Here is a 55,532-nt window from a genome sequence, read left to right on the forward strand (position 1 = left end):
GTCTGTGACCGCGCCGGTTCTTTCGGCCCAAGGGCGGGAGATTTGAAAATGGTTAGCGCGACACGAAACAGTTGCCGCCGGCAGCCTTGTAGTTGGTGCACAGGCTGATCGCATCGTTGCGCGACTTCGCCGGGACGCGAACGCGATAGAACGTTCCCTTGCCGGCGATCTCGGCCTTGACGATGTTGGCCGTGTGGCCGGAAAGCACGCTGCCATAGCGACGCTGCAGATCCTGATAGGTCGACTGGGCGCTTTCGACGGTCGGCTGCGAGGCGATCTGCATCGACCACGAGCCACCGCCGGTCGAGGCCGCCGCCGGACTGATGGACGCAACCTGGTCGGGCTTGACCTCACCGACGACGTCGACCGGCTGGTCGGACGGACGCTGCGGCGCCACCGGAACCGTCGCCGGCGTGTTGGCAGGCTGGTTGGTTTGAGCTTCAGCCTCAGCCGTGGGCACGACGGCCAGATTGACTGCTTCCGGCGTGGCGGTTTCGGCCCGGTCGCCGGCCACTGGGTCGCCGCCCAACAGGTCGCCACTTGCCTGGTCGGCAACAGACGCTACGGTACCGGTCTGCGCCGCTTCGCCGGCCTGACCCGCCGGGGCCACAAGCTGCGGCGCCGGATCGACGGGCTCGACGGCAGCCACCTGCGATGCCGCAGGCGCCGGATCCTCGCGCGCAACCAGTGAACCATCAGATTTGACCACCATGGTTCTCACCTTGCGTGGCGCAACGGCGACGACATCCGGCTCGATGCCCTGCTCGGCCTCTTGCAGAACCTGGGCGATACGATCCTCGGACTTGGGTGCCGGCGCGGCGGCGTCGGCATTCCCGGCCGCTTGCGTGCCGCCGGCCGCATCGGCGGCTTCAGCCGTGTCGATGTCGTCGGGCGAAAGATCGACCACACGGCTCTGCGGCGGTTCCTTGGCCGCCACGTCCACCGGCTCTTCGGTGTTGGTGACCAGTTTTTCCTGGACCGGTTCGGCAGGCCTCGCGCCCCCCTTGGCCACGGCGTCGTAAACCTTGTTGTCCTGGTTCGGCACGACGGTGCCGCCCGGGTTTTCCGGCCTGACCTTGATCGGTGCGTTGTCCGCCTTGACGATGACCGGCGCATCGGTGCCGCCGTTGCCGCCGAAAGACAGCGCGAAGGCGCCGAGACCGCCGGCGATCGCCACGGCGCCGACGACTGCGGCGACCAGCAGGCCGCGGCTCCGGGGCCTCGCGGCATCCTGCTCGGCCAGGCCTGGAACCGACATGGCCTCATCCAGTTCGGGGTCGTAGTCGAGTTCGTCCAGGGCAAAGTCGTTGGCTTGCGCTTGCGAAACCGGTCGGCCGCTGGGCAAGTCGCCCAGATCGAAGCCGCTGGCGGCATCGGCGTAAGAGGCATTGACGGGCGATACTGCGGGTCTCGCCGCATAGGTTCGCGTTTCAACGCGGTCGGACTCATGGCCTGACTGGAACCCTGCCCCCGGCTGGGGTCCGGCCCCCGGCTTGAATCCGGTATTGTAGGATTCGTCGTCATACGCCGCGCTGCGCGCCGGGCCGGCAGCGACGTCCACGGCATTCATTTCCGAGAGAAGGTTGGCGAACTCGGTATCGAGATCGTCATAGGCAGGCGCCGGCGGTGCGTCTTCATTGGAGTCGAGTTCCGGAATATCGAGGTCGTCCGCCAGCGCTACGACGCGCTCGGGCACATCGACTGTCTCGACATCGGGCATCTCGTCATATGCAGAGGCTTGTTCGCTTTGAGCTGGCGCAGGTGCCGCATTGGCGGCATCGTCTTCGGCCGCCTCATCCTGATAGGCCGGCTCATCCTGATAGGCCGGCTCATCCTGATAGGAGGGTGCCGCAGCGGTTGGCGGTGTCGTTGTTTCTGTGGTCGCCGAAGCCGTCGGCTGGGCTGCAAAGGCGGGTTGCGGCTGTGCCACCGGCGTTACGCGGCTCCACGAACGGGCCGGCGCAGGCGCGGCGGAGGGTGCCGTCATCCAGCTGAGCGAATCATTCGGATCCTGCTGTGGAGCGGCGGCCGCAACGTCATCGCCATGATCCAGACCGATGTCCTTGGCGAAGGCGGCGTGCAATGCATCATCGTCGAAATCGATATCAGCCGGTCCGACAGCTTCTTCAGCGCCGAAATCATGGCCCTCGAGCCCGTCGAGGAGAACGGTGTCGAGATCGGCGTCGGCGGCCTGGACCGCGTCTTCATTCGACTGCTCCGAAAGGTCTTGCTCGTCAAGGCTCCCGGCCAGTTCGTCGGTGGGATCCACTGGTCCGTCGGCGGCTTCTCCAGCCGCGGCTACAGGTTGCTGGACCATGGCGGCCGCGGACGCTGCCACCGGGGCAGCCCGTGCGCTCATGGTGCCCAACAGCGCGTTCAATTCGTCTTCGAGGCTCCGCTCCTCAGCGACGGCGGCTGGCGCCGTCGGTTCGGCTGCAACGCCGGGGGCCTGAGTAGCCGGCTCCTCGGCTTCATCGGCAAGCGTGTCGTCGAAGCTCAATTCAAAATCGTCGTCCAACGCATGTTCCGGGGTCGCGGCGGAAGGCTCGTCGTCGTTGGCGGCGATAGAATCCGGCTCGTCAATTTCTGGCTCGTCGACTTCGACCGGCTCAGCCGTGCGAATGTCGAAATCCATGTCGACGTCATCCATGGCGACGTCGGCCATAGTGTCGTGGTCGGCAAAGTCCTCGTCGGACTCATCCGAAACGGCCCAAACAGCCGCAGCGGGAGCCTCGACAGCGGCCTCGATCGGCTCATGCTCGTCGAGCGTCAACTCGTCTTCGAGCGAGCTTGCGACGGCGTTGTCGAATTCATCGTCGAACGCGGGTTCGGCGGCCGGCGCGGCGATGTCGGCGGCTTCGGCAGCCTGCTCCACCTGCACGTGCTCGTCGAGCGTCAGCTCGTCTCCGAGCGAGCTTGCGACGGCGTTGTCGAATTCATCGTCGAAGGCGGGGTCAGCGGCCGGCGCGGAGATGTCGGCGACGGTATTCTGTTCGTCCGTCGCATCGTCATCCAGCCGGAAATCCTGTTCGAGCGACGCAGAGAGTTCGTCGTTTACCGGCAAATCGTCTTCGAACGGCGACACGTCTTCGAGCGAACTGGCGATCGCATGGTCAAAATCGTCGTCGAACGCCGCTTCAACAGCCGGCGCGGATACTTCGGCAACACCGGAACCCAGGTCGGCGGCGGCAACGACATGGGCAGTTTCGTCCGCCGTGTCGTCGTCCAGCCGGAAATCCTGTTCGAGCGACGCGGCAAGCTCGTCGTTCCCAAGCTCGTCGTTCCCAAGCCTGTCGTCCACCGGCAAATCGTCTTCGAATAGCGACACGTCTTCGAGCGAACTGGCGAGCGCTTCGTCGAAATCGTCGTCGAAAGCAGCTTCAGCAGCCGAGGGAGTTCCGGCAACGCCAGAGCGCACATCGTCGACAGCAATGGCAACGGCGGTTTCGTCTACCGCATCGTCGTCGAGCAGGAGATCCTGTTCGAGCGACGCGACAAGCTCGTCGTCGATTGGGTCAGTAGCAGCCGCGTCGAAAGCCGGCTCGCGAAGCTCGGCTGCGCCGTCATTGGCGTCGCCGCCGAATTCGCCCATCAGTTCCTTCTCGAGGTCGATGCCGAAATCGCCGTCGTCCGCTGGCTGACTTGCTGCAGCCGCCGTCGACTGGGCTTGCGGCTTGACCGGCTGGCGCGGGTCGAAGCCCATGATCCTGGTCAGTTCCGCGAACGGATCATCGTTGGCGATATCGTTTTGGGCGGCTGCTTTCAGCTGGGTTCTGTCTGCCATTATTGTTCCCGAACTCGCACTCATTCGGACGCCGTTGACGTCGCGCAGGGTTGGCCCTTACCAGCGCAATGTGGGCAAAAGGTGACAGGTTTTTTAGTCAAACCTAACGCATTTCGGTGGGCGCATCGGCTCCGATCAGCGTCAGGCCGGACGTCAAAACGTCCGAAACAGCCTGCACCAGCCCTAGTCTGGCATGGGTCAATTGTCGGTCGTTAACCTTAACAAAACGTAAGTCGGGATTTTCGGTGCCGCGGTTCCAATGTCCGTGGAAGCTGGAGGCGAGATCGTAGAGGTAGAATGCCAGCCGGTGCGGCTCGAGTGCAAGTGCCGCGGATTCGATCAGCCGCGGATATTCGGCAAGCTTCCTGATCAGGCCGATCTCGCCTTCGTCGGTCAGCGAAGCGGTGGCGGCGGCCAGCCGATTGCGGTCGAAATTGGCCTCGCCCAGCTGTTCGCTCGCCTGCCGGAACACCGAATGGCAGCGCGCCGAGGCGTACTGGACGTAGAACACCGGATTGTCCTTCGACTGCTCGGTCACTTTGGCGAAGTCGAAATCGAGCGGCGCATCGTTCTTGCGGTAGAGCATCATGAAGCGGATCGGATCGCGACCGACCTCCTCCACCACTTCGCGCAGCGTTACGAAATCGCCCGACCGCTTCGACATGCGCACCGGCTCGCCCTCGCGAAAAAGCTTTACCAACTGGCAAAGCAGCACGGTGAGCTTCACCTCGTCGCCGGAAATCGCCCGGGCGAGCGCTTCCAGGCGCTTCACATAACCGCCATGATCGGCGCCAAGCACATAGATCAGCTCGACGAAACCGCGATCGACCTTGTCCTTCAGATAGGCGACGTCCGCGGCAAAATAGGTGAAGGTGCCGTCCGACTTGACCAGCGCCCGGTCCATGTCGTCGCCGACCGCTGTCGAGCGGAACAGCGTCTGCTCGCGATCCTCCCAGTCGTCCGGCTTCTCGCCCTTGGGCGGCGGCAGCTTGCCCTTGTAGATATGGCCCTTGAGGGTCAGGTCGTTGATCGCCGAGCGGATTTTCCGGGCGTTGTCGGCGTGCAGGGTGCGCTCCGAGAAAAAGACGTCGTGATGCACATTGAGCAGCGCCAGATCCTCACGGATCATTGCCATCATCGCATCGATCGTCCTGTCCTTGACAATGGCAAGCGCTTCTTCGTCCGGCATCTGCAGCAAGGAACGGCCAAATTCGCTCGCCAGAGCCTGACCGACCGGCACGAGATAGTCGCCCGGATAGAGCCCGGCAGGAATCTCGCCGATGTCCTCGCCGAGCGCCTCGCGGTAACGCAGCATGACCGAGCGGCCGAGCACGTCGATCTGCGAACCAGCGTCGTTGATGACATATTCCTTGATCACGTCATAACCGGCGAAGGCCATCAGATTGGCGAGCGCATCACCCACCACCGCGCCGCGGCAATGGCCGACATGCATCGGTCCGGTCGGGTTGGCCGAGACATATTCGACATTGGCCTTCTTGCCGCCGCCAACGGTCGAGCGGCCGTAATTGCGGCCTTCGCCGAGCAGCGCAGTCAGATGCGCCTGCCAGAACGCGTCCTTGAGCCTGAGATTGACGAAGCCCGGACCGGCAACGTCTGCAGCGGCGATGTCCGGGTCGGCGCGCAGCGCTTGCGCCAGCCTTTCAGCCAGTGCGCGCGGCGGCTGGCCGGTCGGCTTGGCCAGCACCATTGCCGCATTGGTCGCCAGGTCGCCATGGCTGGCGTCGCGCGGCGGCTCGACGGCGACGCGCGACAAGTCCAGCGAACCGCCGTCTTTGTCTTTCAAATCAAGCGCTTCGACGGCCTTTATAATTCGCGCGTTGAAATCGGCGAAGATGTTCATTGGTGTGGCCCTGGCTCTGGCGGCTTTGCGGGAATCCGGTCTATTGGCCGGCAAAATCGAGCCCCGCCTAGCTTAATTCAGGCGTATGGTCAAACAAACGGCGGTGTTCCTTCAAAGCGTAGGTATCCGTCATGCCCGCCAGGAAATCGGCGACGCTGCGCGCCTTGATGCGATCATCAGCCCGGTCGAGCCCTTCGCGCCAGCCATCGGGCATGGCGCGCGGATCGGCGAAATAGACCTCGAACAGGTCGTTGACGATCTGCTCGGCCTGGTTGCGCACGCGCACGACTTCGCTGTGTCGATAGAGATGCTTGTAGAGAAAGGCTTTCAATTCTTCTTCGAAAGCGGCCATTTGGGCTGAAAAGGTCACCATCGTCTCGCCTGCCGCCCTCACCGCGTCGGCGCTGTCCGGCTTGATGCGGGCCAGATTGGCGGTGGTGGAGACGATGACATCCTCGACCATCATCGTGATCTGCCGGCGCATCAGTTCGTGCCCTGTCCTCACATCGTCCAGCGCCGGATAGCGCTGACGCACGCCGTCGAGGATCGAGCCGGGCAGCGAGACATTTTCCAGCATCTCTAGCGTCAGAAGGCCCGACCTCAGGCCGTCATCGATGTCATGGCTGTTGTAAGCGATGTCGTCGGCGATCGCCGCGCACTGCGCCTCGATGCCGGCGAAGCGGTCGAGCTCGAGGTCGTGCAGCTCCGAATAGTCGCGGATCGCTTGCGGCACCGGCCCCGTCAGCCCGTTTCCGCTGGCGTCGGTCAGCGGTCCGTTGTGCTTGACCAGCCCCTCCAGCGTCTCCCAGGTGAGGTTCAGCCCGTCGAATTCGGCATAGCGGCTCTCCAGCCGCGTCACCACGCGCAGCGACTGTGCATTGTGGTCGAAACCGCCCCAGGCCGCCATCTTCTTGTTCAGCGCATCCTCGCCGGTATGGCCGAAGGGCGTGTGGCCGAAATCGTGCACCAGCGCCACCGCCTCTGCCAGGTCCTCGTCGCCGCGCAGCGCCCGCGCCAGGGCGCGCGCGATCTGCGCCACCTCGATCGAATGCGTCAGCCGGGTGCGGTAATGGTCGCCCTCATGCGCGACGAACACCTGCGTCTTGTGCTTGAGCCGGCGGAAGGCCGTCGAATGAATGATGCGGTCGCGGTCGCGCTGGAACGGCGTGCGGGTCGGGCTCTCCACCTCGTCGAACAGCCGCCCGCGCGACTTTGCCGGATCGCAGGCATAGGCCGCGCGCGACCGATAACCAAATCCGATGTCGCCCAACTCATTTGTCATCGCCCCAACCAATTTCCATAGCCCCAACCAATTTCCATGGCCCCAACCAATTTCCAAGGCCTGTGCCGCAGTTGACTTGCCCCGTCGCGCTTCATACCTATCATGTGAAACCGAAAGCAAGGTGACGCCCATGGGCGCTGATGCCAAGACCGCCATGAAAGTCGAGATGACGGACGCCGCCGCCAGGCGGATTGCCAAGATTGTGTCTGGCGAAGCCGGCAAGACGGCGCTGCGTGTTTCGGTCGAGGGCGGTGGCTGTTCCGGCTTTTCCTACAAGTTCGACCTGGTCGACACCCGCAACGATGACGACGTCGCCATTGAGAAGGACGGCGCCACCGTGCTGATCGATGACCTCTCGCTTGTCTATATGGGCGGCTCGGTGATCGATTTCGTCGACGATCTGATGGGCCAGTCGTTCCAGATCAGGAACCCGAATGCGGTCGCCTCGTGCGGCTGCGGCACCAGCTTCAGTATTTAGAGAATGCCTACCATTAGCGCGGTCCGTCAGGTCGCGCTTTCAGCCGGGCGCGATCTCGATGCAACGCTGGCGTTCTGGCAAGACGTGCTTGGCATGGCCGTGCACGTGCGCTTCGATCCGCCTGGCATCGCCTTCATCATGGCCGGCGATGTACGGCTGCTGTTCACCGATGGCCTGCCGGCCGGCACCGTCTATCTCGACATTTCGGGCCTTGACGATTTCCACGCCTCGGCAAAAGCCGCCGGTGTCCCCTTCACCGCGCCGCCGATGCTCGTCCACCGTGATACCGAGGGCCTGTTCGGGCCGGCGGGGGAAAGCGAATGGATGGCCTTTCTAAAGGATCCGGCAGGCAATACGATCGGCCTCGTCGAACGCCATCCGCCCGAGCAGCAATGAGGCCGTCATGAAAATCGTCACCTGGAACATCAATGGTGTTCGGGCCCGTATCGGCAATTTGACCCACTGGCTGACGGAAAGCGCGCCCGATATTGCCTGCCTGCAGGAGATCAAGACGGTCGACGAGCAGTTTCCGCGGGCCGAGATCGAGGCGCTTGGCTACAACGTCGAAATCTATGGCCAAAAGGGATTCAACGGCGTCGCCATCCTGTCGAAGCTGCGCTTCGACGAGGTCATCAGGGGCCTGCCGGGCGACGATGCCGACGATCAGGCGCGTTTCATCGAGGGCGTGTTCTCGACCGACAAGGGCGCGTTGCGCGTTGCCTCGCTGTATTTGCCGAACGGCAATCCGATCGATGACGAGAAGAAGTTCTCCTACAAGCTGTCCTGGATGGCGCGGCTGGAGCGCTGGGCCGAGGAAAGGCTCGTGCTCGAAGAGGCGCTGGTGCTGGCCGGCGACTACAATGTCATCCCCGAACCGATCGATGCGAAGTTCCCGGAGAACTGGCTCAGTGATGCGCTGTTCCAGCCGCAGACCAGGCAGGCGTTCCGCCGGCTGAAGAACCTCGGCTTCACCGAAGCCGTGCGCGCGGTCAGCGACTCGCCGGACATTTTTACGTTCTGGGACTATCAGGCCGGCGCCTGGCAGAAGAACAACGGCATCCGCATCGATCACTTGCTGCTCTCGCCCGAGGCCGCCAATCGCTTTTCCTCGGCCTCGATCGAAAAGCATGTGCGCGCCTGGGAAAAACCCTCGGATCACGTGCCGGTGGCCATCGAACTGGGTTTTGCGCCAATCTGATCGTTTCGCGCCCAGAACCGCCGGATTGCCTTGATAGACCGTCATATCGCCACAATCGGGGTTTCCGCTGCAATCCGGGTTCGGCTGGGGTTCAGGATGACGATCAGGTTTGCGATTTGCCCATGTGCCGCCGCGCTCGCCCTCGCGGCAACGTCGGCGTTTGCCAATCCTGCATGCCTGGCCAACGGAACATCATTCCAGATCGGCCAGGTCGCCTGCCTGACGCTTTCCGGCCGGAGCCATCTCGCCCGCTGCGACATGGTGCTCAACAACACGTCATGGACAAGGATCCGGGACGATTGTCCTAAAACCCCGCTGGCACCGCCGGCCACGCCGATTTCAACGCCGGAGTCCGGTCCCGTTCCGACAAAACCGACCGAGAATTGATCCCGACTTTTTCGAGAGCCCACTCTTCCTGACTATTGACCCAGTCTTTCCCAGCTGTTGGCTTCGTGCTGGCTTCGCGACTACCGGTCGCCGCCACCCTTGGTGAGGATGTCGTCGGCCAGCGAAATCGCGGTGCGGCGGTCGGCCTCGCCCGCGGCGGCGAACGCCTCTTCCTGCATGCCGCGTATCCATGGCTGGTCGGAAGGCGCGGCTCGTTCAAGCGCCGCGGTCATCATCGCCAGCCCCCGAACGATCTTGCCGCTCTGGAAGAGCAGGTGGCCGAGCGTCGCCTGCGCGCCGGCATGGCCCTTTTCCGCAGCGAGTTGGAACCAGCGTCCGGCCTGCTTAATGCTCGCCTTGACGCCGCCCTTGCCATTCAGGAAGATCTGGCCCATCTCGAACTGGGCATTCGGGTTGCGGTAGTTGGCGGCGGCGCGCATGTAGTACTCCTGGGCCGCCACCTCGTTCTCTTTGATCGGGCTGCCGGGGATGCCCTTCCTCAGATAGTCGCCGAGCGCCACGAGCGCGTCCGAGACATAGCTCTCTTCCGGCGAACCGGGCTCGACGTCCTGGTCGACGATCTCGCTGAAGAACTTGAACGCCGCGTAGTCGTCGCGCTCGACGCCGTCACCCTCGGCATACATGCGCGCAAGCTTCCAGGTGGCGCCGATCTGGCCGTTTTCGGCCGCGTATTTATAAGCCTCAGCAGCCTGCTCCTTGCGGCCGTTCTTGTAGGCGGAGAAGCCGAACTGGAACACCGCCCACGGGCTCGACTGCGGCTTCACGCCGGTCTTGTCGTCGAACACCTTGTCATCGAAGGCCATGGCCTGGCCTGCGGCGCCCAAGGTCGCGCCAAAAGTGGCGATCGCGACCAGTGCCGAAAAGACAGACAGCCTCAGCAACTCAGATATCCGCATAACAATGTGTTTCTCTCGCACCACCGGGATGGGTGACCGCCCCGTCGCGGGCAGGCCCTACCGTTTGTGCATATTTCCAGATCGCGCCCGACTGATAGTCGGTCGCGCGCGCCTTCCATGCCTGTGCCCTGGTCGCCAGTTCGGTGTCGGACAGCGCCACGTCGATGGTGCCGTTCACCGCGTCGATCGAGATCAAGTCGCCATCCCTGAGCAGCCCGATTGGGCCACCCACGGCGGCTTCCGGCCCGATATGGCCGATGCAGAAACCGCGTGTCGCGCCCGAAAAACGCCCGTCGGTGATGAGAGCCACCTTGCCGCCCATGCCCTGGCCATAGAGAGCCGCCGTCGTCGACAGCATTTCGCGCATGCCCGGACCGCCGCGCGGTCCCTCGTAGCGGATCACGAGGACCTCGCCTTCGCTGTAGCTGCGATCCGTAACCGCCTGGAAACATTCCTCTTCCGAATCGAAGCAGCGTGCCGGACCAGAGAATTTAAGCTCCGACATGCCCGCGACCTTCACGATCGCGCCTTCGGGGGCAAGATTTCCCTTCAGGCCCACGACGCCACCCGTTCGGGTGATTGGTCGGTTGGCGGGACGGACCACATCCTGGCTATCATTCCAGGCAACGTGCTCCATATTTTCGGCTAAAGTGCGGCCGGTCACGGTCAGGCAGTCGCCATGCAGATAGCCGTGGTCGAGCAACGTCTTCATCAAGAGCGGAATGCCGCCGGCCTCGAACATATCCTTGGCGACATATTTGCCGCCCGGCTTCAGGTCGGCGATATAAGGCGTCTTCTCGAAGATCCTGGCGACGTCGAACAGGTCGAACTTTATCCCGGCCTCGTGCGCGATCGCCGGCAAATGCAGCGCCGCGTTGGTCGAACCGCCGGTGGCCGAGACCACGGTCGCCGCATTCTCCAGCGCCTCCAGAGTGACGATGTCGCGCGGGCGGATATTTTTTGCGATCAGTTCCATGATCTTTTCGCCGGAGGCGAAATTGAAGCGGTCGCGCATCTCATAGGGCGCCGGCGCCCCGCAGGAATAGGGCAGCGCCAACCCGATGGCCTCGGCGACGGTGGCCATGGTGTTGGCGGTGAACTGGGCGCCGCAGGAGCCGGCCGACGGACAAGCGGCTTGCTCGATTTCGAGGAGTTCGGCGTCGCCGATCGTGCCGACCGAGTGCTGGCCGACGGCCTCGAACACATCCTGCACGGTGATCTGCCGGCCCTTGTAGGAGCCGGGCAGGATCGAGCCGCCATAAATGAAGATCGACGGCACGTTGAGCCGCACCATGGCCATCATCATGCCGGGCAACGACTTGTCGCAACCGGCAAGGCCGACCAGCGCATCGTAGCAATGGCCGCGCATGGTGAGTTCGACCGAATCGGCGATGACCTCGCGCGACACCAGTGACGATTTCATGCCCTGGTGGCCCATGGCGATGCCGTCCGTGACGGTGATGGTGCAGAATTCGCGCGGCGTGCCGCTAGCCGCGGCGACGCCCTTCTTGACCACCTGCGCCTGGCGCATCAGCGAGATGTTGCAGGGTGCCGCCTCGTTCCAGCAGCTGGCGACGCCGACCAGTGGCTGCGCGATCTCGGCCGCCGACAAGCCCATCGCATAAAGATAGGAGCGGTGCGGCGCACGCGCCGGACCGACGGTCACATAGCGGCTGGGCAGCTTGGCCTTGGAGATGACTCTGGCGTTCATTCTCTTCCCTTGCCGCGAGCGGCGCGACCTGCCCCATAGCCGAGCCTTTTGGCATGCCCTGCGACGCATTCGAGGTGCGCCGGGTTTATGGCGGGAAGTAGGCAATGTCGGGGGGCGCCGTTGTGGCGCGAGGGTTGTTCAGAAACTGTTGCCAAAACATCACGATCGCGTGAGGCAGGGGGAAGCGGCGTCGTTGCGACGCCGCTTGGTTCGCCGGCAAGCCCCTCAAGCAAAAAAAGGCCGGGCGTCGCTCGGCCTTTTTGATATTGAAAACAGATGCTTAGAACTTGACCTTAACCGAAGCTGAGCCAGCAAGCAGCAGATCGTCGTCATATGTGTAGGTGATGGCATTTGCCGTGTCGCCAACGCCGGTGAAGGTCGACGACCCACTGGTCAGGACACCGATCGAGCCACCAAGTCTGACCTCGATCTTGTCATTCGGCGAATAGGAGATGCCGCTGGCGACCGCCCAAGTGTCGGACTGATAGCCGGAGGTCGTCGAGGTTCCACGATCCCAGGTCAGCGAAACCGCGGCCGACAATTGGTCGGTGAACTTGTGCGCTATGCCGCCCGTGACCGTCCAGCCGTCGCGATAAAGCAGATCGAAGGAAACTGGCGAGGGAGCACCGGTCACCGGGCTACGCACACCTTGGATCGGAATGATGCCAAGCTTGCTCCATTCCTGCCAGCGGATAGAACCAAACGCCAGCCAGCCAGGCGCTATGCCGCTCTGCAGCTTGAGTTCCACCGCCTGGGGTATCTCGGCCGAGGCGGAGACAGGGAACACCCCGGTGGCGCCTGGAACGAGATCCGCTGGAAAGGCGCCCCTGAACCCGGTCGTGTCGACGGTTCCCGACAGTTCGTCATATTTGTAGCTGGAAGAGTAGACCAGGCTTGCGCGCAAGGCGATTTCGGGAATTTCATAGGCGGCGCCAGCACGCCAGCCCCACGCCTCGTCGGAAAGCTGGAACTTGCCGAGGCCGGTATTGCCGAAGGCCAGCAAGGTCTGGCGCGACAGGAATGCATCGACCTCCTGGTAGGAGACCCCGCCGATGAAGCGCAGGGCGCCCTTGCCGACATTCACCTTGTAGGAGCAGGTAAGCCCGAAATCATTTGTTCTGACGTAGTATTCGACCGCTGATGGCGAATAGGCGTTGTTCGTTCCGAAGTCCGCCTCAGCACCATACGGTTCCGTATAGCTCGCAAGGCAATCCACTGGCTCAAAGATGTTGGCCTTGATGCCGATGCGCGGCACCGCATAGTCCCCACCAACGTCCACAGACGAAGACGACAGTCCCGAGCCATCCAGGCGCCGCACATTCTTCAGTGTGCGCTGTGGCGAAACATAGGTGACGCCGGCGTCGATCGAATATGGCGTGGCATCGAACAACTGGTCGATGTTGACACCGCCCCGGTCGAAGCCGCCGGCGTTGACAACGCCCGACATCAACAGCGAAAAGCACCCCGCCCCCAGCAGCGCTTTCAGACGCAAATTGTTCATGAATGTCCTCCCCTAGTACGAATGGACTAAGCTAGACCCAATTCAGGTTAACGGCGCAACAACGAATTCTCGATGCGTACATGTACGCCTCGCCGACCGTGTTTCAGACAAGGTGACAGCTTCACCGCAGAGCCGGAAAACGACCCATTTGGCTGCAAATCGAGCAAAAAAACTCGGAAAAACAAACCTGAAACTGCGCAAAAACCGCCCGTTTTGCGGCAACCGAGCCCATTGTTACATTATGGCAACAATGGGGCCAAAACATTCCGTTTACGTCAAGATTTACGCTGCGGAATGCCTATTTTTCGTGCAGGAAGCCGCCCGAAAAGCGCGTTCGCAGAACTCGCGAATCCGGAGCATCAGGCCCAAAAAGCGGAAGCCGGTTTGGCAAATCCGCTTCCTCAGCCGGTTAAACTCTCAAACACCAGAGATGATGGGTCAACCGGCTTCGCGCACGCGTGTCAGCGCCACCGAAAGCTTCTCTTGCGCCTCGCGATATTCGGCGAGTTTTTCGCGCTCGGCTTCGACGACATCTTCCGGTGCGTTGGCGACGAATTTGTCGTTGGACAGCTTCTTGTGCAGGCGGGCGATCTCTTCAGTCACCTTGACCAGTTCCTTCTGCAGCCGCGCCGCCTCGGCGGCAAGGTCGATCAGGCTGCCGAGCGGCAGGCAGATGGTGGCCTCGTTGAGCACGATTTGGGCCGAGCCCTTGGGCGCCGTATCGACAAGCGAGATGTCGCCGACCCGCGCCAGTCGCTTGATGGCCGAGGTCTGACGCTCAAGCCTTTCGCGGGTTGCGGTATTGGCCCCGATCACCATCAGCGGCGCGATCGCCGCCGGCGGCACGTTCATTTCCGAACGCACGGAACGGATGCCTGAGACCAGGTCGATCAGCCAGTTGATGTCGGCGGCCGCTGCCTCGTCCTCGAAGTCGGGCGACGGCCACGCGGCATGGCAAAGCAGCGACGGCCGTTCCTTGCCCTCACCCGATGTCTCAGCCCACAGCTCTTCGGTCATGAACGGCATCATCGGATGCAGCAGCTTGTAGATCTCGTCGAGCACGAAGGCGACGCAAGCCCGGCTCTCGGCCTTGGCAGCCTCGTCCGCGCCCATGAAGACCGGCTTCAACAGTTCCAGGTACCAGTCGCAGAACAGGTTCCAGACGAAGCGGTAGGCAGCAGTCGCAGCCTCGTTGAACCGATATGAAGTGATTCCATCAGTGATTTCACGTGCCGCGCGTGTCAGTTCCGTCAGAATCCAGCGGTTGACCGCCAGTTTGGCGTCGTTCAGCCAGAAATCGTCGTTTCTCGCGACGTCGTTCATCTCGGCAAAACGTGTCGCGTTCCACAGCTTGGTGCCAAAATTGCGGTAGCCGGCGATACGAGCCGGATCGAGCTTCACGTCACGCCCTTGCGCGGCCATCACCGTCAGCGTGAAGCGCAGTGCGTCGGCGCCATATTCGTCGATGAGATCGAGCGGGTCGATGACGTTACCTTTCGACTTCGACATCTTCTGCCCGTTCTTGTCGCGCACCAGTGCATGGACATAGACGGTGTGGAACGGCTCCTCCCCCATGAAATGCAGGCCCATCATCATCATCCGGGCGACCCAGAAGAAGATGATGTCGAAGCCGGTTACCAGCACGTCGGTCTGGTAGTAGGTCTTCAGCTCCGGCGTCTGGTCCGGCCAGCCGAGCGTCGAAAACGACCACAGCGCGGACGAAAACCATGTGTCGAGCACATCCTCGTCGCGGATCAGGATCTCGCCCGGCTTGAAATTCTCGAGTTTGTCCTCGACCCAGGCCTTCCACGGCCCTTCCAGCGCCAGATAATATTCGATCGCGGCGGCGAGCGCCTCCTCCTCGGTCTTCTCGACGAAGATGCGGCCGTCCGGCCCGTACCAGGCCGGGATCTGGTGTCCCCACCAGAGCTGGCGCGAAATACACCAGGGCTGAATGTTCTCCATCCAGTCGAAATAAGTCTTCTCCCAGTTCTTCGGCACGAACCTGGTACGGCCCTCGCGCACGGAGGCGATCGCCGGCTTGGCGAGCTCCGCCGCGTTCGCATACCATTGTTCGGTCAGGAACGGTTCGATCGGCACGCCGCCGCGATCGCCATGCGGCACGGCATGGCGATGCGGCTCGACCTTTTCGAGGAAACCGCCCGCCTCCATCAGCTCGACGATCTTGTTGCGCGCGACGAAACGATCGAGCCCGTTGAGCTCATCCCAGACGGCCCGACGCTCGGGCGTTATCTCCAGCCCGGCGAGAAACTCGTCATTGTCGGTGAGGGCGACCGCCGCCTCGACGGTGAGGATATTGATGGCCGGCAGCTTGTGGCGCCTGCCGACCTCGAAGTCGTTGAAGTCGTGCGCCGGCGTGATCTTGACCGCGCCGCTGCCCTTCTCCGGATCGGAATATTGGTCCGCCACCACCGGGATCTTGCGGCCGACGATCGGCAGGACGAGGTTCTTTCCGACCAGATGCCGAAAACGCTCGTCGTCGGGATGCACCGCCACCGCCGTATCGCCCAGCATCGTTTCGGGCCGCGTCGTCGCCACGGTGATGAAGGTTTTTGGATTTTCCGGATCGAAGACCTCGCCCTCGACGGGATAGCGGAAATGCCAAAGATTGCCGTTGACCTCCTGCTGTTCGACCTCGAGGTCGGAAATCGCAGTCAACAGCTTCGGGTCCCAGTTAACGAGGCGCTTGTCCTTGTAGATCAGGCCCTGCTTGTAGAGGGTGACAAACACTTCGAGCACCGCCCTGGACAGACCCTCGTCCATGGTGAAACGCTCTCGGCTCCAGTCGGCCGAGGCCCCCAGCCGCTTCAGCTGGTTGAAGATCGCGCCGCCGGATTCGGCCTTCCACTCCCAGACCTTCTCGATGAACTCATCGCGCGTCAGGTCGCGGCGGTGGATCTGCTTCTCCATGAGCTGGCGCTCGACCACCATCTGCGTGGCGATGCCGGCGTGGTCCATGCCGGGCTGCCACAGCACGTTCTTGCCGCGCATGCGCTCGAAGCGCACCAGAATGTCCTGCAGCGTGTTGTTGAGCGCATGGCCCATATGCAGCGAACCGGTGACGTTCGGTGGCGGGATGACGATGGTGAAGGCTTCCGCGCCCTCCTCAGCGCCTGCGCCGGCGCGAAACGCGTCGGCCTCCTCCCAGACTTTGGCGATCTTCGGCTCGACGATTTTTGCGTCGTAGGTTTTTTCGAGCATGGGAAGGCGTCCGGGCTGTCGGGTTTTTGCTGGTCCGGTGTAAATCGGAAGGTTTTGGCCAAGTCAACCGCGACGCGGCAGGCGAGCGGGCTCGCCCGCCATACAGATCGATCGGACAAGATCACAGGCAATGCCACTGCCGAGGCCGTAGGCATTGCATTGCGCATCAACGAAGACGTCGCCCGCTGCGGCGGGGTTCATCCGCCGACCGTCGGAATTATTACTGCGCGCCGCGCGCCACGCGTTCGATTTCTTCGCGTACCAGCCGCTCGACCAGCGTCGGCAGATTGTTGTCCAGCCAGTCCTGCAGCATGGGCCTCAGCATCTCCTCGGCCATCTCGTCGAAGGTTTTCTTGCTGCGGCTGGCGAACGCATCGGAAAGCTCGCCGAAGGCGGCGGCAACTTGCCGGCCCGTATGTTCGGAAAGGATCGCCGGACGAGCGGACGGTGCCTCGCTCGTCGCCGGGCGCGCCAACCCGCTTCGCGGCGCGGCGGGCTCGAAAGCAGGTTCGGCCGCGTCCTCCAAAACCTCAGCCTTCTGTTCGGCATCTGGCGTCTGTCGCAGCTCAGCCCTGTCTGGGGCCCTGTCCGGCCTGGCCGCGGTCTTCGCTTCGCTGATTGCGGCGATATCACGCCGCCACCCGGCAACGATACTGTCGGTCGTCTCCGCAACCCTTGCCATCGCAGGCGCATTCGGCTCGGGCTTGGCGGCCGGGGCCGCTTCGGCCGCGACCCTGTCACCAGCAAGCGTCACGGGCGATTTGACCGGAGCCGGATCGGAACGCACCGGCAGCTCCACGCGCGCGATGACAGGCTCGACAGCCGAGGATTGCGCCTGCACCTCGGTCAGCGTGGCCGGCCTCCTGGCGTCGAACCCCGGACGCAACTCGGCGCGAAACGCGCCTGCCGCTGGTGGCGCCCCGCCTGCCGCTGGTGGCGCCCCGCCTGCCTCCGGCGGCGCCTCGCCTGCCGCCGGTGCCGGCACGGCTACCGCCGGTGCCGGCACGGCTACCGACGTCAGATCCTGCAGCAGGTCGTCCGTATCGTCCGGCTGCTTGCGGCCGGTGTCGTTGTCCTCGATGATCCTCCTGATGGAAGCCAGTATTTCCTCCATCGAAGGCTCGCGCTGTACGCTGCTTGCAGTCGCCATCGTCACATCCGCCGCCCTTGTGACTCGTTGCAGATTTCCTGTCCGGCCAAAGCCGGATTCGAATCATGGCAACAGCGTAACCCACGGATCGCCTTACGAGAATCCCCAATCTGAGGGCATGTTGGATTTCAACAGATTAGAGCCCGCGCGTCCTTTTTGGGCGCGCGGGGTCTAAATAGCTTGAAAATGGATGGTATTTGAAAATGGTGAGGTGATCAGCGGCCGTCTGGCGTGCGCAGGCCAAACCACTTGTCTTTGACCGCATTGTAATGTTCTTCGGGTCTGTATTTCGTTACCTGAAGGGCGAGACGCTCGACCGAAAGACGACCGACAGCCGAAAGGATGGCATAGCTCGCCACCACCAGATCGCGTTCCGAACTGGCCTGGTTGATCTTGGCGGTGATGAGGGTGGCCTGGGCGTTGAGAACGTCGAGCGTGGTGCGCTGGCCGACATTGCGCTCCTCGATGACGCCGCTCAAGGCAAGCTGCGCGGCGGCGATCACCTGCCTGTTGGCCACCACGCTTTGCTGGGCGGCGATATATTGCGTCCAAGCCGAGGTCACCGCTTGCCGCACGGTGTCGCGGCTGACATCGACCTCGATCCGGGCCTGGCTGAGCGATTCCTTGTTCTGACGCACTATCGCCGACGTCCGCCCGCCCGAATAGATCGGTATGGTCAGCGTGGCACCGATGTTGGCCGTATTGGTTGTGCCATCCCCACTGCTGAGGGGATCGTTTTTGATATAGTCACTGGAAACGCCGGCGGAAGCCGAAAGCTGCGGCAGCAGCGCGCCTTCGGCCGATTTCACCGAAAACGCCGCCGCGTCGACCAGATGCTGGGTGGCGAGGATGGCCGGGTGCTCACTGGATGCAATCGCGATCGCCGAATCGAGGTTCGACGGCAACAGCTTCGCCAGCGGCGAAGCGGCCCTGAGCCTGCCGGGCTCGTCGCCGACGATCTGGCGATAAGTCGCAGCGCTTGCCAGCGCCTGCGCGCGGGCGGCGGCCAGTTCCGCCACGGCGGAGGAGCGCTCGGCATCGGCCTGTGCGACATCGGTGCGGGTGCCTTCGCCGACTTCGAAGCGCGAGCGCGCCGCGCGTGCCTGCTCGGTCAGGAACTGCAGGTTCTGCTCCGTCAGCACCGCCACTTGCCGATCGCGAATCACGTCCATGTAGGCGCTTGCCGCATTGAACAGAATGTTCTCTTCGGTATTGCGCAGGCTCTCGACCGAGGCGCGGACCTGCGATTCGGCGGCGGCGACGTTGTTCTTGGTCTGAAAGCCGTCGAACAGGGTCTGGTCGATCTGGACGCCAAAGTTGCCGGTGGTTATCGCGATTTTTCCGTTCTCCCCGGGGATATTTCTCCGGGCATCGAAATACCCCCTGGAGTAGTCGATGTTCGCGGAACCGGTGATGGTCGGGCGCCAGCCGGACTTGGCGATGGCAACGCCCTCATCGGTGACGCGGACGCCGGCGCGCGCCGAATTGAGCTGGGAATTGTTCTGATAGGCTTTTGAAAGTGCGCCGAGAATGGTTTCCGCCGAGGCGCCTAGCGGAGAAAGCGCGGTCGCCGAAAGGAAGGCGGCAAAAAGACTCTTGCGTAAAGACGGCACGTTATTCCCTCATTCGTTTTGCATGGGAACCACACCGCGCCGGCTTCTCCCATTCGAGCAGCCGGCGCCGTGTGTTTCAGGTTCCCTGCTGTCTGCCCCCAAAAAGAACACCCCGGTTGTGCGGATCAGCAACAATTATTCAAGCGCAAGCGAACACGACAACGGCTTTGCTGCAAGCCAAAATCATTCAGAACTCGAACGCACGGATACGTTCGAATCCCGGTAGTGGCTTAATTGCCGCATTAAAGGCGCCTCTTCCGGTTACACCCCCCCCTGTTTTCAGAAACAATCGGGCCACGCCCGAATTGCCCTGCCCTTCGACGGCGACGAGCCGACCGCCTTCGGCAAGCTGGTCGAGCAGCGGTTCCGGCACTTTCTCGACGCAGCCGCCGATGAAAATGACGTCGTAGGGTGCCCCGGCGGCATGTCCTTCCGGCAGCGGTCCGTTGACCACGCTGACATTGTCGCAGCCCAGCGCCGAAAGCGTCGACATCGCGGTCTCGGCCAATGCCGGATCGCTTTCCAGCGCAACGACCGACTTTGCCAGCCGCGACAGGATCGCCGCCGCATAGCCGGTGCCGCCGCCGACATCGAGCGCCGAATCGCCAGGGCCGATCTCGGCCAGTTGCATCAGCTTGGCCAGCGGCGAAGGCTCCATGAGATAGCGCGGGCCGTCCGCGGTATTGGCAATGCGGATGTCCTCGTCGATATAGGCCAGATCGCGCTGATCGGGGGCGACAAAGGCCTCGCGCGGCACGACAAGCATCGCCTCGAGCAGCGGCGCGCTGGTTACGTCGGTGGTGCGGACCTGGCCGTCGACCATTTTTACTCGACGTTCGGCAAAATCAGCGCTCATGTTCCAACCAATCCGCCCAAGACCAACCTGTTCAAGATCAATCCGCCCAAGATCGATCCGCTTGCCGCGCCAAGACCGCGGCTCATGTCGACTGGAACCCCCTGGCGCTGGTGCGCGGGAGCTTGGGCAACTGGAGGCCTCGCCCGGAATCGAACCGGGGTGCAAGGATTTGCAGTCCTCTGCGTAACCACTCCGCCACGAGGCCTCATTGCTCCCGGCGTTCCACCCGGTTCCAATAGGTTGCGGCGAAAATGCCGTCAAGCGGCCATGGTGCATTCCCGACGGTTTCCCCTCGGCCACGATGCCACGCGTCGAGCCAACGACACGCATGCTCCGAGAACCGGAGCGCAGCGGACATTAGAGCGCTGCGCTTCCAATTGGACGCGCGGCGCCGTAGGTAAGCGCAGAACCGCCATCATCTGGCCGTCGGAGCAGTATTTCCAAACAAGGCTCTCAGCCAGTCCGGGCATTTAGCCAGGTCGCCGGAAAGACGCCTTCGCAGGGCTTGCCGGCTTGCGAAGTCGGTACAGCCGTCAGTTCGGCCGCCGCCGCCGTTCCCACCAGACGACGAGGCGGCGCCGGTGGCGACGCACCACGGCAAACTCGTAGGAGAGCACAAGCAATCCGATCGGCACCATCCAGAAGCCCAGGATCGGCAGAAAGCCGAGAATGCCGCCGAAGATCAGCACGACGCCGATTGCAATCCTGAGGCCGCGCGAGCGCGGCATGGTGAACTCACGGCCGAAGACCGATATTTTTCGTGCCGGTGGGTGGTTGTGGCTTGCTGCGCTCATGTCTGGTCAGTGGTCCGTTCGGGCAAACTAAAAGCACTAGCTGACGAAAGCCGCAATCGCCTTTTCGGTTCCGCGCACCCCGCCAGACGGCTCATATGAGGACGCCCGCACATGATTGCCAGAAATCGTGGCGCGAAAAAGCGCCGAAAATACGAAATGCTTCTTTGCAAAGCCGAAACGGGTTTGCTATAGGCTGCGCCACTCACATGAGAGCCTCTGTTCCCCGGTAGCTCAGTGGTAGAGCAACCGGCTGTTAACCGGTTGGTCGCTGGTTCGAATCCGGCCCGGGGAGCCAACAATTCCAACTACTTAGCTGAATTTAATTGAGACTCATAAAGCCCGCCCTCAGGGCGATGGCAACAAATTGGCAACGGTTGGCGGGATTCGGTGCGACAGCGATGCCCCGTTGATTTCCAAGGGTTTCCTGCGACTATCGGCCAGGTCCATGCGAAATCGACGCGAGTCATGACTGGCGACTTATGAACTCTCTTCCACCAGCAAACCCGTCTGCGCTCGGACTTCATATGACGTCCAAACAGTTGGCCGGCCTTCTGGTGTGGCTCAATGAACAACAGGAAATAGTGGAGAGGGCATGGATATTCGGGTCGCGGTTCTCAGGCCGGCGGCGTGAAAAAGATACGCCCGGCGAGCCGGACGTTGACCTTGCAGTTGAACTTCGGCTCGGCACCGACGATAAACCCGACCTTTGGCTGTGGGCGCGGCACTGATTTACCCCCTCGATGGAATGGAAAAGCTCGCCGCCGACTAGCGCTCGTCCGGTTCGTTATGCCAGTCGCCTCGACTCGTATTTCGTGCAAGATCAAATGTTGCGCATCGGGGGGACTATTTGAGCACCGGTGAATGCGGCAAGGGACGATGTAAGCGCGCCGGAGCGTGAAGCTATCATATTGCTTTTCGCTGCAGCGGCCTGGTTCAGCCGCCTCACCTCCTGGCCATCAGAAAGACTTCGAAAGAGCGTTGCTCGACCTCTTCCTGTCCAAACCAGCGAGACCTCGGAGGAAATAGGGAACCACCATTCAACGGTGGGGTCGGTGAGTGCCGCTCGGCCTGGAAAATTGAGTTTGTAGACCGGATAACTCGATATGATGAAGGCCTTCTTCGGGTTCGTGATCTTCACGATGCAGAGGTTCATTGATTCGACGGTATCGACAATTGACGCATTCCCTTTGGAAATTACGTCGCGCCGGACGTTCTGGAGCATTCGCCTCCACGTCTCCTCCCTTCCGAAGTATTCCCTTTCATGATCATCGAGCGGGCGGTATCGGGTTTCGAACTCGCGAAGTACCTTCTCGCCATCGATCCGGAACGTTGCAAGGCTTGAGAACTGCCTAAAATTGTCCGGCACCCGCTTCCACTGGTAGTAGGTATAGATCGCAAGCAACTGACGTTCGTTTGAATGCAGTGCGACGCCACGGTTATGTTTCGCCGTCTCCACGATGCGCGCTATCAGCGGCGCTACAATTCCCTCCAGATGGGCAAAGGCGAGCTCAAGGTCGACGTTTTTAGACAGATCTTTTTCAAATGAGGTGTAAAGCTGTCGTTCAAAGAAAACCTTACCAGGTGGATTCTGGAACACCCCCCGGGCAAGCGTTCGCCGATCAAAGACGTGCAAAGCGCCAGCATCGTCAACGAAGTTTCGGAGAAGAAACCGCGGCACGAAATGATGGTCGGCTGGCAGCTTGTTCTTGGCCATACCTCGGTAAGTAGCAGGCGAACAAAAAGCCCGCCACCGTGAGGCAGCGGGCATTCCGATCAGACTTCGCGGAATAATGATGGACCTGAGACGTTGTCGATAGAGAACACCCTACCAAAGGAGGTTATCGATATGCGCCTCTTCATACTGTTTTCGGTATTACTTTTGACTGCCTGCATGACAGCACCACGCGGCGAGGCTCCACCCGCATCGGCAACCGCGTCTACATCGAGCGGGGGCAGTAGTGGCAGTGCCGACAGTGCCGACAGTACTGGCGGTACTGGCGGTGGCGGCTACTAAAGACGCGATCGACACTCAGTTTTGGAAATCGCAGAGAACGTTAATCGCGCCGAACTGACCGCCCCAGTAAAAGCCCGCCACCGGTGAGGCAGCGGGCTCAAATGGGTTGGAAGAGAACCCGTTTTGCAAGCAAACGTCAGTGGCGCTCTGCCGGTGCTTCGAGAATTTCGAGGAATATGCGTTAGCCGTCTCGCTCGCGTCGCTGGATACGTGGAGAAACTGATCGTGGACGACCTTGAGGCCAAGGGCTTTCTGCCGAAAGGAGCGGCGGAGTAGCTAAACCCGTCGTTGCCGGCGATGCTTGCGCGTAACCAAACGTTGCTCCACGATGACTAGCAAGGCGGGGAGCACAGGCAATCATGGCCACAAGGTGTCAATCATCTGAGAGCCGCAGTTTTTGGGCAGGCATTATACTTTGGTCGATTTTGGATTTTACGATCGTCCTGGCGATAGCGTCGCACTGGAGCGATTGGCCTGGCGCATTGGTAGTAGCCGCGGCAGTCACCGTCGCAATTTGGTTGGCTCAAATGGTGCTGGCCCTCTACGGCTTCGCTCGCTACATGGCATACTTCTGGTTTTTTGAGAGGGAGAGCCGAACTAGGGCAACGGTTGATCAGCTTGCTCAACTGAAAATGCCGGCTCCCAATGCGCTTTACAACGACGTTGACGAATATCTGCTTTCGGCGGCAAATGATCCATCAACATCAAACGACGGCAGATTGTTTGCTGGAGCTACGCTTGGCATTTTGGAATCCACACGGAAGTTTGGACCCAGGGGCGTTGCTATCTCAACCGCTATGGTCCTCGAAGAAATCCTCCGCCGATATAGCAGTATTAAGATGGTTCAAGAATGACCCGCCTATCTGTTGCGGAAGAGCTTGAAAGCGCCGCGGACCGTATCGCCGATATGTCACGCCCGGATTTGCAGGTCATCCTGCGTCGCGCGGCCTTGATGCTCCGGAACGTCTCCGGGGTGCCGCTGGAGCCCGCAACGGAGGACGCTCTAAACTCCATTGCGGCTGAAATGAAAATTGGCCGGTCGGATCTCATTCAGATCGTGCTGCGCGAATGGCTGGAAACCAACGCCTATCTGCCAGTACGCGAAATCGATGAAGGGAGCGAAACAGACGGGAGCGCCTAGTGGATAGAGTCTAACGCTTGGTGCCCGCGTCTGACGGCAGCGATGATCTTGTCGGGGTCGGCGGCGGAAACCACAGGGTAGCTTGGGCCAAAATTGATTTGACAGTAGGCCATCCCAAGCGCCGAGTCTCTTTGTGCGCATGCGCGCACGTTTTGACTAGGGAGGAAAACCCCATGGAAGAGATCAATCGTCGGTCTGCGTTGACGATCGGTCTAGCGACAGCCGCCGCGACGCCTCTATTCGCTTTAGCGACGCCCGCGGGAGCCGCAGAGATCGTCCCGACATATGGTCCAAATGACGGTAAGGAGCTTGCCCCCGGCGTTCGCATTGTGGAAGTAGGCACTTGGGACTCGGATATGACAGGCATCAAAAGCATTCTAGTGCTCGATGTAGTATTCCAACCTGGGGCTGCCGACAAAGAATCCGTCATGGACAACGACATGGTCTGTTTTATCACCGCTGGTGAGTTCACCATCAAGAAGACGAACCCCGATAAGGAATTTAACGTTAAGAAAGGTGAGTACTATACCTGCGGCAAAGGCAAAACGGACCATGCCACGAACATAAGCAAGGAAGTCGGGATCCACCGGATCTCCGTTCTGATACCTGCCTAAGCGTTTTAGAGGGCCGCCTCTGAGGTGGCCCTTCGCCCCTCCTAACGCATGTCTGGACAAGCCCATCGTCTCGCATGCGCACTCCCCACAAGCGGCGCCGGCCACTTTCAGCCCCCTCGTTCGAAAGTTGGCTTCCAATCGCGATTGCGCGCCCGCTGCTGGCCTTCGTAGTCAGGAACGCATGTGAAAAACACCTGCCGGCGGTCACGGCCGGCAGCCTTGCAACTTGAGCAGACAAAGAGCCCGACCAAGTCGTCATGTATCGAGCCGTGGTCGCGGCCGAGCCTGTCAATCAGCGCCTGGATGTCGAGCTTCGTCGATTTGCAGCACATGGGGTGTCCGCAATTGACATAGATGGTTTCGCGGGCGGCCAGGGTGTCGGCGAGGGTCTTTTGGGGCATGGCGATCTCCGTTGAAGGGCTCGCCGCAACGGGGAGGAATATAATCCTGAATGCTGATTCCTTGCCACTGGTCCTTAACTCTCATCCCAAAAATCCTGCAGCGATGCGTGCCGAAGGTCTTCCTCGCCCCTTAGATGCTTCACACGGGCCTTGATGCCCGGCTTGACCCACTGCGTTGCCGGCCGCTTTGGCATCTCCTTGGGTGCCTCGCCGGCATGCTCCTGCACCCGCTTCCAAAGCCTCTCCCGCATTTCGCGATTGACGCTGACGAAAGCGCTGCCAACATATTTGCGGGTGCCAGGATCGGCCATCAGCGCGAATGCCGGCTTGCCCCTCTCGCGTTCAACTCCGAGAAGTGCAAACTCGCTTTCGGTGAAGGATTTTGTCTTCAGCCAATTTGTGGTCGACCCGCTGCGATATTTGCTGTCTCGACGCTTCGATATCATCCCTTCCAGGCCGGCCGCGTCGATCAGATGATAAATCGCATTAGCCTCGCCTGGCATCGTCTCGCTGAACTGGATGCGACTGTCGGACCCTATGAGGCCGACCAGGATTTCCCGCCGATCCTCAAGTGCCATGTCGCGCAAGTCGTGGCCGTTAAGATGCAGCAGATCGAACGCGACGAAATAGAGGTCGTGCTGGCGCCTCGTGATTGCCTTGCGCAGCGGCAAAATCCGAAAGGCCAGCGTCATTTAAGACGACGACTTCGCCGTCGATTATGGCGTTCTGTACGTTGAGAGCTTTGGCTGCCTCGACCAGGTCGCGGTACTTCGATGTCCAGTCTAGGCCGCGGCGGGTGAAGATCCGCGCACCGCCGGCGTCGATGATGATTTGGGAGCGGTAGCCGTCGAATTTTGCTTCATGCATCCAGTCATCGCCTTGGGGCGGCTTGGCGATCAAGGTAGGCATCATTGGCGGGAGAAACTTCAAACGCATGCATTGACTCGCAAAACCGCGATTTCAATTAGCATGCGCTTAATTAGTTCCAATTTTAACGAATCGTTGACCGCGCTGTCCCAGAATAGGACAGCGCGGTCAAACCCCAACCCGGGATTGCGCAGGCGGCTCCGGCAATCCAGCTCCCCCGCCTCACTGTCGGAGCCGCTTCCACACTCCTCTAGAATTACCAGCAACGGTTGAATCAACTGTTACCGCACTTGCTTCCAGTGCGCTTTCCCAGTCGTTATTGATGGAACAGGGCTCTCGCCTTCACGGTTTGACGCTGAGACAGTCCATCTCAGCGAGGAAGCATGGAAGCCCAAGAGAACATCCGCAACGCCTGGGCCGCCCTCAAGCTGGTTCGCATGGCTATTGAACAGACCTGCCCCGCCGGTGTGCTGCCGAGCGAAGAAGCTGTCTTGCTGCTCTATGGTCCTGAGCCGATCCATGAGGGCGAAGCGCTTGCGAAGGCCATTATTGAGACCGTCGAGAGGCTGACCAGTTGCCTACCGCGTTGATCCGCTGCCGACCGGTTAAGTGAAAGCCTGACGCTTAGCACCCCTCCGAACGGCAAGGTTGGGTGGGAAGTTGCCATTCGGCTCGTCGATGGGAACGAGCCATTTGCGCCATTTCGCGACATTCGAGACGTTTCTCGTCAGCGGACCTTCACTGTACGGCTGGATTCGACCCCATTCCGGTCGTCAAGATGGCGGATGTTATGCTTTTGCGGTAGCCCAATGTCTCATCACTTCCGGCTGCCCCTCGAAAGAAGCCTCGAAGGTTGGCGCGGCCAGTATCGCCTGCATGTGCAATGTCGCGCTTCCGGTATTGAGAAAACCATGCCAGCTGCCGGCCGGCACGATGACGGATTGTCCCGTCGATACTGTTTCTCGTTCATCATCCAACCACAGCTCGGCTTGGCCTTCCAGAACGGTCAAGACTTCCTCGACGGGATGGGTGTGAGTACGTGTGCCACTTCCCGGTGCGACCCACTGTTCAAATATGCAGAGCGCGGCTGCCTTGGTAACCGCAGAAACCTGCATCCTGGTCAACACGCCGGGACGCCACTCTTCAGTCGGCTGAAGGCTATGATCGATAATTTGCATGATCCCCTCTGTTTCCTGTCAAACCGTTTCTAAACTGACCCCGTTTAGGGTGGACCCGAAGGATTTTCCGACCGCAAGTCGCCCTGACTAGCCGCTAAATTTCTCGCAGACGCGCTGTCGACATACCCATCCCAGCCAAGCCTTGGATATTCCACAGACCCGAACGCATGATGCGCTCATCGCGATGGTACTGACCCAGCCAGGTCTTTGAAGCATGACATACTGGGCATTGCGCAAGCGTTGAAAGCAGAGCCTTTTCAAAGCCCTTGCGGACTTCCTTGCCGCCGACGACCGGGATGGCTGCAAACTTGAGATTCGTGGTGATGTAGGAGCTAACGTCCCTCTCAATTTCCGCTTGCCGTACCGCATCAATCAAATGACCGTATTTGTCGCGCTTTGCGCGGGATGTCATGTCCACGTCCCAAACGTCGTAATAGGGGTCCTTGCGCTTGCTCAGTAACGCGCGCCCGATATGCTTCCGGAAGACACTCCTGTCCTTGTTTGCCGTTATCAAATGCTCCTTCAGTCGCGGGCCGAGATTCTCGTCCCCATCGTGCGTCCCAACGCGCACGATACGGTCGCCCCCATGCCCTCTCTCGTCGCTCTCAAAAACGAAATAAAGGCCGCTCTTTGGCAGCTCCGAGGGTACGAAGTCACTTGAGAACCGCTTCAGTGCGCCGAATCTTTCATGCACTTCACCGCAAACGTCAGACATCTAGATTCTCCGTTAGCCAGGCCAATTGTTTGCCGATGCCGCCCTTGCCCTCCATCGGGACATTGAAGTCGGGAATTTGGGTTTTGAGGTATTTGCGGTAAGGCGCGCCAGCCAGAACGGAAAATCGGTCGCGTGCCAATTCCGCCTTGGACCGAAGTTGCTCGGCCACCATCAAGCCCCACGCATGTCTTTCCGCCGCAGGCAGCTTTGGAAGGTACAGGTCGTACCAATCGACAACCTCATCCAGCTCCAAGACGCCGTACTTGGCCGAGAGAATGTATATCGCATCCGGCCTAAGCTGCTTTGCGTAGGCCAGGCATTTTCGGAAAAACGGCCCTGTGTAAAGGTCTTGCGCCTGATGTCTCCCCGTGCACTTTTTCTTGCCGCAGGCGACCAACACAATCTGCTTCATATTCCCCCCAGGAGCAGCCTGGTCCTTCGACCATTTCTTCCTGATTGCCATATTTTGCTTCAAATGTCGCCTTGCCGTTGTGGGCGCACTCACCGAAATCGCCGCCTGTGCGGTGGTTTGAGGCAGAGGGCATGGTGTCCATATGGTCGGACTTCCTATCCGTCCCCGCCCCGGCCTTGTGGTGGCCTGGACGCCGTAGAATGCCGCAGACGGAACACGGAAGCACCGCCACGCGGGCGGCAATTCCGGCGACCGCCCCGAGCAGGTGAAGTTCGCCTTCAACGCCGATCCCGCGAAGGAGCCATTGCGAATCCTGCTGTGCATATGCCGCTCGCTGGCGCGGCATGATGCGCGTCGTCGAGGATCGGCATGGCGCGGGGCCGGAAGTTGCCGAACAGCTGGATGAGGCCGTCGGAGTAGGACTCGTCCGCCAGCAGGCTATGCGAAATGATGAACCGCGACCCAACCGACCAAGGATTCGTAGAGAAGCCATAATTGCGGCGGACGGCCGCCAAATAGTCGCGGTCTATGATGGTGAACCCAAGGCCGAACTTCTGCGCCAGTTCGTCCTGCCACTGCGCCGTCATGGCGGCCGGGCTCGAAACCACGACATAGTCGACACGGCGGCGAAGCAGCATCTCGCGCAGGACGAGTCCTGCTTCCACCGTCTTCCAGTCCTATCTGACGCTGACCAACTCGATTAGGCCTCTCCAGGTTCCGGCGAAGGCCCGCTTACGAGCGTAAAATAGGCGTGGCAAAAGGCTTATTTGGGTCACGAGCGCTGGTTGCGCTCAATGTCCGGTTTTGGGAACAGATGTAGGCTCCGGAAGGTCTCGAAAGGGTCAATTCTTCCGGTCTGCGAACAGGAAGGTCGCGCCAGGAGGCGACCTTGGTTCGGATTCTTTGGACGACTGGTTTATGTCGTCACCTGACCCTGCCGGTGCTTTCACCCCGACCCTTCGAGACTCATACATCTTGACACGCGGCCGTCTACTGGCTGCGCACTAAGCGGCACATGTCGGTGATGTCTTTCGGGGCGAGAAAATCCGCCGCGACCGGCCAAGACGCGGCGGTGGAGGCCGCTACTGGCTGTGGCCAGTTCCCATGTCGGCAGGGAGCATCAGGTGCTGATACTTGGTCCCCGGAAACATCACGTAGGGGTGCACGGGATCGGGGTCTAACTTGTTCGGGTAGCTGGCCGCCATCTCGTGAGCCGCCTTTCCGACTATCATGACATGCGGACCCGTGCGAACCCAATGCGCCATTTGCCGACATTCACGGAGCGTTGGCAATCCCGACCTACGCCCGACCGCCGAATCGGCTGTGCGGTCGTGCCCTGTGCCGGCACGGAACTGCAGACGAGTGCAGCATTCATGTCCCACGACCAGGTAGCAGTCGCCAACGTTGTACGAAAAAGGCGGGATGCGTTTCGGTCCACTGGGCGACAAGTGGTTGCGCCTGTATAAAAGCGGCCCCGGGATGGATGGCCAAATCGCCGACGATCAACTCGCGCGACTCGCAGGCCTCCGGAGCGGATGTCAGGCAAGCCAGAATGACGAGCGTATAAAGCATTGTCTTGTTCCTTCGCGGAGATCGAGTTCGTCCTCGGAGGCGACAGATTCACTGGCCGGCACGAACGAGTTCGGGAGGGGGCTCGGCTCCTGCGACGAAGAGTTTGCCGCCGGCCCGCGAAATCTCGACGGTTTGGCTGCGCTCGTCCAACCTGCCTGGAACCGAGATCGTGAGGCTTTGGCCTTCATCGAGGGTTGCCTCGAAGCGCACAGGCAAGCCCGCCTCGCCTTCAGCGATCGTGGTGACCACCCGGAAGCTGTTATCGGCTTCCGTATAATAGACGACGCCTTGAAAACCGCCGAGATCGATACTCCCTCCTTGTAGGGTGTCCAGTTCACCTGCAGAGGCGTAGCCCGTCGTCACGCAAAGCGCTGCAAGGACCGTGTATCTGTACATGATATTTTCCTCCCCAACCGAACAGGTCAGAACAAGATCGGTGCGCAAAGCATATGAGGAGTGGGTAGGTTCGTCTGTGAGAATTCTCACACTCGTGGCAACGCATTCAAAAACGAGGCCGGGCGCGTGTGGCAAGATGCGGATCGCGTCATGAGCGCCGGTCGCACCCAACGTCGGCTTTTGGGAAAGATTCCAACGCAGGAAGATCGGGATTGGGTCAACTTATTCCGTAGCGCGAGCGAATCTGGACGACTGGAACGGGTCGGTTCTTGCCGTCCACCGGTACCAAGTGTGAGACTTTCACCACTAGGGCAGCTTCTGGACTCTCGCCCGGAATGGCGGCATTCTCTCTTCGGGGGGAGCGGGCGTGGGCAAAGGCCACCGTTATCAAGGTGCCAATCAGGCTGACCGCTGGCGAAAGCGCGCCGGCAGAAGAACGCCGTCACGGCGGCTGCCGCGACCCCTGTTGGGGCTGATCATCCTCGGTGCCGGCACGCTTGCCGCCGCAGTCACCCAATTCGCGATCCAGAGCACCGCCAGCCAACAGAGCACCGCAGGCCTCCAGAGCACGATAACAAATTGGACAGAACCGCTGCCTGGGCCGATGCAGGGCCGGGCATCTGTCATCGACGGCGACACCATCGAGATTGCCGGTCAGCGCGTCCGCTTCAATGGCATCGACGCACCCGAGAGCCGTCAGCACTGCGACGACGCCAAGGGCTTTGACTACCCGTGCGGGCGCCGCGCTGCCCAAGCCTTGGACAAGTTCCTGGCAGCTTCGCGCCCCCTCCACTGTGCCTTTGTTGATCGCGATCGGTACGGCCGGCTTGTCGGGAACTGCGATCGCGCCGACGGCCGAAGCGTTCAGAAATGGCTCGTTGAACAAGGCCTCGCTCTAGATTGGCCTCGCTATTCGAACGGCGCATTTGCCGCCGAGCAACGGGCCGCAAAGGCGGCGCATCGCGGAGTTTGGCAGGGCCGCTTCGATCAGCCATGGGACTGGCGGGACGCGAACGCCGACAAGGTCGAAACCGTCAGCGAGCAATCGACCGGCTTCGGCCTTCTTGGTGGCTGCAACATCAAGGGCAACATCAACGTGAACTCGGGTGAGCATATCTACCATGTACCAGGCCAAGAATATTACAATGAGACGCTGATTACCTCGAGCAAAGGTGAACGGTGGTTTTGCAGCGAGGCCGAGGCGCGATCGGCCGGCTGGCGGAAGGCAAGGCGATGAAAACAAAGCTGACGAGCGCCGCCGACATGCGCGATCTGTGGGCATTGATCGGAAACTGTTCGGCGAGCACTTCGAAAGACCAACTTTCCCGTGGCACCTCAAAGTGATGCGTGGACGGTGGAGATCAACAGCGAAGAGCACGTATCGATGCAGGATGTGCTGGCAATTTTGCTGCCCGCACAAGACGATTCAAACCATTCGGTGACGAGGCTCTTCATGAAGCGCTCGGTTTGGCGCTCCGACAGGTTGAACGTTGCATTGAGGGCAGAACCAGGTCGAAGCATGCTCCGCATTTCCGCCGTTCGCCGTTGAATCCGTGAGTGGGCCGACCGTGTTAAGCTGTTCGAACCCAGAGCCGAGCGGATCGTGCGCCTCGGACTACAATGGAGAGCGGAACCAAACGGTGTGTGGTCTCCACTTCCAAGGGCTCACACCCCGCCGACGGAGGATGCGATATTGGCACCCAAAACGAATTGAAACTTTGAGCCCCGCGGTGCGTTGGGCAATACCCAGAGCATGCCGTCGTGCGCTTGGATGATTGAACGACAGATCGATAGGCCCATTCCCATCCCGCGAGATTTGGTGGTGAAGAGCGGATCGAATATCCTCTGCAGGTCCTGCGGGTCGATCCCCATGCCGGTGTCAGCCACCGAAATCACTACACCCCCATCGTCGTGAGGATTTGAACTAACGGCGAGTTCGCGTTGACCATCCATAATAGTCATCGCCTCAATCGCATTCGTGATCAGATTGAGGAGCACCTGCTGCACCTGAATTCGATCTCCCATCACCCGCAGCGGCCGCGCGCTTCGCTCAACCTTGACCAATATCCGGTGACTTTTCAGATCGTCCTGAAGCAAAGCGATGGCTTCATCAATGAGTTTGTCGACGTCGAACGGAGCTCTGACGCGGTCATCCTTCCGGAAGGTCGCCCGGATGCTCTCGATCACGGCGGCCGCGCGATGCCCGTCAGCTGCGATCTTCGTAAACTCCGTTCTCGCCTTATCTAGATCGGGAACCGCGCGATCGAGCCAGCGTAAACCGGTGTCGGATCTCGTTATCATAGCAGCAAGGGGCTGCTTGACCTCGTGTGCAATCGTGGCGGCAACGGCGTCGCCGGTCATCAGTCGGGCATCGCGCTCGCGGCTTTGCGCATCAATAGCGCGCTGCAGCCTCAAGCGCTCTTGATCCAGCATGGTGTTCGAACGAGCGAGGCCGTCATACAGTCGTGCCATCTCTGCAACCAATACCACCATGACGATGGTGGCTGTCACAAGCTGATAAAAATGGCCGGCATACCACGTAAGATTGTAGCGAGCGCTCAAGACGGAGCCCAAGCTTACTTCAAGCAGGAGCGCGCACAAAGCGACGGCGAGCCACAGGTCGAGCAAGGACCGCTGGCGCATCCATAGCAACGAAAGTGCAATGCCGCCCAGCGCCAGGACCACCATCCCGCCGATGATGCGACGAAACAGACCGACAGGATGAACGTCTACATAGGATAGTGGCAGCAGATCGTTATGCTGCGTAACGAACCAGAACAACCCAATGACGAGGGCAAGAACGCCCGCGACGCTCAAGCTGATGGCATATCGCGTGAAGCGAACGTCCGCCACACGATCCGTATTTTTGAGCAGGGCATAGCCGATGATGGCAATGGGCAGCCCTGAATGCCAAAACCAGTAGAGCCAAACGGCGGATTGCATTCCCGAGCCCAGGACGCCGGTGGGCGTGAACGCACCCGGGAAAGTCAGCGCATGTGCAACCACGATCAGGGCACTGAACAGGTAGCCGCTCGCAATCACCAGAAGTGCCCACTGGCGCAAAATAGAGAACTGAGCAAACAGAAAAGCTGCGGTGACGCAGTCGCTGACAAACAGGGCGGCGGCAAGAGTCGGTACAATCGCGTTGATTTCCGGCAGCTTGATGGCCGCAAACGGCAATGTGCCGAGAAGGATGACGACGAGGGCCAGCAGGAAAGCGCGCGCCGTGCGGCGCTGACCGGGAGTTGGGGGACGTACACAGACAATCGCCGTAGACAATGACATGGATGACCCCATTAGGGGCGTTGCCGCCGCGCACATAGTCGCGCGCCCAGTCCACGGGGCGCACGAGGGCAGAGTCTTTGTTGCCCAAACGCACTCGTTTGCCATTGCACACTGCGCCCCAATTGCAAGGAACACCATAGCTACTATTCATGACGGCAGCGGCTTGGCGGACCTGTTCCACCACCATGTATTCGGCGTACCAGTCGGGCCAGTTCTCGTCCCTCAGTGCGCCGGTTCGCTTCTCGTGTTCGCCATGCGCGACCGCCGCACGCCACAACGCGGCTCTAAGCTCATGCGACGAGGTGACATGTCGGCGTCCACCTGACCGGGCGACCGCGCGTGGTAGTCTCCTGTAATAGCTAGGCGACGAATGGCACGGTCCATCCCGATGATCTCCATCGCCACATCGAGGCGCTAACGCGATCGCTCGAGACTGGTCGCCAATCGACTTTGAGACGCGGTTTCGACGCTTGGACGGCGTGTATCGCTGGTTCCAGTTTCGAGGCAATCCGGCTCGGGACCGCGAGGGACGAATTGCCCGTTGGTACTGCCTTATGACTGTCGTTGACGACAGAAGGCGCGAAGAGGACGCGCTATAGCCATCGCGGCCGTCTTTTGAGCGGAGGCGAATAGGGATATTGAGAATGGGAGGTATCGAAGGTTGACAAGCCAGCCCGTTGGGATGGGGCCTTTTGCAAGCTTGCCGGCCGCTCAGGACTCCTCAGACTTTGAGAGCCTTTTCGATACAGTCGATCAACGCCTCCGTTTTGAACGGCTTTCTGAGCAGGCATGTTGCGCCGTTTGCTGCCGCCTGATCGACGATGCCTAGGTTTGAACGTGCGGTGACCATAACCACAGGCACACCGCGCCGCCGCCCTGTAAGCAGCCGGGCAAGATCAAGTCCGCTCATGCCAGGCATGTGAATGTCAGCAATGACGCAGCTATAGGACGCGCCCGCTTCCCAGGCGATAAAGTCCTCCGCGGATGCAAATCCGCATGCCCGATATCCGAGCGAACTAAGGCTATCTACGAGAGCCATGCGGAATGATTCGTCATCATCGACTACCGCGATTAGGAACTCTCTTGACACATCGTCCTGTCCACGGATTTGAGCTAAGGCTAATAGCAGGATCGCCATTTCTGGCATGTGATGTCGCTATAAGCAACCTATACGGGAGTGTTACTCCGCGCCTACGGCCGGCGCCTAGGGTTGATCACGTCCGCGATCCGGACCAGGTCCGCCAAGGTCCTCGCGCCCATCTTCCGCATGGCCGCGCCACGATGAATTTTGGCGGTGATCTCGCTGATTCCGAGGTCACCGGCCACCTGCTTGTTCATCTTTCCGTCTGTGACCAGTACCATTACCTGCTTCTCCCGTGCCGACAGTGTTTCAAATCGCTCCCGCACTTTCGAAACATCACCATCGACGGCGCGCTGCTGCCGCCCGCGCTCTATGGCAGCGAACACGGCATCGAGCATGTCCTGATCCTTGAATGGCTTTGGGAGAAAGTCCACTGCACCGCGCTTCATGGCGCGAACTGACATGGGAATGTCGCCATATCCGGTCATCATCACGACCGGCAGACGAACACCCGTCCGTGACAGCTGCGCCTGAAAATCGAGCCCGTTCATGTCAGGCAAGCGGATATCGATGATAAGACAGCCCGGAGAATCCGGAACGGGCGTGTCGAGGAAATCCTGTGCGGTTGCATAAGTCCGCGTTTCGAGCCCTATCGAAAGGAAAAGGTCTTGCAACGCTCCTCGCATCGACGCGTCATCGTCGACCACGTGAACAATGGATTTCTCGTCCGAGGGGAGCGGCATTACTAAGCATGCCAGAACTCTGAGCGTGCATCAAACGAAAGTGTGACGGAGTCGATTCATTCCTTTAGGCGGAGCGCCGCCTCCCGGCCCCCGGGCTCCCGCCCGCGGTGACGGCGCCAGCAACGATCTGCGCCACCCGCGCGGGATTTATTCTTGAGTTGCCTGAGGCCCCAAGTTTCGCCCGCGTAAAGCCTCAAGAACACTCAAGGTTTGCATTGCTCTCGCAGCGAGTTTGCGTCACGGCGCGACAGAAAGCGGCGATCTGTATTATCCAATTCATACTTTCATATGAGCATGCCCTTCCGAGCGTTGGATAGCCAATCCGGCGCAGAAACCTAGGATACCAGCACTTGAAGAGGGCTAATGAGTCACTAGTGAACTGCAACTCGGCGTTGCGGCAGCTCTGCGGCCAGGGGCTGCAACTTCGTCAACCTTTGATCCCCCCGCCACCTTGCCGAACGCCGAACTAAGGAGCCTCGCAGTGGATAACCTTTCCGAACCTACGCGGCGTAACGTCCTCGCGAATAAGGCGGCCGCCAGCGCTCTCGGCCTTGCTCCCAAGGCAGCCAAACGCACCGCCGACGCCGGGTCAGGCGCGGCTCAGGGAAACAACGCGATTCCTCCCTTACGCATCAACCTTTCAGAAGGGACCCTTGTAAATTTGCGTCGGCGTCTGGCGGCGACCCGCTCGCCCCGGGGGGAGGCTGTCAACAACTTTTCGCAAGGCATGCAGTTGGCGAAAACTGCTGACGCTAGGCCATCTATGTCGCAAGACAAGCCGGTCGTGTTCGTGGTCGACGACGACCGATCCGTCCGCGAATCCCTGGAATCGCTCATCCACTCTGCGGGCTGGTGCCCGAAAGTTTTCGGGTGCGCTCTCGCATTCTTCTCTCTCCCGCGACCTAGTGTTCCGAACTGCTTGATCCTGGACGTCAATCTTCCGGATATCAGCGGGCTTGATTTGCAAAGTCTAGTCTCTGTCGAGCGGATAACGCCAATAGTCTTCGTCACGGCATTTGGAGATGTGGCTATGACTGTTAAGGCGATGAAAGCAGGCGCTGTTGAGTTCCTTATGAAACCATTCCACACCGAAGTGCTGTTGGCCGCCGTCGAAGAGGCGCTGGACCGCAGCAGAACCGCGCTCGAGTTCGATTTGGAGGTGCGTGCTCTGCAAGATCGCCACGAATCGCTGAGTTGCCGCGAGCAGGAGGTCATGGCGCTGGTCGTCTCCGGGTTGCTGAACAAGCAGGTCGCATTTGAGCTGGGCATCAGCGAGATCACAGTGAAGGCCCACAGGGGCAGGGTAATGCGCAAGATGGAAGCGAAAACTCTTCCCGACCTAGTGAACATGGCCGCGAGGCTCGGCCTCGCGCACTGACCAGCTGTCGGCCAGGAGGCCGCTAGGAAAGAAGCTGGCGATTGGGCTGATTTGAGCGAGCCGGCGATTGTCGCCAGCGACAACGATCGGCAACCGCTCGGTCAGAAGTCAGGATTTCCTTGCTGCGAATTAGCCTTCTACGGGAGCGCTGCACAGACCCAAAACGGCGATGTGACATTGTGCGCGCGTCGCCACCCTGAGATTAGCAGTGAGCTAGGAGGGCGTATTGCTGTCCAGGGCGGTTTACTCCGTAGAGAAGGTTGGATCCCGGCGCTTCGGTAGGGCCGGCAGTGGAATTTATCGCTCGTTTGCTCTGAAGCGGCATCGGGCATCGGCAAAGGGCACAAAAGTCACTGCAGGTCATCGAGCTGGCGATCCAATACGGAGCACTCATCTGGCACACTGATGCCAAAGTATTGTCAACACCATCGTACAATAGATTGAACTGCAAAATTGATCTTATCTGTCTGTTGCACCCGACTAAGCAGATTGTTGACAGGAGTTCGCATCATGATACTGTGGTCTCTCATCACGCAGCCGGCGTCAGCCTTTCGCGAATTCGTAGCACCTGGCTACCGGCCCGAGCTCCACTACATGCGCGGCCCCGGTCCAGCCTACGCGCGCCGCTCGGTCATGGTCGGGGCGAGAAACTGTGTAGTCGACTGTCACCTCTGGCCGCTCTGTCGTTGTCATATCAGCTGCGTCATTGACGACCGCACCAAGCCCGCACCCAGCGGCGTGTTCGCAGGCATGACGCTGCTGGCCGTGGTCGCCGCCGCACTAGTCACCGCTGCACTGGTTGGCGTATGGGTGTTCCTCATGACATCCGATGCGATGGCGCATGACGCATTGCCAACCGCTGCGCAGCCGCGGGGGTGGTCCTATCCCTTCTCCTGTTGCTCCGGCTACGATTGCCGAGAAGTCGCTGATAATGCGATCGGAGAGCGGCCTGAAGGCTACGTCATCAAGGGGACGGGCGAACTGATCACTTACGCAGACAGCCGCATCAAGGACAGTCCCGATGAAGTATTTCATCGGTGTTCGATGGCCGGCGCGAATGACGGGCACACCATCTGCCTTTTTGTACCGCCGCGTGGATTCTGATTTCGCAACGAATCCCCCCGATCCAATTGCGTGCTATAATGGATCCGAAGGACCTGTCGCGTGCCGCCGCCGACGTCGCGCCGGGCGCCAGGGAAACGCTCAATGTCTGGCGCAACGGCAAGGCCATGCAGATTTCCGCCGCTGTCGGACGCAACAGCGATGATGCGAAGACCCCATCGGCAGAAGGAATGGCGGCAAGTCCGCTCGCCCAAGATTCCTGTCGCCCGCCGGGATATCTTCGAGAACACTGGCCGCGGTCGATTTCGACCCGCAGCAACGGATCGTGTCGATGGTAACCCGCGGCTTCTTTTCAGGACGAAAACCTCCGACGGATGCGGATGGGCGCATTCCGCCCGGACAGTATCTCGAGCAAGGCTTCCCCGTGCTGTCAGCCGGGCCGACGCCGCGCGTGCGCACCGAGGACTGGTCGTTCACGCTCAAGCACGGACCGCGGCCGGTCAAGAAATGGACCTGGGCCGAGTTCAATGCGCTGCCGCTGAGCAGGATGACGCGTGACATCCATTGCGTGACGGCATGGACCAAGTTCGACACGTCATGGCAAGGCGTGCTGATCGACGATATCCTTGCCGATGCCGGCATCGCGCCGCCGACCGCCTTCACGCTGGCACATTCGTTCGACGGCTACGCCACCAATGTGCCGGCGAAGGACCTTGTCGCCGGCAAGGCGATGGTGGCGCTGCTCTATGAAGGCAAACCAATCACGCCGGACCATGGCGGACCAGCGCGGCTGCTGGTGCCGCATCTCTATTTCTGGAAGTCGGCCAAATGGCTGAACGGGCTGCAGTTCACCGAGCACGACGAGCCGGGCTTCTGGGAATTGCGCGGCTATCACATCTATGGCGACCCGTGGCGCGAGCAGCGCTACGCGGACGATCCATGAGCGAGGCAGCGGCGACGCAATCGCCCTGGCAGATGGCGAAGATCATTCGCATCGAAAAGCGCACGCCGCGCGTCACCAGTTTCTTCTTCAAGCTGTCGCGACCCTTTGCCCATCAAGCCGGGCAACATGTCGATGTCAGGCTGACGGCGCCGGACGGCTATCAGGCGCGCCGCTCCTATTCGATCGCCTCCGCACCCGAGAGCGGCGGGACGATCGAGTTGGCGATCGAACGGCTCGAAGACGGTGAGGTCTCGCCCTTCTTCCACGAGGTGGCAGCGGTCGGCGACGAAATCGAGCTGCGCGGTCCGCTCGGCGGCCACTTCGTCTGGTCCGACAGCGATGGCGGGCCGATCATCCTGGTCGGAGGCGGTTCCGGCGTGGTGCCGCTGATGGCGATGGTGCGCCACCGCACGGCGCGCAAATCCTCCGTGCCGGTCGCGTTGGTGTTTTCGGCGCGGATCTGGGACGAGGTGATCTTTCGCGACGAGCTGATCAAGCTCGACGACCGCCGCGACGGCTTTGACCTGGTGCTGACGCTGACGCGCGAGCCGGCTCAGCGCCCCGATGACTATTCGCGGCGGATCGACGCCCAGATGATGATGCAATCCATGTCGCGGCTGCCCGAGCCGCCGAAGCTCGCCATCGTCTGCGGCTGGAACGCCTTCGTCTCGGCCGCCGCCCAGGCGCTGATCGACGCCGACGTCCCGGCCGGCCTCATCCGCACCGAGCGCTACGGGGTATGAGCGGCTTGTCTATCAGGCTTCGATCTCGAGCCCCGACAGCGGCTTCGAGCAGCAGGCGAGGATAGAGCCGTCAATGCAGCGACCGGACCTCATTGGTGAACAGCTCCGGCTTTCGCGGTCTCCGCCGGGCAGGCTTGACCGGGTTCAGAGGAGCTTGGTCGCAACGTTGATGTTGCCGTGCGTCGCCTTGGAGTACGGACAAATGCTGTGTGCCGCACCGAGCAGCTCGCGCGCAACCTGAGGGTCGACGCCCGGCACGCTGACGTTGAGGCGCGCCCGCAAGAAGTAGGAGCCGGCGTCTGAGTTCAAATCGATCTCTGCATCGACCGCGGTACCCGCCGGAAGCTTGATGTTTCTCTGGGAGGCTGCGACCTCGAGCGCTCCCATGTAGCAGGCCGACCAGGCGGCACCGAACAGGTTTTCGGCGGCCGGGTGCGGCTGCTTCAGCTTGATGTCCAGCTGGCCGTCGCTGCTGCGGGCTCCGCCATCGCGACCGCTAGTATTGTGGGTCTTGCCAGTGAAGAGAAGTTTCTCAGTCATATCGAAATCCTTTCTCCTATCGTTCCAGCATGCCGATGTGGTGCTGCGAAGCCCTGCGCCCCAGCCAGTATCGGTCGGCTTGCCCTGTCGAAGATAGCTCGTCGCTTTCCTCAGGATGAATGGCTCCGCATTCATGGGAGTCCTTGTCATGGCGTAGTCTCCTGTCCGGCGCTCTAACGCCGGATAATTCGAGGTTTGACACCCGGAGACTACGCCAACTCCCAAATGCAACCACTCCCGCGACGGCACCGTTTCCGGGGCATTAGCGGAAAGCCGGTCTCCCTATTTAGCAGGAGGCACAGTGAACGGTACCGTCACAGATTGTCCGGCGAAGACGTTGTGGTTAGCGTCGACCAACTCGATCTTCACCTTGTGATCGCCGGGCGAAAACCCTGCAATGTCGACAGTATTGGTGTTACCCGAATCCGCCCACAAGAATTCGTGGTCGTCGACGGTTATATGCAGATGCCCGATGCGTGGAGATGCCTTGAGGGCGCCCTCCCCAAACACCGGCACGATGTGCACGTTCTCCGTCCGGTACTGGGCCTGAAAGAGGCCCTGGGCCAGTGGGCCCGGAAGTGGTGGATCCACAATCAGTTTGGGTGCGGGTTCGTTCTCGATTGTTTCGAATGGTGAAGCACCGCGGACGTCCCTCGCGCTCTGGGCGAAGGCGCTCGTAGCGAGCACGGCTCCTGTCGCGACTGCGGCAAGCGTCGTGATGAGTAGGGTCATGGCATTGTGCCGAAACCGGCGCAATTCGGTCAGTTCCGACTCGGGAATGTTGACGCAGAAGAGGCGGATTGAGTCACCGACCCCGGTGTGAGCCGTGGTGGCATGTAGTTTGCACCGCGTGGGCGATAGTGATGCTGCTAACATGACGTCCTCCTATCTCTATCCGATCATTCGGATGTGAGAGAAGGATCGACCGTCGGCAACATTAACTCTATTGCACTATGGTATCGGCAATAATTGCACTATGGTATCGGCAATACCTTTGGATTGGTTCGCTCGCAAATCAACTTTCAGAAACTCAAAAGAAATTGCGGGATTTACAATCCATAACTACATGATTTACAGCGCCGAAACCAATGGAGCGACTGCGGGTGTTGCCCTACGGCCTTCGCGCACGCCCCGAGGCACCCCTCGGGGCTCCAATCACATGGAATTAGATGGAAGTGATAGCCAGACCGTCACATTGGCATATTGGCGACGCGGCCGGGCTTGCTGAAAGCACGCGCCTCTGTCGGAGCGCGTCGGACCCCATTTCGGGACACCGAGCTCGTCCGCTGGATTCCTCGGTTGCCAACCTTGCCTATTCAGAGAGGGATACTTTGCGCCATAGGTGGAGAAGGTTGGATCCCAGTACCTCTCCCTCCGCCAATGCACCCTGCCCCAACATTCTCTGCTTACATTTGCCGGTGCACGGATCCCGCACAACTGCGGGCTTTTCAAAAAAAAGCTGGCAGCCGCACCGCCGGCTATTCCCCGTTGAATGAGCGCTCTCTCGGCCGATATTCTCCGAACCTGGCAACCTCGCTCTTTTGGTTCACAGATTTCGATACCAATAGTCTCAACAGGTTACCGGTTTCGTGATCGTGCGAAGTTGGGCGGATCGCTCGCTAGGCGAATGCAATTGAGTCCAACCTGCATGACGCGAACTGACCGCCAGTAGCGGCCGTCAGAGCGAGTGGCATTAAAAGACCGAAATTGGGCCGCAAGTAGTAGGTCTGCTTTTGGTCTGGCAAGAACGATAGCGGACATTCAACTTCCAATGTCCAGTGTCGTGAGTTGACCCGGCGGGTACTCCGGCAGCCCCGCTTTGTGGAAGCCGTCTGCCAGATGGGCCGATCTTCGGGGCGCACCAAATGACTGTTTCAGCCCGAGATCGTCAAAGCCGGCTCGAGCTTGCGGTTTACCTGGTCGTGGATGCTGCGCGACACATAGATCGCGCCTGGCTTGGCGAGGCCTTCTAACCGGGCCGCGATGTTGACGCCATTACTGTAAACATCGCTGCCCTCGATGACGATGTCGCCGAGATTGATCCCGATATGCAGAACGATGCGGCGTGTTGTGGGCAGCGCGGAATTCGCGTCTGCCATCCTTCGCTGCAGTTCAATGGCCGCGGTCACCGCATTTACTGCGCTGGCAAACTCCATCAGAACACCGTCGCCCATCACCTTTACTTCAGGCCACGAGTGCACCGAGATGGCGCCGACTGGACAGTTCCAAAGCGCTAGCTTCAACGTTGATCTTGCAAGCTTGGTCAGAAAGGCACGGACAAGCCGCGCCTTTCGGTTGCAAAGGAACGGCAGTCAGCTCGCCGCGACGAACTTGTAGGCAGTTCCGTCCTTTTCCGCGAAGCCGACGCCCGGATAGTTCCAGTGATAGCCGAGCAGCTTGGTCTTGTCGGCGGCTGCGCCGTCGAGCAGCGTCTTGCGGGTCTTGATCGCGGTGTCGTGGTCGGCATCGAAGCCGAATTTCCAGTCAGGCTTCTCGAACGAGACGATCTGGTTGGTCGTCGCGTCGCCGGCGATGATCAGACCCTCCCCTCCGGCAAGCCGCAGCGAGATATGGCCGGGCGTATGGCCGGGCGTGTCGATGACGGTGAGGCCTGTCACGATGTCCTGCCCGCCCTTGACCATCGTCACCTTGTCTCTCACAGCGGCAAAGTCGCGCTGCGCGCCCTTGACGAAGTCGCCCATCTCGGCCGGCATTTTCGAAAGGAGATTCGGATCGGTCCAGAAATTCCACTCGGCCTCGCCAACATAATATGCCGCGTTCGGGAAGAGCAGCTCGGCGTCGGCTTTGAGCGTGCCCGAGATGTGATCGAGATGGCCGTGTGTGAAGACGACCTTGGTGATCGACGCCGGATCGATGCCGGCCGCAGTCAGGTTTTCGGCGAGCTTTCCGGTTGTCTCCGGCATAAATTTTCCACCGGAACCGATGTCGATGAGGATCAGGTCGGTCCCGATCTTGAGGACCGGGAGGTTCATGGACATCCGGGCACCGTCCGCCGGGTATCCGAGCCGCTTGGCGATCTCGGCGAGTTGTTCTGTCGACGCGTCGGTCGCGATGATGTTGAGCGGCAGCGTGAACTGGCCGTCGCTGACTACGGTGACCTGCGCGTCGCCCTGCGTGAAGCTGTGCGGCGCCGCCAGCGCCAGCGCCTTCCACGGCATCAGCGGCACGGCCGCGAGTGCCGCACTTCCCGCAAGGAAGAGGCGGCGATTCAGCAGATGAAGCACTTCCTGGGTGTCGATGGCTGTCATGGCTAAGCTCCCTGCTTGGCCCCCCGCATCAACGTCTACGAAGGCAACGCTATTCCCGTTTGACGACCGCGTGAATTCACCATCTGTTGAGCGGTGGTAGCTCGTGTAGGTATTTCCGTCCGTTGTGTGCTTCTGCCTGTTCTATGGTGTTTCGGTGGGTCGTAACGGCGTAGCAGCTCACGCGGCGTAGTCTTCATCGACGTAATCACTTCGACAAGCTTCTCGCGCGACGGCGGCGTCTTCAGCTTTCGATCACTTCTGGCTCTTCGCCGGATTGGCGGATCATGGCAAGTGTGTTGCAGGACGTGCCGTATTCAGCATTGTGATAGATCGTTATCGTCATTCTGCAACTTTCATCTGGCGCAAAGCGGTCATCGTCCTGCCTGGACTGCGCCACGACAGCCAGAGTCGAGAAAGTACTCGCGTCCAGTCTGCGTGTGCGACCGTCAGCGAGCAGCTGACGGGGATCGTGGAACTGCCTTCCGCGCCGCTCGTTTCTTGTCCGAACCGAAGTGGGAGTGTCCAATTGTCGACACGTTTGTTGAGCAGGCGCCTGTTCATCGGGACGGATTTGGCGGGTGCGATCATTTCCGCTGCGTCGATGGGGCGCTTAGTGTCGGCGCAGGAGGCGCGCGTGGGAAATAGAGTAACCTCGAAAGACGGGACTCGCATCGCCTTCGATCGGTCGGGCGACGGACCGGCGCTCATCCTGGTCGGCGGCGCTCTAAGCGATCGATCGGGGTGGGCGCCACTGGCAAAGCTCTTGGCGCCACGCTTCACGGTGTTCAGTTACGATCGCCGGGGCAGAGGCGATAGTGAAGACACGCCGCCATATTCGGTCGAGCGCGAGATCGAAGATCTCACGGCCCTCATTGACGAAGCAGGTGGAGCGGCGTTTGTCCACGGCCAGTCTTCTGGCGCGGTCCTGGCTCTGGAGGCCACGGTCAAGTTCCCCGCTATAGTCCGAAAGCTCTCTCTGTACGAGCCACCGTTTATTATCGACGACAGCCGCCCGCCTCCGCCTGAGAATTTTGTCGGGCAGATCAACGAACTCGTGGCGGCTAATCGCCGAGGTGACGCCGTAGAGTACTGGATGACCGAAGTGGTGCGTGCGCCTGCCGAAGCCGTCGCTGAGATGCGAAGGGCGCCAACATGGCCCGCGCTCGAAGCAGTGGCGCATACTTTGCCCTACGATATCGCCGTCCTGGGAGACAACATGGCCGGCGACCCGCTGCCGCGTGCTCAGTGGACTGCTGCCACCGCACCGACGCTCGTGATGGACGGTGGGGCCAGCCCTGGATGGATACGCAATTCGGCTCGAGCGCTAGCGGATGTCCTGCCCAATGCGCAGCACCACACGCTGGAAGGTCAGACTCACAATGCCGCGCCAGAAGTCCTCGGCCCGGAAATAAAACGATTCTTTGTCGGTTGAAGCGGCCGATGTAAAAGCCGCCAGCGATCCCGCGAATTCGAAAATCAGGCAAATCGAAGGGCCGCGTCGGAGCTGCGTCTGATGCTTGGTAGCCTCACCGGCCCAGCCTTCAGAAGGAGCGCAGCGTGGCTAACGACCGCTTCTGGCGGATTGTGTTGAAAAAGTCCGGCTGGCGTGAAACGCAAGCGGCATCGGCGCATGGCGGAGAAGAAGCGTTCCTTCTTTTTCTGGCAAATGCCCTCCAAGGCTCTCAGCGCCATCCACTGAAAGATGAAACTTCTACACCCGGACCAGCCGGGCTGGTGCAAAGTATTGCGGCGGATTTTTCAACATAATCGGTGGAGAGCGGACGATTCCTTTATACTCCCCGTTTAGGAAACGGACGTCCGTCCCGACGGAGTGACTGCTCGATTCAGATGTCCGGATCATCGAGAATGCGAGAGATCGTGCTGCGCCCAAGCGCACTCATGGCGGGGTTGGTGCGATGATAGTACCAGACGAGACCCATTGCCTGCTGGAATGCCCAAGCAGCACCACGCTTCCACGAAAGATCTTCAACTTGAAGGCCGTATCCAAAGGCCGCCCTTCGCTCGCGGTCTAGAAGATGCCACGCGACTACCAAATCTAGCGACGGGTCGGCTGGTCCGAAACTGCCGCCATCAAGTACTCCGACAAGACGCTCGCCCTGCACGAGAAGGTTTGCTGGGATAAGGTCCCTATGACTCATCACGTCAGGCCCAGCGGATGGCAACTCCCGTAAGCGAGCCCACAAATCGCGCAGTCGAGCCACATCAAGAAGGCCCTCGCTGTTTTCAAAGCAAACAATCATCCAATCGTCATGATCGGAGAGATGTCCACCACGTCCTTGCCCGTCGAAGCGTCGGCCCCGTGTGTCCGCGTGGCGCAACGATGCCACGAGGTGTACAAGGTCTAGGGTGAACGCCGTCGATCCACTTAGCCCGTGCGGCGTGGCAACCTCGCCTTCGATCCACGTTTGCAATGCCCATGGCATTGGATAGTGAGGACCTGGCTCGCCGAGCCCAATCGGTTGAGGCGTCGGAAATAAGCAATGCTCCCCAATCTCGACCATAGCAGCGGCCTCTGACCGAAGCATATCGGCGCATTCGGTCGGATTCATCGCCCGCAGTGGGAACCGCGCAGTGCTCTTCGAGCCAATGCGGAAGATGGCATTAACGGTTCCCGACGATGCAACTGAGGTGATGTCCTCATGACGATACTGGGGAAACTGATCGCGGATCATCTGGCGGGCAATATCGATGTCGATATCCACCTGATTGGCATGCATCATGAGTTCTCGTCCTGCTAGCTCGGCATGAAGGGCAAATAGTTTGTTCGTTGTAGCGATTGGATGGCAATGTCCGCTTTTGGTGAATGGACGGGACCGTTGCGATGACCGCCATGCGGCGCGTTGCTGACCGTCAGTGTTGGGCCGTTGGCGCACTTGCGGCTTAGAGGCTCGGAATGTCAGAAGCGGACCTTCAGTCGGGCTGCGTGCATCGACGTGAACTGACCCAAGGCAGTCATTTCGCATGTCCACGAGGATAGCCTGTTATTGAATAGGAAAGCCGACATTAATGTCCTCAGCCTGGTTTGGGCTCTCCGATCAACGCGCCGCGAGTCTCTGTCCGTGAGGGCGTTCCGCATGCCTAGATGCCGCAAGGCGGACGGGCGGGCCGTTCCCCAACTAGACGGCGACTTGTCGCGCACCTTGGAGCTTTGTGATATCCTAACTGCCGGCGCGCAAACGAGCCAATCATGTGCGTGTCGGAGGGCATACCGATGGCCAGATGGCTAGTCGCGGCATTGACCCTATTGGCGCTCGAAGCGGCGTCTCCAGCACAAGCTGATGACTGGAGCGACTGCGGCAGCCGCAACGATGCGGACTTGGTGATCCAGGCTTGCACCAGAATTGTTGCGGTGACCGGCGCGAATGCAGACCGGGTCGCCCCAGCCTTTCTCTACCGCGGCAATGCTTATCTAGACAAGGGTGACCTAGATAAGGCCATTGCTGACTACGACAAGGCAATCGAGCTGAAGCCGCACTCTGCCGAAGCCTTCTATAACCGTGGAGATGTCTATCTACGAAAAAGAGATTTCAACCGCGCACTCGCTAACCTCGACAAGGCCATCGCGTTGAAGCCGGACTTTGTTGAAGCCTTCTATGTTCGGGGCTCTGCCTATCGAGAAATGGGTGAACCAGACAAGGCGATGGCCGACTGCAACAAGGCCATCGAGTTGAAGCCGCGGTTCGCCCAAGCCTTCTACTGCCGTGCCAACACGTATCTAGACAGGGGTGACCTGAACAAGGCCGTTGCAGACTACGACAAGGCCATCGCGTTGAAGCCCGACTATGCTGGAGCATTCATCAATCGCGGCTCGGCCTTTCTACTCAGGGGTTACCTGAGTAAGGCCATAGCGGATTTCGACAAGGGCATCGCGTTGAAGCCACAGTTTCCCGAGCCCTTCGACATCTACTATTGGCGTGGCAATGCTTATCTAGCCAAGGGTGAGCTGAACAAGGCCATAGCCGATTTCGACAAGGCCATCGAGCTGAAGCCGCACTTTGCTGAAGCATTCAATGACCGCGGGGTTGCCTATCAAGCCAAGGGCGAAAAAGCAAAGGCCAAAGCCGACTATGACCGGGCGATCCAACTCAAACCGGGCTTTGCTGCAGCCCTCACGAACCGCGCCAACCTTCCGCCCCGCTAGGGCTTGCCTTCGATTTCTTAGGCGGAAGGTCTGCATCGGGTTGGGGATGCGACGTTCGCATTTGCCGTCCGCGAAGGCCCGGAAATGACGCGACTACGATGTCCAGGGTGGTCGCCGGCAACGTCTGCTATCGGCAACAGCAAAGATCACCTCAACGGCCGACATTAGGCGCATTGCTGCTCGAGAGCATAGTGGGGCCGGCAGCCGACTGGCAGCTTTGGGCAGACATCGGGGGACCCGATGGAAATTGTGTCGTTGACGCTGAGTGCCAGATAGGCCCACGACGGTCCCAATAGGCAACAGGACTGCGTGACGGGCGGGACCCCAGCAAACGGGCCTAGTCTCGACGGCAATCGCCACCGCTGTTAGGGAAGCCTAAGGCCTAGCCGCGATATAACTTTTCAATGCTAAAGCGCGCCCGCACATACCGTCCCGGACTGTTCGCCCGACTGTTCTCCGGCGAGAACTGGAAACTGACGCCCGGTCGGAATTCGGCAGCCGGTATCACCCTGGTGTCTGGCAGCGAGACCGAGCTGGAATGCTTGGACGTCGTATCTGTCCAAACCGCCAAAGGCCTCCTGTGGCACGCCGTTGAAATCTGCTCGAGGACCAGGCTTGATCGGTTATCGGGCCTCAGCGGCAGCGCCGCAGACGAACTCGCGGCCGACATCGCGGCGTTCGTCAACGAATATCTGAGCGAAGTGATCCGTTCCGAAACTGACCAACTGCGCGAGATCGACGCGAGACTCGGCGCGGTCGTGACGGACAACCGCCGATACTTGGCGTACTCGGACCTCGGCAACGCAATAGCCGGCGTGCCGGGAAAGGTGGCAACGGCCCTCTCGCACCCCATGTTCGATCCAGGGCAGATGGCACAGACGCTCGAGGCCGTTTTGCCGGCCTCCTACGCCTTCCTCACCGATCCGAACGTGCGCGATCGTTATAACGAGCGGTTCATCGCCTCCGAACTGGCCGCTTTTGCGGCGTTCTTCGACAACCTGGACGGTCGGTCGCTGTCAGGGCAGCAGCGCGAGGCTTGTATTCGTCTCGAGGACAATAACTTGCTCATCGCATCGGCGGGATCGGGCAAGTCCGCCACTATGGTGGGCAAAGTCGCATATGTGCTCGAAAAGAAGTTGGCACGCCCTGACGAAATGCTGGTCTTGGCCTTCAACAAGAGCGCGGCGGACGAGCTCAGGGAGCGCATCGCCAGGCAGTTGAAGGTCGAACCCGACAAACTTGAATGTCGCGTGACAACCTTCCACGCGTTAGGCCGCGGCATCATCCAGGAGGTCGACGGGCGGCCACCCCAGCTTGCCAACTGGGTCGAACATCCCGCGGGGGAAGCCAAGGCGATTGAGGAGATCATCGTTGAACTAGCCAGTTCCGACAGGGAGTTTATGCAGCTTTGGGTTGATCTCCTGGTCGTGCATCCCAAGGCCGATATCCCCCGGGAAACGTTCGACAGTGAGGTTGACTACCAACGATACATTACGGAGCGGCGGACCAGGGGTAAGGCGACGATCGGCTCGCTGGCCGGAATTTACGTCAAATCGTTGCAGGAACAGTCGATCGCGAACTGGCTTTGGTTGAACTCGGTCGCGTTCGAATACGAACGACAGGTCGAGGTGCAGGATGCGGAAGGCGCCGTCCGCCATATTCATCCCGACTTTTACTATTCGGCGACCGGTACCGTGCACGAGCATTTCGCGCTCGACGCAAACGGCGTCTCACCATTCAAGGACTATGTCGACCACGCCGAAGCAAAGCGGCGGGACTATCAGGTCGGGCAGATCGATTTCTTCGAGACGCGATCGGCCCAGGCCGCGGACGGCACGATTTCCGAGGTCATGCGCGAGGAACTAGAGCGGCGCGGGATACAGCTCGTGGCGAAGCAGTATAGCGATATTGCGAAGGCGCTGGAGCCAGTGGTGGTCAAGCACTACCACCAGCTCATAGGCACCTGCATCAAGCACATCCGGGCGAGTCATCTAACCCTCGATATGCTGCTACAGCGTGCGCAGTCGCTCCACGATAAGGAACGCGCGCGGATATTTTCGCGCGTCGTTTACAGGATCGCCCAGGCCTATTCCGAAAAGCTCGTGGATGCCGGACGGATCGATTTCGATTCCATGATCGCCGACGCGACGCAGCTGGTTGAGACGAAACGATACACCAGTCCGTACTCGCTGATCCTCGTGGACGAATTCCAGGACATATCTGGACCCAGGGGTAAACTCATTAAGTCGCTGCGAGACCAGAAGCCGTTCTCCAAACTCTTCGCCGTGGGCGACGACTGGCAGTCTATCTACCGTTTTGCCGGCTCGGATGTGACCCTCTTCACAAGGTTCGACGCGAACTTCGGGACAAGTTGGCAAGGCCGGCTCGAGCAAACCTACCGCTGCAACCAGCTGATCGCGGAGACGGCGGCGGGTTTCGTTCAACGGAACCCAGACCAGCTCAGGAAGTCGGTGCGGTCTATACGGCCCGCTATACCCAAATCGATCCGCGTCATCCCGATCGAGGGCGCAAAGGAGAGGCCGCACTTTGGCGCAGCCTGCCTGCGGCTGTTATCCCGGCTGGATGTGTTCCTGGGAAGCATCGTGGAGCAGTGGCGCGGCACGGCAAGGCAGAAGCTTAGAGTACTCGTTCTCTGGCGCTACAACCATCTCGATCCGTTCGCCGGCCGTATGCCGGCATTCGAGCATATCGAGGTTTCGGCGCTTTCCTTCCACCGCTCGAAGGGCCTCGAAGCGGACTACACGATCCTGCTCGACATCAGCGAGGGCGACTATGGTGTTCCGAGCCGTGTCGAAGACGACGAGCTGCTGAACCTAGTGATTCCGAATCCCGAGACCTTCGCGTACGCAGAGGAACGACGCCTGTTCTACGTCGCCTTGACCCGGGCCAGCCGCGGCGTCTTCATGCTGGCCGACAGTGCCCGGCCCTCGCGCTACATCCAAGAGCTCTGCGAGGTCGCGGGTGAGGAGATTCGCTTCGAGACCATCGACGGCCAAGCGCTACAGCAATGCCCGGCCTGCCGAGTTGGTCAGTTGGTCCAAAGGAAAACGAAGACCGGGCGCTCGTTCGTCGGCTGCAGCCAGTATCCAAACTGCAGGCACGTAGTGTTCTCCGGCAAGCAAAAGCAAAACAGATCGCGAGCGGCGCGGCGACCTACAGTTCAGTAGTGCTGGGCGCAGCAGACACAGCGCCCGCCGCGTCTTAATCTCAGGTCAGTGCATCTCCAAGCAGGGAGCGGCCAACGTCCGTTTTCAGGCAACGTCAAAGTCACTTCCTACCGCCGATTCGCGGCGTTTGCCGCCCGGCGGCCATTGGTGCCGAAAGCGCCCCGTCAACTTGCGGAATGATGTGGCTTAGGAAGCGGCCGTTCCACACTGGCCTCATCGACGTCGTCGGCGTTGCCCAGCCGCGGCGCACCGGAGCCGCTGTCGCCAGCCACTTTGATGTCCCGATAGTCAACCAAGTCTGCGATAAAATTCGCCTATCGAGTCGTGGCCAACACCGCTTATGTTCGTCGCCGGAGACCCAATGGTATTTCGATTCGTACATACGGCCGACATTCATCTCGACTCGCCGCTGCGTTCGCTGGCGGGGGGTAGATGTGGGTCCCACAAGCCACCCCCCGCCCCGCCGCCCACAAACCGCCGGGGCGGCCCTCGCCAGTGCGCTTGGCCGTCGCTGTTACTTTGTGCCAATTTAGCAACGGCAACTCTGCCGGCGGCAAGGAGGCGACATGGCGACGCCCGCCAGCGCCCAGTAAGCTGTCGCCCATGCGATTGTCGCCCCGAAGGGACGCGGACATTAACGACGCGGGGAGTCCTGCTTCACGACTAAGCGCGAGCGCCTCAGCATTAACTCAGAAATGGCGAGATGTGGGCGCTTCTTGCGATTTTGCTCGAAGCGAAGAAGCCGCCGCACTCGTCCTTTTTCGTGCAAACCTCACACTCAGCAACATATTCATTCTTCCAGTCGCTGATCGACTGCTTTGCGAAGGCATGGATCGATCCGTCAAGGACACAGAGCTGATGGTTGTAGACCGAGACGTTCATTCGAGCCGCGGCGAGATAGCGGACCGCGTTCCTCAACTCCGACCTGTAGTCATGCGGGTCGATCCACAGACTGTCCATGTTCGCCCGCGTAAAGCCGGTTATCTCTAGCCCCATGAAGGTGACGTGGTCGACAAAGGTCAGGTTCCGGAAGATGAACTCCGACAGATCAGTCAGCCCCTTATAGGTCTGCTTGTGCACCACAACTCGGATCTCGACTTCTTGGCCGAGTGACTTGAGATTCATGATCCCGGCAACGGTCTCGTCGAAGGCCCCCTTCGACTGCACGACATAGTCGTGAACCTCCGGATCGGCGGCGTAGAGCGGAATCCCGACTGAGAGGGCGCCGTGACCGATCTGAGCGTAACGGCGGGCGAATGCCGTGTCGCTGAAGCTTCGGCCATTCGAAAGGATATGAACCGGCGTATTTGGCAGGTGATCTCTGGCCTTCGACAGGATATGGAAGAACGGTTCCCCGATCATGGTCGGTTCGCCGCCCGTGATGCCGAGAAACGGCGTGTCAGTCGGCAGAAGCGGGATAGCCTCGCAGATCTCATCCGCTAGCCAGGCGTCATCGACGTCTTTTGGCGGCTGTGAACACATCAGACAGTAGTGGTTGCAGCGTTCGGTCGTGAGAAAATAGTTGGCATTGGCCGACGCTCGAAACAGGACCCGGACCGCCTTTCGACCCGGAACGAATCGGATGACGTCGCCCCTGGCGAGGTACTCGAAGTGGTTGGGCAGCACTATGAACTTACCGCTCGTCCGCGCTGCTTCGACGTCAGCCCTGAAGCGTTCGAACGTGACCACCCATTCGTAGTTCGGGCTGACAGGGCCGCCGCGAAAAAGATATGCGTCGTGTTGGCGATCGCTGGCGTCGACAACTGAGTCGGTCGAGAGGCGCAGCAGAGCCTTTGGCGAGCCGCCGTCCACGTTGGTCCAGGTCGCAAATCCGCTAAGGGCGAGCATCGCTAACGCGTCCAGCCCATAAAAAGTTCGCGGATCGACGGATCCTCTTCCATCAGCCCGATCAGCCGCTTGAAGATCGCCATGTTGCGGTAGCAGAAGGATGACCGCGTCTTTAGGCCCACAAAGTCGCCCTGTGTCGCCTTGTGGAACACCGGCTCGGAGCCGCAAAAAGGTTCGAACGCGCATTCCGAGCACATGGGCGCCGAACCGGCGAAAGACTGTTCGATCGGATCGAGCAGCGCGTCGGACGTGAATATCTCGGCATAGGTGTTTCGATGCACATTGCCGAGGCGGAAGCTCTTGTCGCCCATCTCAGCCAACATCCGCGCCTCGTCCGACGCGTAGACGTCGCCGTCGTAATTGTAGACGACCGCAGAGATCCCAATCCCCGCCGGACTCATGAGGTCGACGTAGCCCGGCTCGAAAGGGGTGAGCATCTTGGTTAGGATGGTCGAGGCATAAAATTCTACGAACGGCGTCCCCTTGCGATTGAGCTCGATAATGTATTCGAGGCCGTCAAAGTAAAAATCGACCCAGCTCTCGGTGTCGTAGGACGCATACCACTTGGTCTTCACAGCGAAGCCGTAGGGAGATAGCGGGCGAAGGAATATACCGGGGAACTGCATCCTCACGTATTCGTCTACGATCTCGCGACCCATGCCGAGGCTGGCTTTGGTCGTCGTCATCAATGCGCTGACGCGCTCGTGGCCGAGCACCGCCCGGGCCCGGTGGATCCCCTCGACGGCGAGTTCGTAACTATTCTTGCCCGGCCTCGGCCGATTTGCGTTGTGAAGTATGGCGGGACCATCCAACGAAGTCGAAATAAGTATATCGTGTCGTTTGCAGTACGCTAATATCTCGTCCGTGATCACCGCCAGATTTGTAGTTATTACGAACTGCAGCGACCTCTTCTCGACTTCATTAATCAACTCGGCCTTTTCCACGACGAATCTGATCAGTTCGAAATTAAGCAACGGCTCGCCGCCCTGGAACTCGATCTTGATCGCTGGGCTCGGAGACTGGAAGATGAGCCCAAGCGCCTTGTCCGCCGTCAATTCGGTCATGTCGAAGGCCGAGCGGTCTTCGCTCTGCCTGGACACTTGGCAGTAGGGGCAGGAATGCTCGCACCTTAGCGACATGACCATGATATGCAACGCGGTGAAGTTCGCCAGGCGCATTGCTTTGGTGCGAACCTTCGTCGCCAGCATGACTGGTCCAATGGTCGATGACGAGTCAAACAGGAAATGCTTACTACGCAGCCGGGCGTAGGCAGGATCGGACGGTTTTAACTCGTGCCTGACCAAGGAGGCGACGACCGACCGAGGCTGCACCAAATATTCCCCGGCCTGGTTAGTGATCACGTATCGCTCGTCGTCGAACGGCGAAAAGCGGAACGGCGCCAGCTGATAGCGGCCGCCCTCAGTTGTCTGGAACTCCGACAGCGGCGAGAATTTAGTCAACGGATTGCAGACCCGAGCGAGAGAATGCCAGTGCGAGAATGGTGTTGCGGAGCGTGGCTGTCTCGGCGGCAACAACCAACCGCAGGTCCTGATCCAGCACCTCCAGCCGCAATCCCTCCACGGCCTTCGCAGCCTGTTCCCGAGTGACGGGCTTGGTGAAGTGGAGGACACAGACGACGTTCCCGGCCTCCGTCGAAATGTCGACGGAGGCTTTGGCCGTCATCCGGTATGCTGCCCGCTTGATGCAGTCCAGAGAAAAGACTGACAGATCAAACGACTCAGTCGCGGACGCAACAAGTTCGGGGTGCTCTGCTTGCATGAACTTAGCAGTACGAATATCCGGAGCAGTGTGATCCGTGGCTGGAATGGCTGGAATGGCTTGTGTGATAGGCCATCTGAATCTCTCGGCCCTGCGAGCGATCCAGGACCACTCCAAAGCCGTCAGCATCAATGAGTCTGTTGTTGTCCGCACGTGGCTCGACTTGAGATGCAGTCGCAACAGCCAGGGCCGGCTGCAGCTGAGTGCCCATTAATATTGTCGCCGACAGAGCGACTGGTGAAAGAAAACTGCGTTTTGACATTGAACCCCTCCTATAGCATGACAGACGCAAGAGGCACCGGAACTAAGCTGTCCCGCCTCATTGCACTTTTTGGTTCTCGGAGAGCCCCCCATAGGCCTCACAATTCTGATATCTCAGATACTTCCCAAATACAACTACGTTGACAGTCGATGCTCAACAAACACGATAAGTTTGAAGTTCATTCGTTAACGAGTTGTTGGCGCGGCTCCAATCAGAACCTTGTGCATCACACGTGCCGCGCCCTTGCTGGGTTTGGAGCGCTGTGCTGTTTTCATCAATCGCACGCCACGCCGTCGTCGCGATCCAGCCCACAGATCGCCGCCGTTCAGCACGAATCCGCCCGGCTTGTAAGCCGCGCGAGGTTTCGCTCCTCGGCATCGGCCTGCCGCTCAGCTCGTATCCTGTTCGCGGTCGTGGTCTTGGCGCGCGAGCGCGGCAGCGATCTCAAGCGTCCTGACGGCCATGCTCACGTCGGCTTTCTTCAGCTCAACAACGGCGACATCAGCGCCGTTGCCGCTGCCACTGTGGATGCCATGCGCAACGCGTCGGCCAACTCTGGCTAGGCCGACCAGAAGGCCGACGCGCGCGAGCTCGCCCGCGCGCTGCACGACTTCAACCTAGGGCATCGAGCAAAGCTCTGCGATGGTCATTCATCGTCGGTCTCCTCATGTTCGATTAGGGGCGCCCAGGCCTTCCCGGCCTAGGCCTTCCCGGACGGTGGCGAGTAGGGCTAGAGCGAGGGCGCGGACGTCGGTCTGCGTATCGATCTGGCCAGAGATTTCCGTGCGCTGCGTGTCGGTCCAGTTCTCGCGTTGACGGTTCTTGAGCCAGAAGATCATGGCCGTGGTGTCGGGCGGCACATGCTCGATCGTTGGGACGCGCTCCACTTTGCCGTCGACGACAAGGATCTTTTCGCTCTCGTAGGAGTAGCCGCGCGCCTTGTGATACAACGAAGCCTCGACGAGACCGTCGGCAATGTCCTTGCCCGAGCGCAAGGCCGCCGCGAATTCGGGGTGGCGGCGCTTCCAGTTGCTGATCGTCGGCGTGGGAACGCCAAAATGCTGCGCTACCTCGAAGTCAGTGGCGCCGCTAAGCCCGAGCTCGCGCGCTTCGGTCATGATCTCGAGCCAGTGCTCGCCTAGCGGATCACCGCGTTTCCGCTGTCGCTTAGGGATCAAGCCGTAA

At 60.3% G+C, this 55,532-nt stretch carries 54 protein-coding genes, 2 tRNA genes and 1 pseudogene; 22 read left to right on the forward strand and 35 right to left on the reverse strand.

Annotated elements, in window-relative coordinates:
• Positions 1–52: 52 nt before the first annotated feature.
• The 3 genes from AC0L2M_RS02905 to AC0L2M_RS02915 form a co-directional block, all read right to left on the reverse strand.
• A complete protein-coding gene (locus tag AC0L2M_RS02905) occupies positions 53–3,784 on the reverse strand; it encodes an SPOR domain-containing protein (protein ID WP_473533972.1) in 3,732 nt (1,243 codons plus the stop codon).
• A gap of 103 nt (positions 3,785–3,887) precedes the next feature.
• The gene (gene argS / locus AC0L2M_RS02910) at positions 3,888–5,645 is read right to left on the reverse strand and encodes an arginine--tRNA ligase (RefSeq protein WP_128169976.1); all 1,758 of its coding nucleotides are present in this window, start codon (positions 5,643–5,645) and stop codon (positions 3,888–3,890) included.
• A 67-nt stretch (positions 5,646–5,712) separates the two neighbouring features.
• Positions 5,713–6,927 (reverse strand): deoxyguanosinetriphosphate triphosphohydrolase, encoded by a 1,215-nt coding sequence (locus AC0L2M_RS02915; RefSeq protein WP_473533973.1) that lies wholly within the window; start codon positions 6,925–6,927, stop codon positions 5,713–5,715.
• Between the two features lie 130 nt (positions 6,928–7,057).
• On the opposite strand from AC0L2M_RS02915, the gene erpA reads away from it, so the two are divergent.
• The 4 genes from erpA (at position 7,058) to AC0L2M_RS02935 (ending at position 8,990) form a co-directional block, all read left to right on the forward strand.
• Positions 7,058–7,405, forward strand: coding sequence for an iron-sulfur cluster insertion protein ErpA (gene erpA / locus AC0L2M_RS02920; protein WP_006335221.1), 348 nt, complete (start codon positions 7,058–7,060; stop codon positions 7,403–7,405).
• 3 nt (positions 7,406–7,408) lie between these two features.
• Positions 7,409–7,801, forward strand: a complete 393-nt coding sequence (locus AC0L2M_RS02925; RefSeq protein ID WP_023802579.1) for a VOC family protein — start codon at positions 7,409–7,411, stop codon at positions 7,799–7,801.
• A 7-nt stretch (positions 7,802–7,808) separates the two neighbouring features.
• Positions 7,809–8,603, forward strand: coding sequence for an exodeoxyribonuclease III (gene xth / locus AC0L2M_RS02930; protein WP_128176486.1), 795 nt, complete (start codon positions 7,809–7,811; stop codon positions 8,601–8,603).
• A 96-nt stretch (positions 8,604–8,699) separates the two neighbouring features.
• The gene (locus AC0L2M_RS02935; protein ID WP_128176484.1) at positions 8,700–8,990 is read left to right on the forward strand and encodes a hypothetical protein; all 291 of its coding nucleotides are present in this window, start codon (positions 8,700–8,702) and stop codon (positions 8,988–8,990) included.
• Positions 8,991–9,070: 80 nt separating this feature from the next.
• Here AC0L2M_RS02935 and AC0L2M_RS02940 read toward each other — a convergent pair whose 3' ends face one another.
• From AC0L2M_RS02940 to AC0L2M_RS02980, 9 genes are all read right to left on the reverse strand, one after another.
• Positions 9,071–9,907 (reverse strand): tetratricopeptide repeat protein, encoded by an 837-nt coding sequence (locus AC0L2M_RS02940; RefSeq protein WP_023802582.1) that lies wholly within the window; start codon positions 9,905–9,907, stop codon positions 9,071–9,073.
• Positions 9,894–11,618 carry a dihydroxy-acid dehydratase gene (ilvD, locus tag AC0L2M_RS02945; protein WP_128176482.1) on the reverse strand — a complete coding sequence of 575 codons (1,725 nt, stop codon included), beginning with the start codon at positions 11,616–11,618 and terminating at the stop codon, positions 9,894–9,896. The genes AC0L2M_RS02940 and ilvD overlap by 14 nt, the downstream gene beginning before the upstream one ends.
• A gap of 280 nt (positions 11,619–11,898) precedes the next feature.
• Positions 11,899–13,119 (reverse strand): OmpP1/FadL family transporter, encoded by a 1,221-nt coding sequence (locus tag AC0L2M_RS02950; protein ID WP_473533974.1) that lies wholly within the window; start codon positions 13,117–13,119, stop codon positions 11,899–11,901.
• Between the two features lie 438 nt (positions 13,120–13,557).
• Entirely contained in the window at positions 13,558–16,341 is a 2,784-nt protein-coding gene (locus tag AC0L2M_RS02955) for a valine--tRNA ligase (protein WP_473533975.1), read from the reverse strand.
• Between the two features lie 220 nt (positions 16,342–16,561).
• Positions 16,562–17,491, reverse strand: a complete 930-nt coding sequence (locus AC0L2M_RS02960; RefSeq protein ID WP_473533976.1) for a PopZ family protein — start codon at positions 17,489–17,491, stop codon at positions 16,562–16,564.
• A 215-nt stretch (positions 17,492–17,706) separates the two neighbouring features.
• Positions 17,707–19,104 carry a TolC family outer membrane protein gene (locus AC0L2M_RS02965; protein ID WP_473533977.1) on the reverse strand — a complete coding sequence of 466 codons (1,398 nt, stop codon included), beginning with the start codon at positions 19,102–19,104 and terminating at the stop codon, positions 17,707–17,709.
• A 187-nt stretch (positions 19,105–19,291) separates the two neighbouring features.
• Complete coding sequence (locus AC0L2M_RS02970) at positions 19,292–19,960, reverse strand: protein-L-isoaspartate O-methyltransferase family protein (RefSeq protein WP_287229303.1); 669 nt, start codon at positions 19,958–19,960, stop codon at positions 19,292–19,294.
• Between the two features lie 131 nt (positions 19,961–20,091).
• Positions 20,092–20,165: transfer RNA gene (locus AC0L2M_RS02975), tRNA-Cys, on the reverse strand.
• Positions 20,166–20,493: 328 nt separating this feature from the next.
• Complete coding sequence (locus AC0L2M_RS02980; RefSeq protein ID WP_023802589.1) at positions 20,494–20,754, reverse strand: hypothetical protein; 261 nt, start codon at positions 20,752–20,754, stop codon at positions 20,494–20,496.
• Between the two features lie 220 nt (positions 20,755–20,974).
• Between AC0L2M_RS02980 and AC0L2M_RS02985 the strand changes: the two genes are divergently transcribed.
• A tRNA-Asn gene (locus tag AC0L2M_RS02985) sits at positions 20,975–21,049 on the forward strand.
• A gap of 229 nt (positions 21,050–21,278) precedes the next feature.
• Positions 21,279–21,482 (forward strand): hypothetical protein, encoded by a 204-nt coding sequence (locus tag AC0L2M_RS02990; RefSeq protein WP_473533978.1) that lies wholly within the window; start codon positions 21,279–21,281, stop codon positions 21,480–21,482.
• 92 nt (positions 21,483–21,574) lie between these two features.
• Here AC0L2M_RS02990 and AC0L2M_RS02995 read toward each other — a convergent pair whose 3' ends face one another.
• Positions 21,575–22,468, reverse strand: a complete 894-nt coding sequence (locus AC0L2M_RS02995; RefSeq protein WP_473533979.1) for a DUF4238 domain-containing protein — start codon at positions 22,466–22,468, stop codon at positions 21,575–21,577.
• 659 nt (positions 22,469–23,127) lie between these two features.
• Here AC0L2M_RS02995 and AC0L2M_RS03000 point away from each other — a divergent pair.
• The 3 genes from AC0L2M_RS03000 (at position 23,128) to AC0L2M_RS03010 (ending at position 24,523) form a co-directional block, all read left to right on the forward strand.
• The gene (locus tag AC0L2M_RS03000) at positions 23,128–23,622 is read left to right on the forward strand and encodes a hypothetical protein (RefSeq protein WP_473533980.1); all 495 of its coding nucleotides are present in this window, start codon (positions 23,128–23,130) and stop codon (positions 23,620–23,622) included.
• On the forward strand, positions 23,619–23,909 hold the full coding sequence (locus AC0L2M_RS03005) for a hypothetical protein (RefSeq protein ID WP_473533981.1): 291 nt from the start codon (positions 23,619–23,621) through the stop codon (positions 23,907–23,909). The genes AC0L2M_RS03000 and AC0L2M_RS03005 overlap by 4 nt, the downstream gene beginning before the upstream one ends.
• Before the next feature lie 173 nt (positions 23,910–24,082).
• A complete protein-coding gene (locus tag AC0L2M_RS03010) occupies positions 24,083–24,523 on the forward strand; it encodes a hypothetical protein (RefSeq protein WP_473533982.1) in 441 nt (146 codons plus the stop codon).
• Between the two features lie 107 nt (positions 24,524–24,630).
• On the opposite strand, the gene AC0L2M_RS03015 is transcribed toward AC0L2M_RS03010, so the two are convergent.
• The 3 genes from AC0L2M_RS03015 to AC0L2M_RS03025 form a co-directional block, all read right to left on the reverse strand.
• On the reverse strand, positions 24,631–24,924 hold the full coding sequence (locus AC0L2M_RS03015) for a hypothetical protein (RefSeq protein ID WP_473533983.1): 294 nt from the start codon (positions 24,922–24,924) through the stop codon (positions 24,631–24,633).
• A 74-nt stretch (positions 24,925–24,998) separates the two neighbouring features.
• Positions 24,999–25,616, reverse strand: coding sequence for an ATP-dependent DNA ligase (locus tag AC0L2M_RS03020; protein WP_473533984.1), 618 nt, complete (start codon positions 25,614–25,616; stop codon positions 24,999–25,001).
• Positions 25,522–25,860 carry an ATP-dependent DNA ligase gene (locus AC0L2M_RS03025; RefSeq protein WP_473533985.1) on the reverse strand — a complete coding sequence of 113 codons (339 nt, stop codon included), beginning with the start codon at positions 25,858–25,860 and terminating at the stop codon, positions 25,522–25,524. The genes AC0L2M_RS03020 and AC0L2M_RS03025 overlap by 95 nt, the downstream gene beginning before the upstream one ends.
• 314 nt (positions 25,861–26,174) lie before the next feature.
• On the opposite strand from AC0L2M_RS03025, the gene AC0L2M_RS03030 reads away from it, so the two are divergent.
• On the forward strand, positions 26,175–26,381 hold the full coding sequence (locus AC0L2M_RS03030) for a hypothetical protein (RefSeq protein WP_473533986.1): 207 nt from the start codon (positions 26,175–26,177) through the stop codon (positions 26,379–26,381).
• A gap of 198 nt (positions 26,382–26,579) precedes the next feature.
• On the opposite strand, the gene AC0L2M_RS03035 is transcribed toward AC0L2M_RS03030, so the two are convergent.
• From AC0L2M_RS03035 to AC0L2M_RS03060, 6 genes are all read right to left on the reverse strand, one after another.
• Positions 26,580–26,969 (reverse strand): cupin domain-containing protein, encoded by a 390-nt coding sequence (locus AC0L2M_RS03035; protein WP_473533987.1) that lies wholly within the window; start codon positions 26,967–26,969, stop codon positions 26,580–26,582.
• Between the two features lie 94 nt (positions 26,970–27,063).
• Positions 27,064–27,684, reverse strand: coding sequence for a GIY-YIG domain-containing protein (locus AC0L2M_RS03040; protein ID WP_473533988.1), 621 nt, complete (start codon positions 27,682–27,684; stop codon positions 27,064–27,066).
• The gene (locus tag AC0L2M_RS03045) at positions 27,677–28,147 is read right to left on the reverse strand and encodes a DUF6884 domain-containing protein (protein ID WP_473533989.1); all 471 of its coding nucleotides are present in this window, start codon (positions 28,145–28,147) and stop codon (positions 27,677–27,679) included. The genes AC0L2M_RS03040 and AC0L2M_RS03045 overlap by 8 nt, the downstream gene beginning before the upstream one ends.
• Positions 28,148–28,374: 227 nt before the next feature.
• Positions 28,375–28,761, reverse strand: coding sequence for a DEAD/DEAH box helicase family protein (locus AC0L2M_RS03050; protein WP_473533990.1), 387 nt, complete (start codon positions 28,759–28,761; stop codon positions 28,375–28,377).
• A 706-nt stretch (positions 28,762–29,467) separates the two neighbouring features.
• A complete protein-coding gene (locus AC0L2M_RS03055) occupies positions 29,468–29,668 on the reverse strand; it encodes a hypothetical protein (RefSeq protein WP_077376813.1) in 201 nt (66 codons plus the stop codon).
• A gap of 48 nt (positions 29,669–29,716) precedes the next feature.
• Positions 29,717–30,064, reverse strand: coding sequence for a hypothetical protein (locus AC0L2M_RS03060; RefSeq protein ID WP_473533991.1), 348 nt, complete (start codon positions 30,062–30,064; stop codon positions 29,717–29,719).
• A gap of 367 nt (positions 30,065–30,431) precedes the next feature.
• Here AC0L2M_RS03060 and AC0L2M_RS03065 point away from each other — a divergent pair, with 367 nt between their 5' ends.
• On the forward strand, positions 30,432–31,301 hold the full coding sequence (locus AC0L2M_RS03065) for a thermonuclease family protein (RefSeq protein WP_473533992.1): 870 nt from the start codon (positions 30,432–30,434) through the stop codon (positions 31,299–31,301).
• Positions 31,302–31,729: 428 nt separating this feature from the next.
• Here AC0L2M_RS03065 and AC0L2M_RS03070 read toward each other — a convergent pair whose 3' ends face one another.
• Positions 31,730–33,349: an MASE4 domain-containing protein gene (locus tag AC0L2M_RS03070; protein ID WP_473533993.1), complete on the reverse strand. Its 1,620-nt coding sequence runs from the start codon at positions 33,347–33,349 to the stop codon at positions 31,730–31,732.
• Between the two features lie 422 nt (positions 33,350–33,771).
• On the opposite strand from AC0L2M_RS03070, the gene AC0L2M_RS03075 reads away from it, so the two are divergent.
• Positions 33,772–33,948 (forward strand): PAS domain-containing protein, encoded by a 177-nt coding sequence (locus AC0L2M_RS03075; RefSeq protein ID WP_473534270.1) that lies wholly within the window; start codon positions 33,772–33,774, stop codon positions 33,946–33,948.
• 122 nt (positions 33,949–34,070) lie between these two features.
• Here AC0L2M_RS03075 and AC0L2M_RS03080 read toward each other — a convergent pair whose 3' ends face one another.
• Complete coding sequence (locus AC0L2M_RS03080; RefSeq protein WP_473533994.1) at positions 34,071–34,496, reverse strand: response regulator transcription factor; 426 nt, start codon at positions 34,494–34,496, stop codon at positions 34,071–34,073.
• 44 nt (positions 34,497–34,540) lie between these two features.
• Positions 34,541–35,173: a response regulator transcription factor gene (locus AC0L2M_RS03085; protein ID WP_254018595.1), complete on the reverse strand. Its 633-nt coding sequence runs from the start codon at positions 35,171–35,173 to the stop codon at positions 34,541–34,543.
• A gap of 481 nt (positions 35,174–35,654) precedes the next feature.
• Here AC0L2M_RS03085 and AC0L2M_RS03090 point away from each other — a divergent pair, with 481 nt between their 5' ends.
• From AC0L2M_RS03090 to AC0L2M_RS03110, 5 genes are all read left to right on the forward strand, one after another.
• Complete coding sequence (locus AC0L2M_RS03090) at positions 35,655–36,551, forward strand: response regulator transcription factor (RefSeq protein ID WP_473533995.1); 897 nt, start codon at positions 35,655–35,657, stop codon at positions 36,549–36,551.
• Between the two features lie 750 nt (positions 36,552–37,301).
• Entirely contained in the window at positions 37,302–37,655 is a 354-nt protein-coding gene (locus AC0L2M_RS03095; RefSeq protein WP_473534271.1) for a hypothetical protein, read from the forward strand.
• Between the two features lie 38 nt (positions 37,656–37,693).
• Positions 37,694–37,951, forward strand: a complete 258-nt coding sequence (locus AC0L2M_RS03100) for a hypothetical protein (protein WP_473533996.1) — start codon at positions 37,694–37,696, stop codon at positions 37,949–37,951.
• Complete coding sequence (locus AC0L2M_RS03105) at positions 37,945–38,556, forward strand: sulfite oxidase-like oxidoreductase (RefSeq protein WP_473533997.1); 612 nt, start codon at positions 37,945–37,947, stop codon at positions 38,554–38,556. The genes AC0L2M_RS03100 and AC0L2M_RS03105 overlap by 7 nt, the downstream gene beginning before the upstream one ends.
• Positions 38,553–39,299, forward strand: a complete 747-nt coding sequence (locus AC0L2M_RS03110) for a ferredoxin reductase (protein ID WP_473533998.1) — start codon at positions 38,553–38,555, stop codon at positions 39,297–39,299. The genes AC0L2M_RS03105 and AC0L2M_RS03110 overlap by 4 nt, the downstream gene beginning before the upstream one ends.
• A gap of 144 nt (positions 39,300–39,443) precedes the next feature.
• Here AC0L2M_RS03110 and AC0L2M_RS03115 read toward each other — a convergent pair whose 3' ends face one another.
• The 5 genes and pseudogenes from AC0L2M_RS03115 to AC0L2M_RS03135 form a co-directional block, all read right to left on the reverse strand.
• Positions 39,444–39,839 carry an Ohr family peroxiredoxin gene (locus tag AC0L2M_RS03115; RefSeq protein ID WP_127205040.1) on the reverse strand — a complete coding sequence of 132 codons (396 nt, stop codon included), beginning with the start codon at positions 39,837–39,839 and terminating at the stop codon, positions 39,444–39,446.
• 282 nt (positions 39,840–40,121) lie between these two features.
• A complete protein-coding gene (locus AC0L2M_RS03120) occupies positions 40,122–40,715 on the reverse strand; it encodes a DUF6130 family protein (protein WP_473533999.1) in 594 nt (197 codons plus the stop codon).
• A 998-nt stretch (positions 40,716–41,713) separates the two neighbouring features.
• Positions 41,714–42,013, reverse strand: a complete 300-nt coding sequence (locus AC0L2M_RS03125) for an adenylate/guanylate cyclase domain-containing protein (RefSeq protein WP_473534000.1) — start codon at positions 42,011–42,013, stop codon at positions 41,714–41,716.
• Positions 42,014–42,151: 138 nt separating this feature from the next.
• Entirely contained in the window at positions 42,152–43,108 is a 957-nt protein-coding gene (locus AC0L2M_RS03130) for an MBL fold metallo-hydrolase (protein ID WP_254026878.1), read from the reverse strand.
• Positions 43,109–43,260: 152 nt separating this feature from the next.
• A pseudogene (locus AC0L2M_RS03135) lies at positions 43,261–43,451 on the reverse strand (thioredoxin domain-containing protein); the annotation flags it as partial.
• 183 nt (positions 43,452–43,634) lie between these two features.
• Here AC0L2M_RS03135 and AC0L2M_RS03140 point away from each other — a divergent pair.
• Together AC0L2M_RS03140 and AC0L2M_RS03145 are read left to right on the forward strand one after the other, a co-directional pair.
• A complete protein-coding gene (locus tag AC0L2M_RS03140) occupies positions 43,635–44,540 on the forward strand; it encodes an alpha/beta fold hydrolase (RefSeq protein ID WP_473534001.1) in 906 nt (301 codons plus the stop codon).
• 125 nt (positions 44,541–44,665) lie between these two features.
• Positions 44,666–44,875, forward strand: coding sequence for a hypothetical protein (locus AC0L2M_RS03145; protein ID WP_473534002.1), 210 nt, complete (start codon positions 44,666–44,668; stop codon positions 44,873–44,875).
• 77 nt (positions 44,876–44,952) lie between these two features.
• On the opposite strand, the gene AC0L2M_RS03150 is transcribed toward AC0L2M_RS03145, so the two are convergent.
• Complete coding sequence (locus tag AC0L2M_RS03150; RefSeq protein WP_473534003.1) at positions 44,953–45,849, reverse strand: aminoglycoside phosphotransferase family protein; 897 nt, start codon at positions 45,847–45,849, stop codon at positions 44,953–44,955.
• Between the two features lie 491 nt (positions 45,850–46,340).
• Here AC0L2M_RS03150 and AC0L2M_RS03155 point away from each other — a divergent pair, with 491 nt between their 5' ends.
• Positions 46,341–47,270, forward strand: a complete 930-nt coding sequence (locus tag AC0L2M_RS03155; RefSeq protein WP_473534004.1) for a tetratricopeptide repeat protein — start codon at positions 46,341–46,343, stop codon at positions 47,268–47,270.
• A 404-nt stretch (positions 47,271–47,674) separates the two neighbouring features.
• Positions 47,675–50,458 (forward strand): UvrD-helicase domain-containing protein, encoded by a 2,784-nt coding sequence (locus AC0L2M_RS03160; RefSeq protein WP_473534005.1) that lies wholly within the window; start codon positions 47,675–47,677, stop codon positions 50,456–50,458.
• Between the two features lie 684 nt (positions 50,459–51,142).
• Here AC0L2M_RS03160 and hxsC read toward each other — a convergent pair.
• From hxsC to AC0L2M_RS03175, 3 genes are all read right to left on the reverse strand, one after another.
• Positions 51,143–52,306 (reverse strand): His-Xaa-Ser system radical SAM maturase HxsC, encoded by a 1,164-nt coding sequence (gene hxsC, locus AC0L2M_RS03165; protein WP_473534006.1) that lies wholly within the window; start codon positions 52,304–52,306, stop codon positions 51,143–51,145.
• A 2-nt stretch (positions 52,307–52,308) separates the two neighbouring features.
• Positions 52,309–53,667, reverse strand: coding sequence for a His-Xaa-Ser system radical SAM maturase HxsB (gene hxsB / locus AC0L2M_RS03170; protein ID WP_473534272.1), 1,359 nt, complete (start codon positions 53,665–53,667; stop codon positions 52,309–52,311).
• Positions 53,668–53,758: 91 nt separating this feature from the next.
• Positions 53,759–53,989 (reverse strand): hypothetical protein, encoded by a 231-nt coding sequence (locus AC0L2M_RS03175; protein ID WP_473534007.1) that lies wholly within the window; start codon positions 53,987–53,989, stop codon positions 53,759–53,761.
• Between the two features lie 507 nt (positions 53,990–54,496).
• Between AC0L2M_RS03175 and AC0L2M_RS03180 the strand changes: the two genes are divergently transcribed.
• Entirely contained in the window at positions 54,497–54,910 is a 414-nt protein-coding gene (locus AC0L2M_RS03180) for a hypothetical protein (protein WP_473534008.1), read from the forward strand.
• Between the two features lie 102 nt (positions 54,911–55,012).
• Here AC0L2M_RS03180 and AC0L2M_RS03185 read toward each other — a convergent pair whose 3' ends face one another.
• Entirely contained in the window at positions 55,013–55,465 is a 453-nt protein-coding gene (locus AC0L2M_RS03185) for a helix-turn-helix domain-containing protein (protein WP_473534009.1), read from the reverse strand.
• Between the last annotated feature and the right edge of the window lie 67 nt (positions 55,466–55,532).

Source organism: Mesorhizobium sp. WSM4806 (assembly GCF_055811635.1).

Excerpts from the sequence above, each read along its gene's own strand:
- xth (WP_128176486.1), top strand. The coding sequence starts at position 7,809 with ATGAAAATCGTCACCTGGAACATCAATGGTGTTCGGGCCCGTATCGGC.
- AC0L2M_RS03015 (WP_473533983.1), bottom strand. The coding sequence starts at position 24,924 with ATGCCCCAAAAGACCCTCGCCGACACCCTGGCCGCCCGCGAAACCATC.
- AC0L2M_RS03150 (WP_473534003.1), bottom strand. The coding sequence starts at position 45,849 with ATGATGCATGCCAATCAGGTGGATATCGACATCGATATTGCCCGCCAG.
- AC0L2M_RS03105 (WP_473533997.1), top strand. The coding sequence starts at position 37,945 with ATGGTAACCCGCGGCTTCTTTTCAGGACGAAAACCTCCGACGGATGCG.
- AC0L2M_RS02940 (WP_023802582.1), bottom strand. The coding sequence starts at position 9,907 with ATGCGGATATCTGAGTTGCTGAGGCTGTCTGTCTTTTCGGCACTGGTC.
- erpA (WP_006335221.1), top strand. The coding sequence starts at position 7,058 with ATGGGCGCTGATGCCAAGACCGCCATGAAAGTCGAGATGACGGACGCC.
- AC0L2M_RS03125 (WP_473534000.1), bottom strand. The coding sequence starts at position 42,013 with ATGGGCGACGGTGTTCTGATGGAGTTTGCCAGCGCAGTAAATGCGGTG.
- AC0L2M_RS03030 (WP_473533986.1), top strand. The coding sequence starts at position 26,175 with ATGGAAGCCCAAGAGAACATCCGCAACGCCTGGGCCGCCCTCAAGCTG.
- AC0L2M_RS03070 (WP_473533993.1), bottom strand. The coding sequence starts at position 33,349 with ATGTCATTGTCTACGGCGATTGTCTGTGTACGTCCCCCAACTCCCGGT.
- AC0L2M_RS03180 (WP_473534008.1), top strand. The coding sequence starts at position 54,497 with ATGCTCAACAAACACGATAAGTTTGAAGTTCATTCGTTAACGAGTTGT.
- argS (WP_128169976.1), bottom strand. The coding sequence starts at position 5,645 with ATGAACATCTTCGCCGATTTCAACGCGCGAATTATAAAGGCCGTCGAA.
- AC0L2M_RS03185 (WP_473534009.1), bottom strand. The coding sequence starts at position 55,465 with ATGACCGAAGCGCGCGAGCTCGGGCTTAGCGGCGCCACTGACTTCGAG.
- AC0L2M_RS03060 (WP_473533991.1), bottom strand. The coding sequence starts at position 30,064 with ATGTACAGATACACGGTCCTTGCAGCGCTTTGCGTGACGACGGGCTAC.
- AC0L2M_RS03045 (WP_473533989.1), bottom strand. The coding sequence starts at position 28,147 with ATGGCAATCAGGAAGAAATGGTCGAAGGACCAGGCTGCTCCTGGGGGG.
- AC0L2M_RS03110 (WP_473533998.1), top strand. The coding sequence starts at position 38,553 with ATGAGCGAGGCAGCGGCGACGCAATCGCCCTGGCAGATGGCGAAGATC.
- AC0L2M_RS03130 (WP_254026878.1), bottom strand. The coding sequence starts at position 43,108 with ATGACAGCCATCGACACCCAGGAAGTGCTTCATCTGCTGAATCGCCGC.
- AC0L2M_RS03080 (WP_473533994.1), bottom strand. The coding sequence starts at position 34,496 with ATGCCAGAAATGGCGATCCTGCTATTAGCCTTAGCTCAAATCCGTGGA.
- AC0L2M_RS03120 (WP_473533999.1), bottom strand. The coding sequence starts at position 40,715 with ATGTTAGCAGCATCACTATCGCCCACGCGGTGCAAACTACATGCCACC.
- AC0L2M_RS02925 (WP_023802579.1), top strand. The coding sequence starts at position 7,409 with ATGCCTACCATTAGCGCGGTCCGTCAGGTCGCGCTTTCAGCCGGGCGC.
- AC0L2M_RS03085 (WP_254018595.1), bottom strand. The coding sequence starts at position 35,173 with ATGCCGCTCCCCTCGGACGAGAAATCCATTGTTCACGTGGTCGACGAT.
- AC0L2M_RS02950 (WP_473533974.1), bottom strand. The coding sequence starts at position 13,119 with ATGAACAATTTGCGTCTGAAAGCGCTGCTGGGGGCGGGGTGCTTTTCG.
- AC0L2M_RS03115 (WP_127205040.1), bottom strand. The coding sequence starts at position 39,839 with ATGACTGAGAAACTTCTCTTCACTGGCAAGACCCACAATACTAGCGGT.
- AC0L2M_RS03020 (WP_473533984.1), bottom strand. The coding sequence starts at position 25,616 with ATGACGCTGGCCTTTCGGATTTTGCCGCTGCGCAAGGCAATCACGAGG.
- AC0L2M_RS03055 (WP_077376813.1), bottom strand. The coding sequence starts at position 29,668 with ATGCTTTATACGCTCGTCATTCTGGCTTGCCTGACATCCGCTCCGGAG.
- AC0L2M_RS02995 (WP_473533979.1), bottom strand. The coding sequence starts at position 22,468 with ATGGCCAAGAACAAGCTGCCAGCCGACCATCATTTCGTGCCGCGGTTT.
- AC0L2M_RS03095 (WP_473534271.1), top strand. The coding sequence starts at position 37,302 with ATGACGCTGCTGGCCGTGGTCGCCGCCGCACTAGTCACCGCTGCACTG.
- AC0L2M_RS02970 (WP_287229303.1), bottom strand. The coding sequence starts at position 19,960 with ATGAGCGCTGATTTTGCCGAACGTCGAGTAAAAATGGTCGACGGCCAG.
- AC0L2M_RS02960 (WP_473533976.1), bottom strand. The coding sequence starts at position 17,491 with ATGGCGACTGCAAGCAGCGTACAGCGCGAGCCTTCGATGGAGGAAATA.
- AC0L2M_RS03040 (WP_473533988.1), bottom strand. The coding sequence starts at position 27,684 with ATGTCTGACGTTTGCGGTGAAGTGCATGAAAGATTCGGCGCACTGAAG.
- AC0L2M_RS02935 (WP_128176484.1), top strand. The coding sequence starts at position 8,700 with ATGACGATCAGGTTTGCGATTTGCCCATGTGCCGCCGCGCTCGCCCTC.
- AC0L2M_RS03100 (WP_473533996.1), top strand. The coding sequence starts at position 37,694 with ATGGATCCGAAGGACCTGTCGCGTGCCGCCGCCGACGTCGCGCCGGGC.
- AC0L2M_RS03010 (WP_473533982.1), top strand. The coding sequence starts at position 24,083 with ATGGAAGAGATCAATCGTCGGTCTGCGTTGACGATCGGTCTAGCGACA.
- AC0L2M_RS02955 (WP_473533975.1), bottom strand. The coding sequence starts at position 16,341 with ATGCTCGAAAAAACCTACGACGCAAAAATCGTCGAGCCGAAGATCGCC.
- hxsC (WP_473534006.1), bottom strand. The coding sequence starts at position 52,306 with ATGCTCGCCCTTAGCGGATTTGCGACCTGGACCAACGTGGACGGCGGC.
- AC0L2M_RS02915 (WP_473533973.1), bottom strand. The coding sequence starts at position 6,927 with ATGACAAATGAGTTGGGCGACATCGGATTTGGTTATCGGTCGCGCGCG.
- AC0L2M_RS02980 (WP_023802589.1), bottom strand. The coding sequence starts at position 20,754 with ATGAGCGCAGCAAGCCACAACCACCCACCGGCACGAAAAATATCGGTC.
- AC0L2M_RS03155 (WP_473534004.1), top strand. The coding sequence starts at position 46,341 with ATGGCCAGATGGCTAGTCGCGGCATTGACCCTATTGGCGCTCGAAGCG.
- ilvD (WP_128176482.1), bottom strand. The coding sequence starts at position 11,618 with ATGAACGCCAGAGTCATCTCCAAGGCCAAGCTGCCCAGCCGCTATGTG.
- AC0L2M_RS03005 (WP_473533981.1), top strand. The coding sequence starts at position 23,619 with ATGACCCGCCTATCTGTTGCGGAAGAGCTTGAAAGCGCCGCGGACCGT.
- AC0L2M_RS02905 (WP_473533972.1), bottom strand. The coding sequence starts at position 3,784 with ATGGCAGACAGAACCCAGCTGAAAGCAGCCGCCCAAAACGATATCGCC.
- AC0L2M_RS03035 (WP_473533987.1), bottom strand. The coding sequence starts at position 26,969 with ATGCAAATTATCGATCATAGCCTTCAGCCGACTGAAGAGTGGCGTCCC.
- AC0L2M_RS03175 (WP_473534007.1), bottom strand. The coding sequence starts at position 53,989 with ATGACGGCCAAAGCCTCCGTCGACATTTCGACGGAGGCCGGGAACGTC.
- AC0L2M_RS03000 (WP_473533980.1), top strand. The coding sequence starts at position 23,128 with ATGGCCACAAGGTGTCAATCATCTGAGAGCCGCAGTTTTTGGGCAGGC.
- AC0L2M_RS03025 (WP_473533985.1), bottom strand. The coding sequence starts at position 25,860 with ATGCGTTTGAAGTTTCTCCCGCCAATGATGCCTACCTTGATCGCCAAG.
- AC0L2M_RS03160 (WP_473534005.1), top strand. The coding sequence starts at position 47,675 with ATGCTAAAGCGCGCCCGCACATACCGTCCCGGACTGTTCGCCCGACTG.
- AC0L2M_RS02990 (WP_473533978.1), top strand. The coding sequence starts at position 21,279 with ATGACGTCCAAACAGTTGGCCGGCCTTCTGGTGTGGCTCAATGAACAA.